This is a genomic window from Streptomyces sp. NPDC054794, from assembly GCF_053611585.1.
Map to the genome: position 1 here is coordinate 1 of NZ_JBSHAQ010000019.1, position 55,927 is coordinate 55,927.

The 55,927-nt window shown below is 71.5% G+C and carries 50 protein-coding genes and 2 pseudogenes; 23 read left to right on the plus strand and 29 right to left on the minus strand.

Annotated features, from left to right (window positions below):
* The first annotated feature begins 744 nt into the window (after positions 1–744).
* Positions 745–1,290: a TetR/AcrR family transcriptional regulator gene (locus ACWGKT_RS21080; protein WP_356143458.1), complete on the plus strand. Its 546-nt coding sequence runs from the start codon at positions 745–747 to the stop codon at positions 1,288–1,290.
* 14 nt (positions 1,291–1,304) lie between these two features.
* Here ACWGKT_RS21080 and ACWGKT_RS21085 read toward each other — a convergent pair whose 3' ends face one another.
* Both ACWGKT_RS21085 and ACWGKT_RS21090 read right to left on the minus strand, forming a co-directional pair.
* Entirely contained in the window at positions 1,305–2,258 is a 954-nt protein-coding gene (locus ACWGKT_RS21085; RefSeq protein ID WP_453274895.1) for a DeoR/GlpR family DNA-binding transcription regulator, read from the minus strand.
* A 242-nt stretch (positions 2,259–2,500) separates the two neighbouring features.
* Positions 2,501–3,949 carry an NAD(P)H-quinone dehydrogenase gene (locus ACWGKT_RS21090; RefSeq protein WP_453274896.1) on the minus strand — a complete coding sequence of 483 codons (1,449 nt, stop codon included), beginning with the start codon at positions 3,947–3,949 and terminating at the stop codon, positions 2,501–2,503.
* Positions 3,950–4,045: 96 nt separating this feature from the next.
* Here ACWGKT_RS21090 and ACWGKT_RS21095 point away from each other — a divergent pair, with 96 nt between their 5' ends.
* The 3 genes from ACWGKT_RS21095 (at position 4,046) to ACWGKT_RS21105 (ending at position 7,134) form a co-directional block, all read left to right on the plus strand.
* Positions 4,046–4,483: a gamma-glutamylcyclotransferase gene (locus ACWGKT_RS21095; RefSeq protein ID WP_356143399.1), complete on the plus strand. Its 438-nt coding sequence runs from the start codon at positions 4,046–4,048 to the stop codon at positions 4,481–4,483.
* A 122-nt stretch (positions 4,484–4,605) separates the two neighbouring features.
* The gene (locus tag ACWGKT_RS21100) at positions 4,606–5,430 is read left to right on the plus strand and encodes a purine-nucleoside phosphorylase (RefSeq protein ID WP_235459807.1); all 825 of its coding nucleotides are present in this window, start codon (positions 4,606–4,608) and stop codon (positions 5,428–5,430) included.
* Between the two features lie 72 nt (positions 5,431–5,502).
* Entirely contained in the window at positions 5,503–7,134 is a 1,632-nt protein-coding gene (locus ACWGKT_RS21105; RefSeq protein WP_453274897.1) for a phospho-sugar mutase, read from the plus strand.
* Positions 7,135–7,924: 790 nt separating this feature from the next.
* Here the strand turns inward: ACWGKT_RS21105 and ACWGKT_RS21110 are convergent.
* Entirely contained in the window at positions 7,925–8,626 is a 702-nt protein-coding gene (locus ACWGKT_RS21110; protein ID WP_453274898.1) for a PH domain-containing protein, read from the minus strand.
* A gap of 113 nt (positions 8,627–8,739) precedes the next feature.
* Between ACWGKT_RS21110 and deoC the strand changes: the two genes are divergently transcribed.
* The 3 genes from deoC to ACWGKT_RS21125 are packed head-to-tail and all read left to right on the plus strand — an operon-like array spanning position 8,740 to position 12,072.
* Positions 8,740–9,732 (plus strand): deoxyribose-phosphate aldolase, encoded by a 993-nt coding sequence (deoC, locus tag ACWGKT_RS21115; RefSeq protein WP_453274994.1) that lies wholly within the window; start codon positions 8,740–8,742, stop codon positions 9,730–9,732.
* A 5-nt stretch (positions 9,733–9,737) separates the two neighbouring features.
* Positions 9,738–11,174 (plus strand): aldehyde dehydrogenase family protein, encoded by a 1,437-nt coding sequence (locus ACWGKT_RS21120; RefSeq protein ID WP_453274899.1) that lies wholly within the window; start codon positions 9,738–9,740, stop codon positions 11,172–11,174.
* Positions 11,167–12,072 carry an aldehyde dehydrogenase family protein gene (locus ACWGKT_RS21125; RefSeq protein ID WP_453274900.1) on the plus strand — a complete coding sequence of 302 codons (906 nt, stop codon included), beginning with the start codon at positions 11,167–11,169 and terminating at the stop codon, positions 12,070–12,072. Before ACWGKT_RS21120 ends, ACWGKT_RS21125 begins: the two co-directional genes overlap by 8 nt.
* A gap of 168 nt (positions 12,073–12,240) precedes the next feature.
* Here the strand turns inward: ACWGKT_RS21125 and ACWGKT_RS21130 are convergent, their stop codons facing one another.
* Positions 12,241–12,651, minus strand: coding sequence for a hypothetical protein (locus tag ACWGKT_RS21130; RefSeq protein WP_453274901.1), 411 nt, complete (start codon positions 12,649–12,651; stop codon positions 12,241–12,243).
* Positions 12,652–12,778: 127 nt separating this feature from the next.
* Between ACWGKT_RS21130 and ACWGKT_RS21135 the strand changes: the two genes are divergently transcribed.
* Complete coding sequence (locus ACWGKT_RS21135; RefSeq protein ID WP_453274902.1) at positions 12,779–13,414, plus strand: uridine kinase family protein; 636 nt, start codon at positions 12,779–12,781, stop codon at positions 13,412–13,414.
* Positions 13,415–13,639: 225 nt separating this feature from the next.
* Here ACWGKT_RS21135 and ACWGKT_RS21140 read toward each other — a convergent pair whose 3' ends face one another.
* Entirely contained in the window at positions 13,640–14,398 is a 759-nt protein-coding gene (locus tag ACWGKT_RS21140) for a SigE family RNA polymerase sigma factor (RefSeq protein ID WP_235460664.1), read from the minus strand.
* A gap of 230 nt (positions 14,399–14,628) precedes the next feature.
* Between ACWGKT_RS21140 and afsQ1 the strand changes: the two genes are divergently transcribed.
* The 5 genes from afsQ1 (at position 14,629) to ACWGKT_RS21165 (ending at position 18,469) form a co-directional block, all read left to right on the plus strand.
* Positions 14,629–15,306, plus strand: a complete 678-nt coding sequence (gene afsQ1, locus ACWGKT_RS21145) for a two-component system response regulator AfsQ1 (protein ID WP_235460665.1) — start codon at positions 14,629–14,631, stop codon at positions 15,304–15,306.
* A complete protein-coding gene (locus tag ACWGKT_RS21150; RefSeq protein ID WP_453274903.1) occupies positions 15,303–16,868 on the plus strand; it encodes an ATP-binding protein in 1,566 nt (521 codons plus the stop codon). Before afsQ1 ends, ACWGKT_RS21150 begins: the two co-directional genes overlap by 4 nt.
* Entirely contained in the window at positions 16,868–17,509 is a 642-nt protein-coding gene (locus ACWGKT_RS21155) for a hypothetical protein (RefSeq protein ID WP_453274904.1), read from the plus strand. Before ACWGKT_RS21150 ends, ACWGKT_RS21155 begins: the two co-directional genes overlap by 1 nt.
* A gap of 101 nt (positions 17,510–17,610) precedes the next feature.
* Positions 17,611–18,171 carry a VanZ family protein gene (locus ACWGKT_RS21160; RefSeq protein WP_453274905.1) on the plus strand — a complete coding sequence of 187 codons (561 nt, stop codon included), beginning with the start codon at positions 17,611–17,613 and terminating at the stop codon, positions 18,169–18,171.
* Between the two features lie 94 nt (positions 18,172–18,265).
* Complete coding sequence (locus tag ACWGKT_RS21165) at positions 18,266–18,469, plus strand: PspC domain-containing protein (protein ID WP_235460669.1); 204 nt, start codon at positions 18,266–18,268, stop codon at positions 18,467–18,469.
* 85 nt (positions 18,470–18,554) lie between these two features.
* Here the strand turns inward: ACWGKT_RS21165 and ACWGKT_RS21170 are convergent, their stop codons facing one another.
* Both ACWGKT_RS21170 and ACWGKT_RS21175 read right to left on the minus strand, forming a co-directional pair.
* Positions 18,555–18,917 (minus strand): ATP-binding protein, encoded by a 363-nt coding sequence (locus ACWGKT_RS21170; protein WP_356143417.1) that lies wholly within the window; start codon positions 18,915–18,917, stop codon positions 18,555–18,557.
* A 151-nt stretch (positions 18,918–19,068) separates the two neighbouring features.
* On the minus strand, positions 19,069–20,241 hold the full coding sequence (locus tag ACWGKT_RS21175) for an adenosine deaminase (RefSeq protein ID WP_453274906.1): 1,173 nt from the start codon (positions 20,239–20,241) through the stop codon (positions 19,069–19,071).
* 113 nt (positions 20,242–20,354) lie between these two features.
* On the opposite strand from ACWGKT_RS21175, the gene ACWGKT_RS21180 reads away from it, so the two are divergent.
* On the plus strand, positions 20,355–21,116 hold the full coding sequence (locus ACWGKT_RS21180) for an alpha/beta hydrolase (RefSeq protein ID WP_453274907.1): 762 nt from the start codon (positions 20,355–20,357) through the stop codon (positions 21,114–21,116).
* Between the two features lie 26 nt (positions 21,117–21,142).
* Here the strand turns inward: ACWGKT_RS21180 and ACWGKT_RS21185 are convergent, their stop codons facing one another.
* Entirely contained in the window at positions 21,143–22,132 is a 990-nt protein-coding gene (locus ACWGKT_RS21185; RefSeq protein ID WP_453274908.1) for a LysR family transcriptional regulator, read from the minus strand.
* 63 nt (positions 22,133–22,195) lie between these two features.
* On the opposite strand from ACWGKT_RS21185, the gene ACWGKT_RS21190 reads away from it, so the two are divergent.
* The 3 genes from ACWGKT_RS21190 to ACWGKT_RS21200 all read left to right on the plus strand — a co-directional run bounded on the left by ACWGKT_RS21190 (position 22,196) and on the right by ACWGKT_RS21200 (position 25,889).
* Positions 22,196–23,473, plus strand: a complete 1,278-nt coding sequence (locus tag ACWGKT_RS21190; RefSeq protein ID WP_453274909.1) for an MFS transporter — start codon at positions 22,196–22,198, stop codon at positions 23,471–23,473.
* A gap of 109 nt (positions 23,474–23,582) precedes the next feature.
* Positions 23,583–24,755, plus strand: a complete 1,173-nt coding sequence (gene dnaN / locus ACWGKT_RS21195; RefSeq protein ID WP_453274910.1) for a DNA polymerase III subunit beta — start codon at positions 23,583–23,585, stop codon at positions 24,753–24,755.
* Positions 24,756–24,875: 120 nt separating this feature from the next.
* Entirely contained in the window at positions 24,876–25,889 is a 1,014-nt protein-coding gene (locus ACWGKT_RS21200) for a sigma-70 family RNA polymerase sigma factor (RefSeq protein ID WP_453274911.1), read from the plus strand.
* On the opposite strand, the gene ACWGKT_RS21205 is transcribed toward ACWGKT_RS21200, so the two are convergent.
* The 10 genes from ACWGKT_RS21205 to ACWGKT_RS21250 form a co-directional block, all read right to left on the minus strand.
* The gene (locus tag ACWGKT_RS21205; protein WP_453274912.1) at positions 25,773–26,126 is read right to left on the minus strand and encodes an STAS domain-containing protein; all 354 of its coding nucleotides are present in this window, start codon (positions 26,124–26,126) and stop codon (positions 25,773–25,775) included. The genes ACWGKT_RS21200 and ACWGKT_RS21205 overlap by 117 nt on opposite strands.
* Before the next feature lie 49 nt (positions 26,127–26,175).
* Positions 26,176–26,760 carry a Uma2 family endonuclease gene (locus ACWGKT_RS21210; RefSeq protein ID WP_453274913.1) on the minus strand — a complete coding sequence of 195 codons (585 nt, stop codon included), beginning with the start codon at positions 26,758–26,760 and terminating at the stop codon, positions 26,176–26,178.
* A gap of 95 nt (positions 26,761–26,855) precedes the next feature.
* On the minus strand, positions 26,856–28,139 hold the full coding sequence (locus ACWGKT_RS21215; RefSeq protein WP_453274914.1) for a thymidine phosphorylase: 1,284 nt from the start codon (positions 28,137–28,139) through the stop codon (positions 26,856–26,858).
* A gap of 75 nt (positions 28,140–28,214) precedes the next feature.
* On the minus strand, positions 28,215–28,616 hold the full coding sequence (locus tag ACWGKT_RS21220) for a cytidine deaminase (protein ID WP_356143436.1): 402 nt from the start codon (positions 28,614–28,616) through the stop codon (positions 28,215–28,217).
* Positions 28,613–29,875 (minus strand): ABC transporter permease, encoded by a 1,263-nt coding sequence (locus ACWGKT_RS21225; RefSeq protein ID WP_453274915.1) that lies wholly within the window; start codon positions 29,873–29,875, stop codon positions 28,613–28,615. The genes ACWGKT_RS21220 and ACWGKT_RS21225 overlap by 4 nt, the downstream gene beginning before the upstream one ends.
* Positions 29,875–30,993 (minus strand): ABC transporter permease, encoded by a 1,119-nt coding sequence (locus tag ACWGKT_RS21230; protein ID WP_453274916.1) that lies wholly within the window; start codon positions 30,991–30,993, stop codon positions 29,875–29,877. The genes ACWGKT_RS21225 and ACWGKT_RS21230 overlap by 1 nt, the downstream gene beginning before the upstream one ends.
* Positions 30,990–32,654 carry an ABC transporter ATP-binding protein gene (locus ACWGKT_RS21235; protein WP_453274995.1) on the minus strand — a complete coding sequence of 555 codons (1,665 nt, stop codon included), beginning with the start codon at positions 32,652–32,654 and terminating at the stop codon, positions 30,990–30,992. Before ACWGKT_RS21235 ends, ACWGKT_RS21230 begins: the two co-directional genes overlap by 4 nt.
* Before the next feature lie 266 nt (positions 32,655–32,920).
* Positions 32,921–33,970 (minus strand): BMP family lipoprotein, encoded by a 1,050-nt coding sequence (locus ACWGKT_RS21240; RefSeq protein WP_453274917.1) that lies wholly within the window; start codon positions 33,968–33,970, stop codon positions 32,921–32,923.
* A 225-nt stretch (positions 33,971–34,195) separates the two neighbouring features.
* Complete coding sequence (locus ACWGKT_RS21245) at positions 34,196–35,224, minus strand: BMP family lipoprotein (RefSeq protein WP_453274918.1); 1,029 nt, start codon at positions 35,222–35,224, stop codon at positions 34,196–34,198.
* A 289-nt stretch (positions 35,225–35,513) separates the two neighbouring features.
* Complete coding sequence (locus tag ACWGKT_RS21250; RefSeq protein ID WP_453274919.1) at positions 35,514–36,743, minus strand: amidohydrolase; 1,230 nt, start codon at positions 36,741–36,743, stop codon at positions 35,514–35,516.
* Positions 36,744–37,049: 306 nt separating this feature from the next.
* On the opposite strand from ACWGKT_RS21250, the gene ACWGKT_RS21255 reads away from it, so the two are divergent.
* Complete coding sequence (locus tag ACWGKT_RS21255) at positions 37,050–37,724, plus strand: class I SAM-dependent DNA methyltransferase (protein ID WP_356145186.1); 675 nt, start codon at positions 37,050–37,052, stop codon at positions 37,722–37,724.
* Between the two features lie 48 nt (positions 37,725–37,772).
* Here ACWGKT_RS21255 and ACWGKT_RS21260 read toward each other — a convergent pair whose 3' ends face one another.
* The 4 genes from ACWGKT_RS21260 to ACWGKT_RS21275 form a co-directional block, all read right to left on the minus strand.
* A complete protein-coding gene (locus tag ACWGKT_RS21260) occupies positions 37,773–38,930 on the minus strand; it encodes a hypothetical protein (RefSeq protein ID WP_356145188.1) in 1,158 nt (385 codons plus the stop codon).
* Between the two features lie 53 nt (positions 38,931–38,983).
* A complete protein-coding gene (locus ACWGKT_RS21265) occupies positions 38,984–39,922 on the minus strand; it encodes an N-acetylneuraminate synthase family protein (RefSeq protein WP_453274920.1) in 939 nt (312 codons plus the stop codon).
* Positions 39,923–39,936: 14 nt separating this feature from the next.
* Positions 39,937–41,235 (minus strand): cytidylyltransferase domain-containing protein, encoded by a 1,299-nt coding sequence (locus ACWGKT_RS21270; RefSeq protein ID WP_453274921.1) that lies wholly within the window; start codon positions 41,233–41,235, stop codon positions 39,937–39,939.
* Positions 41,236–41,351: 116 nt separating this feature from the next.
* A complete protein-coding gene (locus ACWGKT_RS21275; protein ID WP_453274922.1) occupies positions 41,352–42,668 on the minus strand; it encodes a DUF6716 putative glycosyltransferase in 1,317 nt (438 codons plus the stop codon).
* A gap of 198 nt (positions 42,669–42,866) precedes the next feature.
* On the opposite strand from ACWGKT_RS21275, the gene ACWGKT_RS21280 reads away from it, so the two are divergent.
* From ACWGKT_RS21280 to ACWGKT_RS21290, 3 genes are all read left to right on the plus strand, one after another.
* Complete coding sequence (locus ACWGKT_RS21280) at positions 42,867–43,847, plus strand: glycosyltransferase family 2 protein (RefSeq protein ID WP_356145195.1); 981 nt, start codon at positions 42,867–42,869, stop codon at positions 43,845–43,847.
* Entirely contained in the window at positions 43,847–45,199 is a 1,353-nt protein-coding gene (locus ACWGKT_RS21285; protein WP_356145197.1) for a polysialyltransferase family glycosyltransferase, read from the plus strand. The genes ACWGKT_RS21280 and ACWGKT_RS21285 overlap by 1 nt, the downstream gene beginning before the upstream one ends.
* 165 nt (positions 45,200–45,364) lie before the next feature.
* Positions 45,365–46,516, plus strand: a complete 1,152-nt coding sequence (locus ACWGKT_RS21290) for an acyltransferase family protein (RefSeq protein WP_453274923.1) — start codon at positions 45,365–45,367, stop codon at positions 46,514–46,516.
* Positions 46,517–46,592: 76 nt separating this feature from the next.
* Here the strand turns inward: ACWGKT_RS21290 and ACWGKT_RS21295 are convergent, their stop codons facing one another.
* From ACWGKT_RS21295 to ACWGKT_RS21305, 3 genes and pseudogenes are all read right to left on the minus strand, one after another.
* Positions 46,593–47,972 carry a polysialyltransferase family glycosyltransferase gene (locus ACWGKT_RS21295; protein WP_453274924.1) on the minus strand — a complete coding sequence of 460 codons (1,380 nt, stop codon included), beginning with the start codon at positions 47,970–47,972 and terminating at the stop codon, positions 46,593–46,595.
* Positions 47,969–48,952, minus strand: coding sequence for a glycosyltransferase family 2 protein (locus ACWGKT_RS21300; protein ID WP_356145203.1), 984 nt, complete (start codon positions 48,950–48,952; stop codon positions 47,969–47,971). Before ACWGKT_RS21300 ends, ACWGKT_RS21295 begins: the two co-directional genes overlap by 4 nt.
* A gap of 172 nt (positions 48,953–49,124) precedes the next feature.
* Positions 49,125–49,250: pseudogene (locus tag ACWGKT_RS21305) on the minus strand (TetR family transcriptional regulator); the annotation flags it as partial.
* Here ACWGKT_RS21305 and ACWGKT_RS21310 point away from each other — a divergent pair.
* Positions 49,248–50,225, plus strand: a pseudogene (locus ACWGKT_RS21310) (FAD-dependent monooxygenase); the annotation flags it as partial. The pseudogenes ACWGKT_RS21305 and ACWGKT_RS21310 sit on opposite strands and share 3 nt — an antisense overlap.
* Positions 50,226–50,228: 3 nt before the next feature.
* Here the strand turns inward: ACWGKT_RS21310 and leuE are convergent.
* The gene (gene leuE, locus ACWGKT_RS21315; protein ID WP_453274925.1) at positions 50,229–50,882 is read right to left on the minus strand and encodes a leucine efflux protein LeuE; all 654 of its coding nucleotides are present in this window, start codon (positions 50,880–50,882) and stop codon (positions 50,229–50,231) included.
* A 47-nt stretch (positions 50,883–50,929) separates the two neighbouring features.
* Positions 50,930–52,510: an acyl-CoA mutase large subunit family protein gene (locus ACWGKT_RS21320; RefSeq protein ID WP_453274926.1), complete on the minus strand. Its 1,581-nt coding sequence runs from the start codon at positions 52,508–52,510 to the stop codon at positions 50,930–50,932.
* 101 nt (positions 52,511–52,611) lie between these two features.
* Here ACWGKT_RS21320 and ACWGKT_RS21325 point away from each other — a divergent pair, with 101 nt between their 5' ends.
* Positions 52,612–53,556 (plus strand): L,D-transpeptidase family protein, encoded by a 945-nt coding sequence (locus tag ACWGKT_RS21325; RefSeq protein WP_453274927.1) that lies wholly within the window; start codon positions 52,612–52,614, stop codon positions 53,554–53,556.
* Between the two features lie 236 nt (positions 53,557–53,792).
* Here ACWGKT_RS21325 and ACWGKT_RS21330 read toward each other — a convergent pair whose 3' ends face one another.
* A complete protein-coding gene (locus ACWGKT_RS21330) occupies positions 53,793–54,851 on the minus strand; it encodes a hypothetical protein (protein WP_453274928.1) in 1,059 nt (352 codons plus the stop codon).
* Positions 54,851–55,513: an RNA polymerase sigma factor gene (locus tag ACWGKT_RS21335; protein ID WP_235457180.1), complete on the minus strand. Its 663-nt coding sequence runs from the start codon at positions 55,511–55,513 to the stop codon at positions 54,851–54,853. The genes ACWGKT_RS21330 and ACWGKT_RS21335 overlap by 1 nt, the downstream gene beginning before the upstream one ends.
* Positions 55,514–55,927 lie beyond the last annotated feature (414 nt).

A 55,927-nucleotide genomic window follows, 5' to 3' on the forward strand; every position in this document is an offset into this window, starting at 1 on the left:
TATAATACACCTACACTTGTGGTGTCGCGGCCCCCCGCGCGACCGGAGATCCGGTCCGCGGGGCGCCTCGTTTCCCACGCCGGACGGCCACCGGCGACCGGCGACCGAGGGGCATCCACGCCGACGGTCATCGGCCGCCAAGGGCCAACGGTCACCAGCAGCGCACGGCCATCAGCAGCCGACGGCCATCAGCAGCCGAGGGCGGTTGGCGGCCACCGGTCACGAGCAGCCCACGCCCATCACCAACCCACCGCCATCAGCGGCCAACGGCCATCAACAGCCGAGGGCCACCAGCAGCCGAGGACGGTTGGCGACCACCGGTCACGAGCACCCCGCGCCCATCAGCAACCCACCGCCATCACAGCAGCCGACTGTCATCAGCGGCCAACGGCAATCAACAGCCGACAGCCACTGGCGGCCACCGGGCACCGGCCACCGGCAGCCCACGCCCATCAGCAACCCACGGCAATCAGCAGAAGCCCCCCACGGCAACGACACGCCCGAGCACGCGAGCCGTACGGCGCCCGGTCGGCGGCCGTGGGGGCGCCCGCCTCGCTGATGCTCCCTCAAGTTCCCGGCCCTGGGCGCCGGTGGCTTCGTAGGAGCCTGCTCGGGTTCGTCCGGTGGCATCCTGGAGGCAGTCGGGGGCGTGCGAGAGGGCAGGTGGAAGGCATGGTGGGCGTGTCCGCTGGGGAGGGCGCCGGGGTCCGGGACACGGCGGTGCCGTCCGTGGCCCCGCGTGCCATGCGCGCCGATGCCCGCCGCAACTACGAGCGGTTGCTCACCGAGGCCCGTGCCGCCTTCGCCGAGCACGGCACGGACGCGTCCCTGGAGGACGTGGCCCGTCGGGCGGGCGTCGGTATCGGCACGCTGTACCGGCACTTCCCGAACCGGCACGCCTTGATGAGCGCGGTCTTCGAGGACGCGGTGAGCGAACTCCTCGCCCGCTCACGCGAACTGCTGGACGCGCCCGAACCCTGCGCGGCCCTGGTGACCTGGCTGCGCGAGATGGTCACGCACGCCGGTGAGTACCGTGGCCTGGCGCGGGCGCTGATGTCGGTGTCCACCGACTCCGGTTCCGCGCTGGCCCGTTGCAGCACCCCGATCCACGAGGCGGGCGGCGCGCTGCTGGCCCGCGCTCAGGCGGCGGGCACCGTACGCCCCGACGTCTCGATCGGCGACCTCCTCCAACTGACCCACGCCATTGCGCTGGCGGCGGAGGAGTCACCGGGAGACTCTGACCTGGCGGACCGCTTGCTGAAACTGACGCTACGCGGCCTGAAGGGATAGACCGCCCGCGCCCCTCAACGCCGCCGCAGATCCGCGACACGAGCACGCTCGGCCCCGGCCGCCTGCTCCCCCAGCACCGTGGCCGACCGCAGCGCGGCGCTCGGCACCTGCCCCCGCCGCGGCCCCGGGAGGGCTACGTCCCGACGCGGCTGGCGCGCCGGGACCTGATCACCCCCCGGGCTCCCGGACGCCCCGGCCACGGCGATCTGCACCCCCTGGTCGGCCAGGGCCTGCAGCTCGGTGGCGGCACGGTCGTCGTGGCCCGGCGGCTCGTCGGTGACCAGGCGGGTGATGAGGTCGGTCGGCACCGTCTGGAACATCGTGTCCGTGCCCAGCTTGGTGTGGTCGGCGAGGACCACGACCTCCGCGGCCGCCTGGACCAGCGCGCGGTCGACGGACGCCGAGAGCATGTTGGACGTGGACAGCCCGCGCTCGGCGGTCAGACCGCTCCCGGACAGGAAGGCCTTGGACACCCTGAGCCCCTGCAGGGACTGCTCGGCGCCGGAGCCGACCAGGGCGTAGTTGGAGCCGCGCAGGGTGCCGCCGGTCATCACGACCTCGACACGGTTGGCGTGCGCCAGCGCCTGGGCGACCAGCAGGGAGTTGGTGACGACGGTCAGGCCCGGCACCCGGGCGAGCCGGCGCGCCAGTTCCTGTGTGGTGGTACCCGCCCCGACCACGATGGCCTCGCCCTCTTCGACGAGGTTCGCGGCGAGATCGGCGATGGCCGTCTTCTCGGCGGTCGCGAGATGTGATTTCTGCGGAAAGCCGGACTCTCGCGTGAACCCGCCCGGCAATACCGCACCGCCGTGTCGGCGGTCGAGCAGTCCTTCTGCCTCCAGTGCGCGCACGTCCCGCCGTACGGTCACTTCGGAGGTCTGGACGACGCGGGCGAGCTCACGGAGCGACACGGCCCCGTTCGCTCGCACCATTTCGAGGATCAATTGACGACGTTCTGCAGCGAACACGAAACTGACAGTAACGCGGGCGACCGTCTGCTTTCAGCAGTTTGCGCCGAATAACAGAAGTTGTTCGCACAGCAGGACAGGAAGTGGTATACGGCCTAGCCATCCCGCCTATGCCGCGCGCATGCCACGGCAACTCCCCGTGACCAGCGGGGAGTCGGTATCGGACGGCCTCGGGCGGCCTCGGACGCGCTCGGACGTCGCGATGCCGCCACGGGGGCGCCGCGCGGCCGCCGTGGTGCCGCCTACGCCTCGCCGGTCGCCTTGCGGGTGTGGAGCTGGCGGGCCACCTCGGCGATCGAGCCCGACAGGGACGGGTACACGGTGAAGGCGTTCGCGATCTGTTCGACCGTCAGATTGTTGTCGACGGCGATCGAGATGGGGTGGATCAGTTCCGAGGCGCGGGGCGCCACGACCACACCGCCGACGACGATCCCCGTACCCGGACGGCAGAAGATCTTCACGAAGCCGTCGCGGATGCCCTGCATCTTGGCGCGCGGGTTGCGCAGGAGCGGGAGCTTGACCGCCCTGGCCTCGATCTTGCCCGCGTCGACGTCGGCCTGGGTGTAGCCGACGGTGGCGATCTCCGGGTCGGTGAAGACGTTGGAGGAGACGGTCTTGAGGTTGAGCGGGGTCACCGCGTCGCCGAGGAAGTGGTACATGGCGATACGTCCCTGCATGGCCGCGACGGAGGCGAGGGCGAAGACGCCCGTCACGTCACCGGCCGCGTACACGCCCGGGGCGGTCGTGCGGGAGACCTTGTCGGTCCAGATGTGCCCGGACTCGCGGAGCTTGACGCCGGCCTCCTCCAGGCCGAGTCCGGCGCTGTTGGGGATGGCGCCGACGGCCATGAGGCAGTGCGAGCCGGTGATCACGCGGCCGTCGGAGAGGGTGACCTCCACCTTGTCGCCGACGCGCTTGGCGGACTGGGCGCGGGAGCGGGCCATGACGTTCATGCCGCGGCGGCGGAAGACGTCCTCCAGGACCGCGGCGGCGTCCGGGTCCTCGCCGGGCAGCACGCGGTCGCGCGAGGAGACGAGGGTGACCTTGGAGCCGAGGGCCTGGTAGGCACCGGCGAACTCGGCGCCCGTGACACCGGAGCCGACCACGATGAGCTCGTCGGGGAGCTCGGTGAGGTCGTAGACCTGGGTCCAGTTCAGGATGCGCTCGCCGTCGGGCTGGGCGTCGGGCAGCTCGCGCGGGTGACCGCCGGTGGCGATGAGCACGGCGTCCGCGACGAGGGTCTCCTCGGTGCCGTCGGCGGCGGCGACGACGACCTTGCGGGAGCCGTCGAGTGCCTGCATGCCCTGCAGCCGGCCGCGGCCGCGCATGACCCGGGCGCCGGCGCGGGTGACGGAGGCGGTGATGTCGTGGGACTGGGCGAGCGCGAGGCGCTTCACACGGCGGTTGACCTTGCCGAGGTCGACGCCGACCACCCGGGCGGCCTGCTCCAGCGGCGGGGTGTCGTCGGCGACGATGATGCCGAGTTCCTCGTACGACGAGTCGAAGGTGGTCATCACCTCGGCCGTAGCGATAAGGGTCTTCGACGGCACGCAGTCGGTCAGTACCGACGCTCCGCCCAGACCGTCGCAGTCGACGACGGTCACCTCCGCGCCGAGCTGCGCTGCCACCAGCGCCGCTTCGTATCCGCCGGGTCCGCCACCGATGATCACGATCCGAGTCACGTACTCCATTGTCCCGCACGCTTCAAGGTGCTTCTGCCCGGGGTGAGCGTGCCGTTGCCCACGGGGCGGCCGAGGCACGTGTTTTCGCTGCCGTACTCTCGACCCATGGCGCTCTATGCCGCGTACGCCGGCAATCTCGACGCGCGGCTGATGTCCCGCCGCGCCCCGCACTCGCCGCTGCGCGCCACCGGCTGGCTGAACGGCTGGCGGCTGACCTTCGGCGGGGAGCAGCTGGGCTGGGAGGGCGCGCTCGCGACGATCGTCGAGGAGCCGGGGTCCCAGGTCTTCGTCGGGCTGTACGACATCGCCCCCATGGACGAGGAGTCCCTGGACCGCTGGGTGGGCGTGGGTCTCGGCATCTACCGGCGCGCCCGGGTCCGGGTGCACACACTGGACGGCGAGGAGCCGGCGTGGGTGTACGCGCTCAACGGGTACGAGGGCGGTCTGCCGTCGGCCCGGTACCTGGGTGAGCTCGCCGACGCGGCGGAGTCGGCCGGCGCCCCGCACGACTATGTGATGGAGCTGCGCAAGCGGCCCTGCTAGGGCACCGGCGCCCCTTGGGCCACTTTTGTCCCAACCTTTGTTGGAAACGACAAGACAACGATCGCCATCCCGTGAGCTCTGTCATCTACGCGCGTAGGCCCGAACCGGCTACCCTCATCCGCGTGAACGCATCTCTTCTTCCGGACGACATCCAGGGCGACCCCTATGCCGCCGCCGACGCGGCCGCCGCGCGCCTGCGCGAGCTCACGGGCGCCGAGACCCACGACGTCGCCCTCGTGATGGGCTCCGGCTGGGCTCCGGCCGTCGACGCCCTTGGCGCTGCCGACGCCGAGTTCCAGGTCACCGAGCTGCCCGGCTTCCCGCCGCCGGCGGTGCAGGGGCACGGAGGCAAGGTCCGCTCGTACAGCATCGGTGACAAGCGCGCGCTGGTCTTCCTGGGCCGCACGCACTACTACGAGGGCCGGGGCGTCGCCGCCGTGGCGCACGGCGTGCGCACCGCGGTGGCCGCCGGCTGCAAGACCGTCGTGCTGACCAACGGCTGCGGCGGCCTGCGCGAGGGCATGCGCCCCGGCCAGCCGGTGCTGATCAGCGACCACATCAACCTCACCGCGACCTCGCCGATCGTGGGCGCGAACTTCGTCGACCTCACCGACCTGTACTCGCCGCGCCTGCGCGCCCTGTGCAAGGAGGTCGACGCGACGCTGGAGGAGGGCGTGTACGCCCAGTTCCCCGGCCCGCACTACGAGACCCCGGCCGAGATCCGCATGGCCCGGGTGATCGGCGCGGACCTGGTGGGCATGTCGACGGTGCTGGAGGCCATCGCCGCGCGCGAGGCCGGTGCCGAGGTGCTGGGGATCTCGCTGGTGACGAACCTCGCCGCCGGCATGACCGGGGAGCCGCTGAACCACGAGGAGGTTCTGCAGGCGGGCCGTGACTCGGCCGCCCGGATGGGTTCGCTGCTGACCCAGGTGCTCGGCCGGCTGTGACCGCCGCCCGCCGCTCCTGAGCGCACGGCAACGCACCACGCACCCGCACTTCGAACGAGAGGTTGACCCGACGTGCACGACGATCTCATCGCCCGGGCCCAGGCGTGGCTGGCCGAGGACCCCGACGCGGACACGCGCGAGGAACTCGCCAAGCTGATCGACTCCGGGGATGTCACGGAGCTCGCCGCGCGCTTCGCCGGCACCCTGCAGTTCGGCACCGCGGGCCTGCGCGGTGAACTCGGGGCCGGTCCGATGCGGATGAACCGCTCGGTCGTCATCCGGGCAGCCGCCGGTCTGGCCGCCTACCTCAAGAAGGAGGGGCAGGCCGAGGGGCTCGTCGTCATCGGGTACGACGCCCGGCACAAGTCCGCCGACTTCGCCCGGGACACCGCCGCCGTGATGGTCGGGGCGGGGCTCCGCGCCGCGGTCCTGCCGCGGCCGCTGCCCACCCCTGTCCTGGCGTTCGCGATCCGGCACCTCGGCGCGGTCGCGGGCGTGGAGGTCACCGCCAGCCACAACCCGCCCCGGGACAACGGCTACAAGGTCTACCTCGGCGACGGCTCGCAGATCGTGCCGCCCGCGGACGCGGGGATCGCGGCCGAGATCGACGCGATCCGCAGCCTGCACGACGTGCCCCGGCCCGACTCCGGCTGGGAGACCCTCGACGACGCCGTCCTGGACGCCTATCTCGCCCGTACCGACGCCGTCCTGGCCGAGGGCTCGCCGCGGGGCGCCCGGACCGTCTACACGGCGATGCACGGCGTCGGCAAGGACGTCCTGCTGGCCGCGTTCGCCCGGGCCGGCTTCCCGGAGCCGGTGCTGGTCGCCGAGCAGGCCGAGCCCGACCCCGACTTCCCGACCGTCGCCTTCCCGAACCCGGAAGAGCCCGGCGCCATGGACCTGGCCTTCGCCGCGGCCCGCGCGACCGGTCCCGACCTGGTCATCGCCAACGACCCGGACGCCGACCGCTGTGCCGTGGCGGTCGGGGACGGGGGCGACTGGCGCATGCTGCGCGGCGACGAGGTCGGTGCCCTGCTCGCCGCGCACCTGGTCGCGCGCGGGGCGACCGGCACCTTCGCCGAGTCGATCGTGTCCTCGTCCCTGCTCGGCCGGATCGCCGAGAAGGCCGGGCTGCCCTACGAGGAGACCCTCACCGGCTTCAAGTGGATCGCCCGGGTGGACGGTCTGCGCTACGGCTACGAGGAGGCGCTCGGCTACTGCGTCGACCCGGCCGGGGTGCGCGACAAGGACGGCATCACCGCCGCCCTCCTGATCACCGAGCTCGCCTCCGGTCTGAAGGCGCGGGGGCGCACGCTGCTCGACCTGCTCGACGACCTGGCCGTCGAGCACGGGCTGCACGCGACCGACCAGCTCTCGGTGCGGGTGCAGGACCTGTCGGTCATCGCCGACGCGATGCGGCGCCTGCGCGAGCGGCCGCCGACCGAGCTCGCGGGTCTGGCCATCACCCGGGCCGAGGACCTCACCCGGGGCACGGAGAAGCTGCCGCCCACCGACGGGCTGCGCTATACCCTCGACGGCGCCCGCGTCATCGTCCGGCCCAGCGGCACGGAGCCCAAGCTGAAGTGCTACCTGGAGGTCGTCGTACCGGTCGGCACCCACGCCGCCCTCCCGGCCGCCCGCGCCCGTGCGACCGACCTGCTCGCCGCCATCAAGCACGACCTCGCGACGGCCGCGGGCATCTGAGCCCCAACCCTCGCTCTCGATGGGGTGCCTTCACCATGGCAGGTGGGGGCACCCCTTCGGCGTTTCCGTGGCCACCAAGGGGCCGGCATCGGGGGACCGGAGGCCTTGGTCCGTGATTCCCCCTCCTGGCGCGCCGCTCTGGCCCCTTCCGGCCCGAGCGGCAGTCAGCTCAGCCCACCGCCGGCAGCACCGCTGCAGCCACCGTGGGCGCCGCGCCCGGCACAGCCGGGACCGGAGACCCCTTGGTCGGCGGCTGCCCTCTGTGCGCGCCTCCAACCTCTTCCGGGAAACCGCCGGGGAAGCCGTGCGTCGGCCCACGCGGCAGCCGACTCAGCCCACCGCCACCAGCACCACTCCAGCCCCCGCGAGCGCAACGCCCCGCACAGCCAGGACCGGAAGCACCCTCAGCCGACAGCTCCCCCTCCGCGCGCGCCACTCCGACCCCTACGGGAAACCGTCGCAGCATCGGCCCGCCCGGCCAGGACCGGAAGGACCCCCGGCCGACAGCTCCCCCTCCGCGCGCGCCACTCCGACCCCTACGGGAAACCGTCGCAGCATCCGCGGGATCGGCCCGCCCGGCCAGGACCGGAAGGACCTCCAGCCGGCAGCTCCCCCTCCGCACGGCCCTCCGGCCCCCTCTCAGGAGGCCGTCGGGACATCCGCGCATCGGCCCATGCGGCCGCTCGCCCGGTCGGCTAGGCCCCTCCGCGCGCGCCGCTTGCCGCGACCGGCAAGCCGGTCGGGGCATCCGCGCGTCGGCCCGCCCGCCCGGCCGCCCCGCCCAGCCGACTCAACCCACCGCCAGCAGGATCGCCAGCAGGATCGCGCCGGCCACCGCCGGTGCCGCGATCTCGTACGCCCAGCGGACCGTGACCTCGCCCTGTGCCGACTCGGCGTGCTCCTGGCGTTCCAGCGTGGCGCGCAGGTCGTCCATGATCTTGTCGGTCTCCGCGCGGTGCGGTCCGTCCGTGGCGGCGGAGCCGCGCGGGCCGCCGCCGAGGCCACCGCCGCCGAAGGCGCCGCCACCGAACATCCCGGATCTGCCGCCCCCGCGGGCCTCCGCCTCGGCGCGCGCCTGGCGGCGCGTCGCCTTCTTGCGGGCCCGCAGCGAGACCGGGATGGCCCACAGCTGGTACTTGTCGCCGGACTTGACGACGACCTCGTTGGAGTAGCCGGAGCGCAGGGAGACGATCTCGCCCCACGGCACGGTGACCACCCGGAAGGGGTTGCGCACGCGCAGCCGGTCGTCGTTCGCGAAGACGGCCGGGCGCAGGGTGAAGGCGATCACCAACGGCACGAGCAGGATCAGCCCGGCGAGCGCCAGCCACGGCGTGTGGCCGCTGCCACGGAACAGCGCGTCGATGCCGAGCCACCCGACGAGGGCGAGCAGCAGCACACCACCCATCAGCCCCAGGGGTGAGCGGTAGATCCGGTCCTTGGCGGCGGGCGCCGAGGGCTGTGGCGCGGGTGACTGGTGGTCCGGGGTCGTCATGCTCCCGATTCTGCCCGACGACCCCGGACTGCTCATATGCGGTCGCCGACGATGTGATGAGCGCCCGGGGGCTGTACAGCCGCTACGCGCGTAGATATGGTGGCGTGGTGACCATGCCCACTTCTGCTCCCTCCCCCACTGCTAAACGCGTGGGCGGTACCCCCATCGCTGACGTCACCGCGTCCGACAGCACGCTGCGCCGCTTCCTGCACGGGTTGCCCGGCGTCGACGCGGTCGGCCTGGAGGCGCGCGCCGCCTCTCTCGGCACCCGATCCATCAAGACCACCGCGAAGGCGTACGCCATCGACCTCGCCATCTCGATGGTCGACCTGACGACGCTGGAAGGCGCGGACACCCCGGGCAAGGTCCGGGCGCTCGGCGCCAAGGCGGCCCACCCGGACCCGACGGACCGGACGACCCCCACGACCGCGGCCGTCTGTGTCTATCCCGACATGGTGGCCGTCGCCAAGGAGGCGATCATTGCCGCCGGCAAGGCTCCGGACGTCAAGGTCGCCTCCGTCGCCACCGCCTTCCCGGCCGGCCGTGCCGCCCTCGACGTGAAGCTGGCCGACGTCCGTGACGCCGTGGCCGCGGGCGCCGACGAGATCGACATGGTCATCGACCGCGGGGCGTTCCTCGCGGGCAAGTACCTGAAGGTGTACGACGAGATCGTCGCCGTGAAGGAGGCCTGCGGGGCGTCCGCCCGGCTCAAGGTCATCTTCGAGACCGGCGAGCTGTCCACGTACGACAACATCCGTCGGGCCAGCTGGCTCGGCATGCTGGCCGGGGCCGACTTCATCAAGACCTCGACCGGCAAGGTCGCCGTCAACGCGACCCCGGCGAACACCCTCCTCATGCTGGAGGCCGTGCGCGACTTCCGCGCCCAGACCGGGGTACAGGTCGGCGTGAAGCCGGCCGGCGGCATCCGCACCACCAAGGACGCCATCAAGTTCCTGGTCCTGGTCAACGAGACCGCCGGCGAGGACTGGCTGGACAACCACTGGTTCCGCTTCGGCGCCTCCTCGCTCCTGAACGACCTGCTGATGCAGCGTCAGAAGCTGGCCACCGGCCGTTACTCCGGCCCCGACTACGTGACGGTGGACTGATCCCCATGGCATCCGCATTCGAGTACGCACCCGCCCCCGAGTCCCGCTCGGTCGTCGACATCGCGCCGTCCTACGGTCTGTTCATCGACGGCGAGTTCACCGAGGCCGCCGACGGCAAGGTCTTCAAGACCGTCTCGCCGTCCACCGAGGAGGTCCTCTCCGAGATCGCCCAGGCGGGCGAGGCGGACGTCGACCGCGCGGTCAAGGCCGCCCGCAAGGCCTTCGAGAAGTGGTCGGCGCTGCCCGGCTCCGAGCGCGCCAAGTACCTCTTCCGCATCGCCCGGATCATCCAGGAGCGCAGCCGTGAACTGGCGGTCCTGGAGACCCTGGACAACGGCAAGCCGATCAAGGAGACCCGCGACACGGACCTCCCGCTGGTCGCCGCGCACTTCTTCTACTACGCGGGCTGGGCGGACAAGCTGGAGCACGCCGGGTTCGGCACGGCCCCGAGGCCGCTCGGCGTCGCCGGCCAGGTCATCCCCTGGAACTTCCCGCTCCTCATGCTGGCCTGGAAGATCGCCCCGGCGCTCGCGACCGGCAACACGGTCGTCCTGAAGCCGGCCGAGACCACGCCGCTGTCGGCCCTCTTCTTCGCGGACATCTGCCGCCAGGCGGGCCTGCCCAAGGGCGTCGTCAACATCCTTCCGGGATACGGCGACGCGGGCGCCGCCCTGGTCGCGCACCCGGACGTGAACAAGGTCGCCTTCACCGGCTCCACGGCCGTCGGCAAGGAGATCGCGCGCACGGTCGCCGGCACCCGCAAGAAGCTCACCCTCGAACTGGGCGGCAAGGGCGCCAACATCGTCTTCGACGACGCCCCGATCGACCAGGCCGTCGAGGGCATCGTGGGCGGCATCTTCTTCAACCAGGGCCAGGTCTGCTGCGCGGGCTCCCGGCTGCTGGTCCAGGAGTCGATCCAGGACGAGCTCCTCGACTCCCTCAAGCGCAGGCTCTCCACGCTGCGCCTGGGCGACCCGCTCGACAAGAACACGGACATCGGCGCGATCAACTCCGCGGAGCAGCTGGCCCGGATCACCGCGCTCGCCGAGCAGGGCGAGGCGGAGGGCGCCGAGCGCTGGTCCCCGGCCTGCGAACTACCCGAGAGCGGCTACTGGTTCGCCCCGACGCTGTTCACGAACGTCACGCAGGCGCACACCGTCGCCCGCGACGAGATCTTCGGCCCGGTGCTGTCGGTCCTCACGTTCCGTACGCCCGACGAGGCCGTCGCCAAGGCCAACAACACGCAGTACGGACTGTCGGCGGGCATCTGGACGGAGAAGGGCTCCCGGATCCTGGCCGTCGCGAACAAGCTGCGCGCCGGTGTCGTCTGGTCCAACACGTTCAACAAGTTCGACCCGACCTCGCCCTTCGGCGGCTACAAGGAGTCGGGCTTCGGCCGCGAGGGCGGTCGCCACGGTCTGGAGGCATACCTCGATGTCTGATAAGTCCGAAACGATCGAGCGGCTTTCCGTCTTCAAGACCTACAAGCTGTACGTGGGCGGCAAGTTCCCGCGTTCCGAGAGCGGCCGGGTGTACGAGGTGACGGACTCGAAGGGCAAGTGGCTGGCGAACGCGCCGCTGTCGTCCCGCAAGGACGCCCGTGACGCGGTCGTGGCCGCGCGCAAGGCGTTCGGCGGCTGGTCCGGCGCGACCGCCTACAACCGGGGCCAGATCCTCTACCGCATCGCCGAGATGCTTCAGGGGCGCCGCGACCAGTTCGTGCGCGAGGTGGCCGAGGCGGAGGGCCTGGCCAAGTCGAAGGCCGCCGCCCAGGTGGACGCGGCGATCGACCGCTGGGTCTGGTACGCGGGCTGGACGGACAAGATCGCCCAGGTCGTGGGCGGCGGGAACCCGGTCGCGGGCCCGTTCTTCAACCTGTCCTCCCCCGAGCCGACCGGCGTGGTCACCGTGCTGGCGCCGCAGGAGTCGTCCTTCCTCGGCCTGGTCTCGGTGATCGCCCCGGTCATCGCGACCGGCAACACGGCCGTCGTGATCGCGAGCGAGAAGTCCCCGCTCCCGGCGCTGTCCCTGGGCGAGGTGCTGGCCACCTCCGACCTGCCCGGCGGTGTCGTCAACGTCCTGTCCGGCCGTACGGCGGAGATCGCGGCGCCGCTGGCCGCGCACCAGGACGTCAACGCGATCGACCTCGCGGGCGCCGACGATGCGCTGGCGAAGGAGCTGGAGATCGCGGCGGCGGACAACCTCAAGCGCGTCCTTCGTCCACAGGCTGTGGACAACTGGTCGGCGACTCCGGGCACCGAGCGCATGACGGCGTTCCTGGAGACGAAGACGGTCTGGCACCCGACGGGCTCGCTGGGCGCGTCCGGCTCGTCGTACTGAGCCGGCGCCCGGGCCCAGTACCGGGCCGGCACACAGGCCGAGAGCCGCGCCACCCCTCCGTCCGGGGGCGGCGCGGCTCTCTTCGTGCGCTTCGCGTACTTCGCGTACTTCGCGTACTTCGCGTACTTCGCGTACTTCGCGTACTTCGCGTACGGGCGACGGGTGCCGTCAGCCCCGGCCGCCGCCCAGTACCCCGGTCACCTGCCCCAGCACCGGCACCGACCCGAGCGACCGCGACTCGGCCACCGGACCGGTCAGCGCCTGCGAGGAAAGCGGCTGGAAGTCGGCGACCTGGGTGCCGACGCCGTTGTCGAGCGGGTCGACGCCGGTGCCGGCGAGGGGGTTGGGCTTGAGGCCGGTGACCGGGCCCGTGACATAGCCCAGCGTGCCGGTCAGCGCCTGCGCCCCCGCCTGCGGGTCGATCCTGCCGAGCGAGGTCGGCCGCCAGGGCACGTCCACCGGCAGGGTGGAGTCCGCGGAGGCCGTCGCCGCGCCCGCGCCCAGGGCCGCTCCGGCGGTCGCGAGGGCGATCAGGGCGCGCTGCGCGGTGGGGTGCTGGCGGGTCGCGTGTCGTGCCATTGCTGATGCCACCTTCTGGTGCACAGGGTAATGAGGTCGACACAAAGGGTAGTTGAGGTGTGACGCACGCACCAAAGCCGACCCGCGGGGTCGGCAGCGGGCGCCCCATACGTCAAACTGGTGTTCCGTGAGCCTTCATCCCCCGTCACCCGCCCGTGTCGTGCTGCTGTGCGGCCCCTCGGGCTCGGGCAAGTCCCTCGTCGCCGCCCGCTCCGGGCTGCCCGTCCTGCGCCTCGACGACTTCTACAAGGAGGGCGAGGACCCGACGCTGCCACTGGTGGAGGGGAGTTCGGACATCGACTGGGACCATCCGCTGTCCTGGGACGCGGACGTCGCCGTCGAGGCCATCACCAGGCTGTGCGCCACGGGGTCGACGACCGTGCCGGTGTACGACATCTCGCGAAGCGCGCGCACCGGCGAGGAGACGCTGTGCATCGACCGCACCCCGGTGTTCATCGCGGAGGGCATCTTCGCCGCCGAGATCGTCGAGCGCTGCCGTGAACTCGGAGTGCTGGCGGACGCGCTGTGTCTGAGCCGCGGGCCGGTCACCACCTTCCGGCGGCGCTTCCTGCGGGACCTGAAGGAGGGCCGCAAGTCGGTGCCGTTCCTGCTGCGCCGCGGCTGGCGGCTGATGCGCGCGGAGCGGTCGATCGTCACCCGCCAGGTGTCGCTGGGCGCCCACCCCTGCGATCTGGACGAGGCGCTCGGCAGGCTCGCCTCCGCGGCGGTGGGACGGCAGGCCCGGGCGCAGACGCCGGCCTAGCCGGGCACGGCGGCCCACGGCGGCCGTACAGGGCTGTCGGACACACGGAACCGGCCGTAGACACGGAAACGGGACTGGATGGACCCCCCGGCCCTCCAGTCCCGCCTTCCTGCGCTCCCCCGCGTCCCCCGTGGTGGAGCTCCCCCGTGCTTCCCCCGTGGGTCCCCCCGGACCCCCGTTTCCCCCGTCGGGCCCGTCGCGGCCTGCGGCCGCGGGACCCTGCCTTCAGGCGACGAGCTCGCCGAAGGCGTTCTCCTCGTCACGGCCGAAGCTGAGGACCTCGTCCTCGCGCAGCCGGCGGAGCGACCGCCAGATGCTGGACTTCACCGTGCCGACACTGATGTCGAGGATCTCCGCGATCTCCGGGTCCGTGCGGCCCTCGTAGTAGCGCAGGACCAGCATGGTGCGCTGGAGCTCGGGCAGCCGGGCCAGCGCCTGCCACAGGACCGCGCGCAGCTCGGTGCCGCGCATCGCGTCCGTGTCGCCGGGCGTCTCCGGCAGTTCCTCGGTCGGGTACTCGTTGAGCTTGCGGCGCCGCCAGGCGCTGATGTGCAGGTTCGTCATGGTGCGGCGGAGGTATCCGCCGACCGCCGCCTTGTCGCTGATCCGGTCCCACGCCCGGTACGTCGAGAACAGCGCGCTCTGCAGCAGGTCCTCGGCCTCGAAGCGGTCGCCGGTCAGGTGGTAGGCGGTGGCGTACAGGGAGGCGCGGCGCTCCTGGACGTAGGCGGTGAACTCCGCCTCCGTCAGCGAGCGACGCTCCCCCGAGTCCTCCCCGTACGCGCTTCCCCCGTGGGCCCCCGTGACCCCCGTCGTGCTTCCCCCCGTGTGCGCGTCAACCACCGACATGTACGTGGTGTGCTGACGCCCGGTGCCGCGAGCGCACCCCCGCCCGCTCACGGCACCGGACTTCTCGGAACCCCGGTTCACGTCGTGCAGACGCGTGACCACTGCGCTGGTGCTCATGCTGTGCAGCGTGTTCATCTCGCGCTCCCCGTCGTGGACTTCCGGTGTTCGATCCGCTTCCTTGCCTGTGCCGAAAAGCTTGCCGAGCGACCTTCATCGCCGTGTCCGCCGACTGTCACAGACCTGTCACAGGGGTCGGCCACCGGGGAATCACCGAGTGTGCACGGGTGGTGGCGGTACCGGGGATTCGAGCGCCTGAGGGCCCCACAGGTCGTACGAGAGCCCCTCCATGGGCCAGAATGAGCCCCGTGCCTTCCCTGTTGCTGATCGAGGACGACGACGCCATCCGTACGGCCCTGGAGCTCTCACTGACGCGCCAGGGACACCGCGTGGCCACCGCTGCCACCGGTGAGGACGGTCTGAAGCTGCTGCGCGAGCAGCGACCGGATCTGATCGTGCTGGATGTGATGCTGCCCGGTATCGACGGGTTCGAGGTGTGCCGGCGCATCCGGCGCACGGACCAGTTGCCGATCATTCTGCTGACCGCGCGCAACGACGACATCGACGTGGTGGTCGGGCTGGAGTCCGGCGCCGACGACTACGTGGTCAAGCCGGTCCAGGGCCGGGTGCTCGACGCCCGGATCCGGGCCGTGCTGCGCCGCGGCGAGCGCGAGTCCAGCGACTCGGCGACGTTCGGCAACGTCGTCATCGACCGCTCGGCGATGACCGTGACCAAGAACGGCGAGGACCTCCAGCTCACGCCGACCGAGCTGCGCCTGCTGCTGGAACTGAGCCGCCGGCCCGGCCAGGCCCTGTCCCGGCAGCAGTTGCTCAGGCTCGTGTGGGAGCACGACTACCTGGGCGACTCCCGACTGGTGGACGCCTGCGTGCAGCGGCTGCGCGCCAAGGTCGAGGACGTCCCGTCGTCCCCGACGCTGATCCGTACCGTGCGTGGTGTCGGCTACCGCCTGGACACGCCTCAGTGACCCAGACGCGAGGGGGTATCCGCGGCTGGGCCGCGGGTCGCAAGGGAACCGTGTCGCGGCTGCGTTTCACCAGTCTTCGGCTGCGTCTGGTCGTGGTCTTCGGGCTGGTGGCGCTCACGGCCGCCGTGTCGGCCTCGGGCATCGCCTACTGGCTGAACCGGGAGGCCGTGCTCACCCGCGCCCAGGACGCGGTGCTGCGCGACTTCGAGCAGGAGATGCAGAACCGGGCCGGCGCGCTGCCCGTGCACCCCACCCAGGACGAACTGCAGCGCGCCGCGGGCCAGATGGCGAACAGCAGCCAGCGCTTCAGCGTGCTGCTGGTCGCCCAGGACCCGAACGGCCAGACGGTGTACGGCAATTCCGGCGGCCTGAACGGGTTCGCGCTGGAGGACGTGCCCACGTCGCTGCGCGCCGCGGTGAACAAGCAGCAGAAGGTGGCCGACGGCAACGAGTCGCCGTACCACGTGTACTGGCAGCGGGTCGTCGACCACGGCACGCCGTACCTGGTCGGCGGGACGAAGGTGATCGGCGGCGGCCCCACCGGCTACATGCTCAAGTCCCTCGAACCGGAGGCCAAGGACCTCAACTCCCTGGCCTGGTCGCTCGGGATCGCCACCGGGCTGGCGCTGATCGGCTCGGCGCTGCTCGCGCAGGCCGCGGCGACGACCGTGCTCAAGCCGGTGCACCGGCTCGGGGTCGCCGCCCGCCGACTCGGCGAGGGCAAGCTGGACACCCGGCTCAGGGTGTCGGGCACCGACGAACTCGCGGATCTGTCACGGACGTTCAACAACGCCGCCGAGGCGCTGGAGAAGCGGGTCGACGACATGGCCGCGCGGGACGAGGCGTCCCGGCGCTTCGTCGCCGACATGAGTCACGAGCTCCGTACGCCGCTCACCGCCATCACCGCCGTCACGGACGTGCTGGAGGAGGAGCTGGAGTCGGAGGCCGGCGGCATCGACCCGATGGTCGAACCGGCCGTACGACTGGTGGTGAGCGAGACCCGGCGGCTGAACGACCTGGTCGAGAACCTGATGGAGGTCACCCGCTTCGACGCGGGCACCGCCCGGCTGGTCCTGGACGACGTCGACATCGCCGACCAGATCACCGCCTGCATCGACGCCCGCGCCTGGCTGGACGCTGTGGAGCTGGACGTCGAACGCGGCGTCCACGCCCGCCTCGACCCGCGCCGCCTGGACGTCATCCTCGCCAACCTGATCGGCAACGCGCTCAAGCACGGCGGGTCGCCGGTGCGGGTGTCGGTGCGCATCGTCGACGACCAGCTCGTCGTCCAGGTGCGCGACCACGGCCCCGGGATCCCCGAGGACGTGCTGCCGCACGTCTTCGACCGCTTCTACAAGGCGAGCGCCTCCCGACCGCGTTCCGAGGGCAGCGGCCTCGGCCTGTCCATCGCCATGGAGAACGCCCACATCCACGGCGGCGAGATCACCGCCGCCAACTCGCCCGAGGGCGGCGCGGTGTTCACGCTGCGGCTGCCCAGGGACGCCTCGGCACTGACGGAGGAGCCCGAGAAGGGCGGCGACGGCGAGAAGGGGGGCGCGTGATGACCGCGCGACCGACGAAGGCCCGCCGGATCCGTGGGCGGGGCGCCCGGCGTCTGCTGGCGCTCCCGCTGCTCGCCGCGGTGCTCACCGGCTGCGGCATCCGGGCCACCGAGGTGCCGACGGACTTCGGCGCGGCGCCCTCGCGGGTGCCGTGTTCGCTGTCCGAACCCGATCTGTCGGCACAGACCTCGCGGGGCGTGCCGGTGCAGGTGTTCCTGCTGTGCGGTTCGTCGCTGGTGACCGTGGACCGCGCGGTGCGCGTCCCGGACGGCACGGCGGACGCCAAGCGGCGGGTGATCGTGGCGCAGGGGCTGCTGGACCAGCTCGCCCAGTCGCCGTCGCCCAGCGAGAAGGACGCGGGCTACACGACGTACGTGCACGGCGGGATGAGCGTGGGCGGGCCGCGGCCCGGGGACCCCGAGGACACGCTGCGCCTGAGCACCACGCCGGACCGCCTGACCGCGTACGCCCTCGCCCAGATCGTGTGCACCTTGTCCGACTCGGCGGCGGCCGAGGGCGACGGCTCGGTCATCCTGGGCGGACCGGGGAGGGAACCGCTGCGGCGCTACGAGTGCACCGACGACGTCCGGGCCCGGCCGGGCACCGCCGAGCCGCCGTCGAGCGAAGTGACAGCGGGCTGAGGGCGGGCCGGGCCACCGGACCGCGGGTGTGTGCGACGCCTCATGCACGCGTGCGTGTCCGATCCGGAACCGATCGTGCACGGGGGCGCGTCTTGGGGGGCGTGCAGCGTGAAGGCTCCATCGGCGGCAGCGCCGCGATCCGCATCCGTGTGACAGGGGGCGTCCTCCTCGTCGCGCATCTCGCGTTCGTCGCCTGGCTCATGCTGCGGCCACTGGACGTCCCCTGGGTGATGCCCGCCAATCTGCGCCCGCTCGCCGGCATCCGGGCCGACCTGGCGCTGGGCTGGGCCGAGGCCGCCCACCGGATCGGGGAGGGCCTCGCCCTGCTCGCCCCGCTGGGCGTGCTGCTGCCGATGGCCCACGGCAGGCTCACCGCCTCCCCGTTCGCCTCCCTGGCCCGTACGGCGGCCACGGGCGCCCTGATCTCCCTGGGCATAGCCCTGCTGCAGACCGGGGTGCCGGGCCGGGTGGTGGACGTCGACTCGCTGCTCCTCAACACGGTGGGCGTGGTCCTGGCGCACCTCGCCGTCGTCCCGGCCGGCCGCGCCTGGCTGCGCCGCCGGGGCGGGCGCGTGGGCCGCGGGGACGCGGCCGCGGCCCCCCAGGGCGAGACCGCTCAGGGTCGGACCCCGACGATTCCCAGGGTCGGCATCGCACCGTAGAGCGACGCTTCGTCCCCTTCGTCTGCGTAGCGTGGATGTCAGATGAGGCAGCCAGTCGGGAGGCCTCGGACCGACGCTCGCGAAGGAGCCGACCATGACCGCCCTTGCCCGCCCCACCCATGGCCGCATGATCGGCGGAGTGTGCGCTGCGCTGGCACGGCGCTTCGGCACCTCCGCGACCACGATGCGGGTGATCTTCCTGCTGTCCTGCCTGCTGCCGGGCCCGCAGTTCCTGCTCTACATAGCCCTGTGGATCCTGCTTCCCGCTCAGGACAAGGCCGGCACGGCGGCCTGGTGAGGTCCCGCACGTCCCGCACGCACGAACGCCGTTGGGGCGCACCCGGTGCTTCCGGGGCGCCCCAACGGCGTGTGGGGGGGCTTGTTCAGCCCAGCGGGATGCCGTTCACCGGCAGGCCGTGCGTGGGCAGGCCCTGCAGCGGCAGTCCGCCGAGCAGGCCCTTGGCCGGGCCGGTCGGACCCTCGGCGAGGACCTTCTCGGCGACCGGCTGCGCGGCGGCAAGGCCCGTACCGACCGCGGCCTGACCGTGGGTGAGGGCCTCACCGGCCCCGGGCAGCGCCTTGCTCACGTTCCCGGTCGGCAGCGTCGAGGTGACGGTGTCCAGGGCCTGCGCGGCCTGGGGAGCGTCGGGGGCGGCCGGGGCCGCGTTGGCCGCACCGGCACCGACGGCGGCGAAGGCGGCACCGAGGGCGGCGACACCGAGGGTCTTGGCAGCAGACTGCTTCATGGTGAATGCGTCCTTGAATGCGATGACGGGGATCAACAAAAGTTCTGAGCGGTCCCCGACCGTAAACACGCCGGGCCGGACGCCGCAAACATCGAAATGCGGACGGATGGTGAAAGCCCGTCCGCATTCCGTGCACCCGTACCCCTCCCGGTCAGCCCTCCGAGTCGACAGATCCGCTGGTGGAAGCGGTCTGCCGGAACAGCCATTCGGATTTGAGCTCCGCGTATCCGGGCTTGACGACGTCATTGATCATGGCCAGTCGTTCATCGAAAGGAATGAACGCTGATTTCATCGCATTGACGGAGAACCACTGCATGTCGTCGAGCGTGTAACCGAATGCTTCGACGAGATGCTCGAATTCCCGGCTCATGCTGGTGTGGGACATCAGACGGTTGTCCGTGTTCACCGTGGTCCGGAAGTGCAGCCGGCGCAGCAGCCCGATCGGGTGTTCGGCGTACGAGGAGGCGGCCCCGGTCTGGAGGTTGGAGCTGGGGCACATCTCCAGCGGGATGCGCTTGTCCCGGACGTAGGAGGCCAGCCGCCCGAGCTTCACCGAGCCGTCCTCCTGGACCTGGATGTCGTCGATGATCCGCACCCCGTGCCCGAGCCGGTCGGCGCCGCACCACTGGAGGGCCTGCCAGATCGACGGCAGCCCGAAGGCCTCGCCGGCGTGGATCGTGAAGTGGTTGTTCTCGCGCTTGAGGTACTCGAACGCGTCCAGGTGCCGGGTGGGCGGGTACCCGGCCTCGGCGCCCGCGATGTCGAACCCGACAACTCCACCGCCGCCCAGGTCGCGGTAGCGGTTGGCGAGTTCGGCGATCTCCAGGGCGCGGGCCGCGTGCCGCATCGCGGTGAGCAGGGCGCCCACCCGGATGCGGTGGCCGTTCGCCCGCGCCTGCTGCTCCCCCTGCCGGAAGCCCTCGTTGACGGCCTCGACGACCTGCTCCAGGGTGAGGCCGGCCTCCAGGTGCTGCTCGGGGGCGTAGCGCACCTCGGCGTAGACGACCCCGTCCTCGGCGAGGTCCTCGGCGCACTCGCGGGCGACCCGGACGAGCGCCTCGCGGGTCTGCATCACGCCGACGGTGTGCGAGAAGGTCTCCAGGTACCGCTCCAGCGAGCCGGAGTCGGCGGCCTCCCGGAACCAGACGCCGAGCTTGTCCGGATCGGTCTCGGGGAGCTGGGAGTAGCCCGTTTCCCGGGCGAGGTCGACGACGGTCCCGGGACGAAGGCCACCGTCGAGATGATCGTGCAGCAGTACCTTGGGCGCCCGGCGGATCTGGTCCGGCGTCGGAAGTGTCCCGGTCGGTGCAGTCTGGCTCGTCATTTCCGCACCGTACTCCCTACGCGCGTAGATCGCCGGGTGTACGAATCCGTCGATACGTAACGGTGACCCCACGGAAGGGTGGCGTACACCCGCGCTTCTGACACTGTTCTGTCATGGCACACCAATCGGCGCCGGAACGAACGGCCAGGCTGGGAAGGGCAGTCGGCCAGGAGCCGACCGCGGTGAGCGGGGCGGTGCTGCTGCTCCCCGGCGGCGAGGAGGTGTCCGCCCGACGGCCGTCGTCCGTCTGGGCGACGTCCTCCGTCCGCGCCCTCGGACGCGTGCTCGCCCGCGCCGGCCGGGGCGAGGGGCTGGCCGCGCACGCCGTCCACTACCGCTACCGCGGCTGGAACGGCAGCGAGGCGCATCTGGCCGGGGACGCGTCCTGGGCGGTCGACGAGGTCGTACGGCGATACGGGGACGTCCCCGTCTGCCTGGTCGGGGTCGGGATGGGCGGCCGGGCGGCACTGCGGGCGGGCGGGCACGAGGCCGTCAACTCCGTGGTGGCGATCGCCCCCTGGCTGCCGGAGGAGGACATGGCCGCTTCCCCCGAGCCGGTGAAACAGCTCGTGGGGCGGCGGGTGCTGATCGTGCACGGGACGAACGACGAACGCACGGACCCGGAGCTGTCCTTCCGGTTCGCCGCCCGGGCGAAGAAGGTGAACCGGGAGGTGTGCCGGTTCGAGGTGCACGCGGATGGGCACGGGCTGCATCAGTACCGGGACGAAGTCCTCGCGCTCGCCTCGGACTTCGTGATGGGCGCGCTGTTCGGGCACCCGGTGGCGCGGCCGGTCGAGGACGCGCTGGCGGCGCCGCCGCCGATCGGGCTGCGGATGCCGCTGGCGGCGGGGTTCGGCAAGTCGCTGAGACGGTAGGGCCGCCTGTCGTCCACGGGCCTTCGTCAGGCGGGCAGGAGGCTGCCCCTGCGTGACAGCAGGAACTTCTTGAAGGCGGCCACGGGTGGGGTGTCCGGGCGGTCGGCCAACCAGGCGACGCCGATCTCCCGTGCCGCCCGCGGGGCCGTGACCGTCAGTTCCACGACGCCCGGCCTGGGCACGGTGGGCGGTGGCAGGAGGGCGACCCCGAGGCCCGCCGCCACCAGACCCCGCAGGGTCTCGGCTTCCTCGCCCTCGAAGGCCACCCTGGGGCGGAAGCCGGCCTGCCGGCACAGGTCGTCCGTGATCCGCCGCAGGCCGTAGCCGGGTTCGAGGGTGACGAAGGTGTCGTCGGCGGCCTCGGCCAGGCGGATGCGACGCCGGCCGGCCAGGCGGTGGTCGGCGGGGACGACCAGGCGGAGCTTCTGTTCGTCGAGACGCCGGGCCACCAGGTCGGGGGCGTCGGGGACGGGAGACGTCAGGCAGAGGTCGAGTTCGCCCGCGCGCAGGCGCTCCAGCATCGCCTCGCCGTAGTTCTGGACGAGGCTGAAGCGGATCCGCGGATGGTCCGCGCGGAAGTCGTGCAGCAGGCCGGGGACCGTCTCGGCGCCCATGGTGTGCAGGAAGCCGAAGGCGACCTTGCCGGTGGCCGGGTCGGCGTCGGCGCGCACCTCGTCGGCCGCGCGCTCGATCTCGGCGAGGGCGCGCTCGACGGAGGCCAGGAAGGTGCGGCCGGCGGGGGTCAGCGAGACGGTGCGGCCGTGCCGGGCGAACAGATCGACGCCCAGGTCCTGCTCCAGGCGGACCATCGCCCGGGACAGGGTCGACTGCGGGACGCGTGCTTCCTGGGCGGCGCGCGTGACGTGCTCGGTGCGGGCGACGGCGGCGAAGTAGGCGAGGCGAGGGGCGAGCACCTTCGCCATCTCCGCCGTCTCCGCCGCTGCCGTCGGCTCCACCATGTCTGCTGTGTCACTGGACGGTGACAGGCGACCCTCTGACCTCTGCTGATGCACCACGGGAACGATTATGGCAAGTCCATGCATTGGACGGATGAGGCGCGACGTCCTTAGGTTCGAGGCATGACTCCCGCCAGTACCGGGGCGCCCACTGCCGTGGGCGCCGTCCCGACCGTCCCCGCCTCCGATTCCCGTATGGCCCCCGGCGGTCCCGGTTACCGCAGGATGAGCTTCGCGCTCTTCCTCGCCGGTGTCGCGACCTTCGCGCTGCTGTACTCCACTCAGGCCCTGCTGCCGCTGATCTCCGGCGAGTTCGGGGTGGCGGCGAGCGAGGCGAGCTGGACGGTGTCGGCCGCGACCGGTGGCCTGGCGCTGTTCGTCCTGCCGATGAGCGCCCTGTCGGAGCGCTTCGGCCGCCGTACGGTGATGACGGCCTCGCTGGCGGTCGCGGTGTCGGTCGGCATGCTGGTCCCCTTCGCGCCCTCGCTGAGCACGCTGGTGGTGCTGCGGGCGGTCCAGGGCGCGGCACTGGCCGGGCTGCCGGCGTCGGCGACCGCGTATCTGGCCGAGGAGGTGCGCCCCCGGGCGCTGGTCACGGCGATCGGTCTGTTCGTGGCGGGCAACAGCGTGGGCGGGATGAGCGGCCGGATCGTCACCGGCTGGATCGCGCAGGAGTGGGGCTGGCGGGCGGCCGTCGGGGTCGTCGGCGCGCTGGCGGTCGCGTGCGCGGTGGCGTTCCGGCTGCTGCTGCCCGCGCCCCGGCACTTCACGGCGGGCTCGCTGCGCCCGCGGGTCCTCGCCCACACGGTCCGCGACCACCTCTCCAACCCGCTGATGTGCCGCCTGTACGCGATCGGCGCGCTGTTCATGACGGTGTTCGGCGGTGTGTACACGGTCATCGGCTACCGCCTGACGGAGGCGCCGTTCTCGCTGCCGCAGGGCATCATCGGCTCGATCTTCCTGGTGTACCTGGTCGGAACGGTGTCGGCGTCGACGGCGGGCCGGCTGGTCGGCCGCCTGGGCCGGCGCGGCGCGCTGTACCTGGCCGGCACCACCACCGCCGCCGGTCTGCTGGTCTCCCTGGCCGACTCGCTCCCGCTGGTCCTGCTGGGCCTGGTCCTGATCACGGCGGGCTTCTTCGCGGGCCACGCGGTGGCCTCCTCGGCGGTCGGCAAGACGGCGACGACCGGCCGCGCCCAGGCCTCCGCGCTCTACCAGACCGCGTACTACATCGGCTCCAGCGCGGGCAGCACGATCGGCGCGATGGCCTTCCACACGGGCGGCTGGACCGGCACGGTCGGCATCGGCATCCTCGCGGTCCTCGGCGTCGTCACGATCACGATCCTCGGCTCACGAGCGGCCCGTTCGTCGGCACGCGCGGAGTTCGCCGCCGCGCACTGAGCCTTCCTCGCCGCCTCGCCCCTCCTCTACGTTTCCCCTGCTCAGGGTCCGCTGTCAGTGGTCGCCGGTAGCGTCCGCGCGGCAACCGGACCGAGCAGGGGGTTTTCACATGGAGTTCCGCATCGAACGCGGGGTGTTCGCCGAGGCCGTGGGGTGGGCGGGGCGGGCGCTGCCGTCGAAGTCGCCGGTGCCGGTGCTGGGCGGGCTGCTGCTTCAGGCGGGTGCGGGGCGGCTGACGGTGTCCGGTTTCGACTTCGAGACGGCGGCGCGCATCGAGGCGGACGCGGAGACGGTCGCGCCCGGCCGGGTGCTGGTCCTCGGGCGCAGGTTGCTGGACATCTGCCGGGTGCTGCCGGAGGGGCCGGTGAGCTGCGTTCTGGAGGGGACCCGGTTCACGGTGGAGGCGGGCGGGACGGAGTTCGGGCTGTCGACGCTGCCGCTGGGAGAGTACCCCGCGCTTCCGGCGGAGCCCGCCGCGTACGGCGCCGTGGACGCGGCCGGATTCGCCACCGCCGTCGGACAGGTCGCCGTCGCCGCCGGCCGGGACGACACGCTGCCGGTGCTGACGGGCGTCCAACTGCGCCTGGAGGGCGAGGAGATGACGGTATCGGCGTCGGACCGCTACCGGTATGCCGTACGCCGGCTGCCGTGGAAGCCGGAAGCGGGGGCGGGCGAGAGCACGGGTGCGGGCGAGGTGGCGGTGGAGATGTTGCTGCCCGCGCGACGGCTGCTCGACGTGGCGCGGTCGCTGGCCCGGTGCGGGAGCGTACGGATCGGCCTGGACCCGTCGGCCGCGGCCGGTGGCGGGCCGGTCGGCTTCGAGGGCGGGCGGATGCGGTCGCTCGTACGGCGGCTGGACGGGCGGCTGCCGGGCTACGGCTCGCTGTTCGAGTTGCCGGGGGCCGCGGTCGCCGAGGTGGAGTGCGGGGCGCTGGCGGAGGCGGTGCGCCGGGTGTCGGTGGTGGCCGAGGCGAACAGTCCGGTACGGCTGGACTTCTCGGCCGGGGACGGGTCGGTTCGGGTGCGGGCCGGGTACGGGGACGACGTGGCGGCGCAGCGGCTGCCGGCGGGGCTGACGGGGGCCGAGGAGGTGACCGTGGCGTTCAATCCGGCGTATCTGCTGGACGCGCTGAACTCGTTCGAGGGGCCGGGGCTGCGGATGGAACTGCTGGGGGCGGGGCAGCGGGCGCTGCTGAGCTCGGTCGCAGAGGCGTCCGGAGGGGACGCGGGGTCCGGCACCGCTCACCGGCATCTGCTCATGTCCGTGGAGCAACTGGTCTGAGACCCACGCCGACCTGGCCCTTTGTGGACTCCGGGGGCCATTGTCAGTGGGCTGCGGTAGCTTCCGAAGTGCTGGAGCGCGAAGGCGCGTCACAGGAACGGCCACAGGGGTGGGTGGACGATGGGCAACACCACGGCGACGACGGACCTGGACCTCGCACTGGAGAAGCACCGGACCGAGCTGACCGGGTACTGCTACCGCATGCTGGGTTCCTCCTTCGAGGCCGAGGACGCGGTGCAGGACACCCTGGTCCGGGCCTGGCGGAGCTACGACAAGTTCGAGGGCCGCTCCAGCCTCCGCTCCTGGCTGTACCGGATCGCGACGAACGTCTGCCTGGACATGCTGACCGCGGGCAACAAGCGGGCCCGGCCGATGGACCTGTCGGACTCGACCCCGCTCGCCCAGGCCGCCCTCTCGCCCCGCCCGGACAACACCTGGCTGGAGCCGGTGCCGGACGCCCGGGTGCTGCCCACGGTCGACGACCCGGCGGAGGCGGCCGTCGCCAAGGAGTCGATCCGCCTCGCCTTCATGGCCGCCCTGCAGCAGCTGCCGCCCAAGCAGCGGGCGGTGCTGATCCTGCGCGAGGTGCTGGCCTGGAGGGCGAGCGAGGTCGCCGAGCTGCTGGGCACGTCGGTCGCCTCGGTCAACAGCGCCTTGCAGCGGGCGCGGGCGACGCTGGCCGAGCGCGAGGACAAGGGGGCTCGGGCGACGGTCTCCGACCCACTGGACGAGGAGCAGCAGAAGCTGCTCGACCGCTATGTGGCGGCCTTCGAGGGGTACGACATGACGGCGCTGACGGCGCTGCTGCACGAGGACGCCGTCATGACGATGCCGCCGTTCGACCTGTGGCTGACCGGCCACGACGACATCACGGGCTTCATGACGACCCTGGGCGCCGCCTGCGCCGGCTCCCGTCTGCTGCCGGTCCAGGTCAACGGCCTGCCGGGCTTCGCCCAGTACAAGCCGGATCCGGAGGCCGGCGGGTACACCCCCTGGTCCGTGCAGGTCCTGGAGATCTCAGACGGCCGGCTGACCGGGTTCCACTTCTTCCTCGACACGCAGCGGTGGTTCCCGCTGTTCGGGCTCCCCCTCCATCTCGAAGCGAAGCCCGACGAGATCGAGGAGGGCAGGTAGCGCCGGGTCGGGATCCCGCAGCCGTATCCGGCCCCCGGCCCGCCGGGCGGCCAGCTCCAGCCGGGCGAGCAGATCGACGACCCCCAGCCCGGGCGGCCCGAGCCCACCCACGTCACACACGACGACCCCACCTCCGGCCGCCTCCAACAGCGCCCGCACATCGTCACAGAGCCCGCTCACCTCGTCCTTGGTGACGGGTCCGGGCAGCACGAGCACGGTGGGTGTGTTGGCGTCCACGTGCTGTAGACCGGGCGGGCGGGGCTAACTCATCGGGGTGCGATGAGTCCTACTCGGCCGGGAACTCGCTGGTGTCGATGACGAGGTCGAAGGGAGCGGGGATCTTGATTGCCTCGCCGAACTTGGCTGTGCTCAGCGGGCGGTAGACGTCGCCCTTGGGCTCTCCGTAGAGCGTCACGGTGGGGCCGTCGGGGGCCCAGCGGTCGACGAGGAGGTAGAGCGGGATGCCCGCGGCGGCGTAGGCAGCGGGCTTGCTGACTCGGTCGTGTCGAGCGTTGGACCTGGAGGTCACCTCGACGACGAGTTCGGCAAGAGCGGCCGGAATATGGGAGTCCGCCTCCGGGTGTTCCAGTACCGGAGTCACCAGCAGGTCCGGTATGAGCATGCCCAGACGCGAAGGCACGGCAATCGCAAGGGTCTGGAGGATTTCCCCATCCTCGGGGATGACCGAGTACAGGCGACGCTGGATGCGAGCCGCGATCACGTTGTGGCGAAACGCGGGAGCGGGTGACACGGTGATGATCCCCTCGATGATCTCCACCTTGCTGCCCTCGGGCCAGTCCATCTCCTCCCAGAACCGGACGAGGTCGTCCCAGCTCTGCTCGGGGTCCTGGCTCACGGTGAGTGCGCTCATGGCGGTCTCCCATCGGTGCGTCACCGATGCAAGCATGCCGAACGGGACCGGCGGTGGTCCACCGATCCCGTTCACCCGAAAGGGAAAATGCCTGGTCAGGCGATACGTTCCAGCACCACCGGGGTCGTGGAGAACTCCGTGCCGGGGGCCGCGATGTCGTACGAACCCTCGACCGCCTGGAGCGCGTAGGCGAAGCGCTCGGGGGTGTCGGTGTGGAGGGTCAGGAGGGGCTGGCCCTCGGTGACCGTGTCGCCGGGCTTGGCGTGGAGTTCGACGCCGGCGCCCGCCTGCACCGGGTCCTCCTTGCGGGCGCGACCCGCGCCCAGGCGCCAGGCGGCGATGCCGATGTCGTAGGCGTCGAGGCGGGTCAGCACGCCGGAAGCGCCCGCCTTCACCACGTGCTGCTCCTTCGAGGTGGGCAGCGGGGCGTCCGGGTCGCCGCCCTGGGCCGCGATCATCCGGCGCCAGACATCCATCGCCGAGCCGTCGGCCAGGGCCTTCGCCGGGTCCGCGTCCTTCACGCCGGCGGCGTCGAGCATCTCGCGGGCGAGCGCGATCGTCAGCTCGACCACGTCCGCCGGGCCGCCGCCCGCCAGGACCTCGACCGACTCGCGGACCTCCAGGGCGTTGCCCGCCGTGAGGCCGAGCGGGGTGGACATGTCGGTGAGGAGCGCGACCGTCTTCACGCCGTGGTCGGTGCCCAGGCCCACCATGGTGGAGGCCAGCTCACGCGCGTCCTCGATCGTCTTCATGAAGGCGCCGGTGCCCACCTTCACGTCCAGGACCAGGGAGCCGGTGCCCTCGGCGATCTTCTTCGACATGATCGAGGAGGCGATCAGCGGGATCGCCTCGACCGTGCCGGTGACGTCCCGCAGGGCGTACAGCTTCTTGTCGGCGGGCGCGAGGCCGTCGCCGGCCGCGCAGATGACCGCGCCCGTGGTGTCGAGGACGTGCAACATCTCCTCGTTGGAGAGCAGCGCGCGCCAGCCGGGGATCGACTCCAGCTTGTCCAGCGTGCCGCCGGTGTGGCCAAGGCCGCGGCCGGACAGCTGGGGCACGGCGGCGCCGCACGCGGCGACCAGCGGGGCGAGCGGCAGCGTGATCTTGTCGCCGACGCCGCCCGTGGAGTGCTTGTCGGCGGTCGGGCGGGACAGGGACGAGAAGTCCATGCGCTCGCCGGACGCGATCATCGCGGCGGTCCAGCGGGCGATCTCACGGCGGTTCATGCCGTTGAGCAGGATGGCCATCGCGAGCGACGACATCTGCTCGTCGGCGACCACGCCGCGCGTGTACGCGTCGATGACCCAGTCGATCTGCTCGTCGCTGAGCTCACCCCGGTCCCGCTTGGTGCGGATGACGGAGATGGCGTCCATGGCCATGGTGTGCGTTCCTTCCGGGAGGTGCGAAGCGCGCGGCCCCTCCGATCGGATCTGCTCGGAGGGGCCGCGGTGGAGTTACTTGCTGAGATGGTCCGGGCCGAAGGCCTGCGGGAGCATCTCGGAGAGCGGCAGGACGCCCGCCGGGGTGTCCACGAGGAGGTCGGGGCCGCCGAACTCGTACAGCAGCTGCCGGCAGCGCCCGCACGGGACGAGCAGACCGCCCGTGCCGTCCACACAGGTGAAGTGGGTCAGGCGGCCGCCGCCCGTGCGCACGAGCTCGGACACCAGCCCGCACTCGGCGCACAGGCTGATGCCGTACGAGGCGTTCTCGACGTTGCAGCCGGTGACGGTGCGCCCGTCGTCGACCAGGGCCGCGACGCCGACCGAGAAGCCGGAGTACGGGGCGTAGGCGTGGGACATGGCCTCCCGCGCCTCGGCACGCAGCACCTCCCAGTCGAAGTCCGCGGCCGAGGTCACTTGCCCTGTCCCTTCCGGTACGGCATGCCGTCCGCCTTCGGCATCCGCAGGCTCTGCGCGGACAGCGAGAGGACGAGCAGGGTGACGATGTACGGGGTCGCCGTGACGAGCTGGCGCGGGACCTCGTTCGTGGTGGCGTACCAGACGAACATCAGGGCCGAGATCACAACGGTGACAACGGCCGGGACGACCTTCTTCTTCCAGGCCAGGTACGCCGCCCCGAACACCAGCAGGATCGCGAGGAGCAGGATCAGCGCGTGGACGTTCACCGTGCCGCCGCGCAGGTTGAGGCTGTCGGTGTAGCCGAACAGGCCCGCGCCCAGGGCGAGGCCGCCCGGCATCCAGTTGCCGAAGATCATCGCGGCGAGACCGATGTAGCCGCGGCCGGCCGTCTGGCCGTCCAGGTACACGTTCGAGGCCACGATGGACAGGAACGCGCCGCCCAGGCCCGCGAAGGCACCCGAGACGATCACCGCGATGTACTTGTACTTGTAGACGTTGACGCCGAGGGACTCGGCCGCCACCGGGTTCTCACCGCAGGAGCGCAGCCGCAGACCGAAGGACGTGCGCCACAGCACCCACCAGGTGACCGGGACGAGCGCGACCGCGATGACGGTGAGCGGCGACAGGTCGGTGACCAGACCGCCGAGCAGTCCGCCGATGTCCGAGACCAGGAACCAGTGCTTCCCGTTGAGCGTGTTCAGCCAGTCCGAGAGGCCGGGGACGTCGAAGGTGCCGAGCGAGTCGATCGGCGGGGACTGCTTGGAGGAGCCGCCCTCGGCGGTTTCGAAGGTGAACTTCGAGAGGTAGCGGGTGACGCCCAGCGCCAGGATGTTGATCGCCACACCGGAGACGATGTGGTTGACGTTGAAGGTCACGGTCGCGATGGCGTGCAGCACGGCGCCGAGGGCGCCGCCGATGATGCCGAAGACGACACCGGTCCACGGACCCCACTGGTAGCCGGCCCAGGCGCCGAACCAGGTGCCGAGGATCATCATGCCCTCAAGGCCGATGTTGACGACGCCGGAGCGCTCGGACCACAGGCCGCCGAGGCCCGCGAGGCCGATCGGCACCGCGAGGCGCAGGGCCGTGGACATCTGGCCGGTCGAGGTGATGCCGTCCGCGCCGGTGATCAGGCGGACGATCGAGGTGAGCACCAGCACGCCCGCGATGATCAGCAGGAGTACCGGGAGGGACATACGGCGGCCGCCCTTGCCGGGCTGCTTCGCCTTGGGCTTGGCGACGGTCGCGGTCGACATCAGGCCGCCACCTCCTTCTTGGTGTTCTTGGCGGCGGCGGCCAGCTCGGCGCCGACCCGGCTCTGCTGGCGGCGCAGGCCCCACTGGCGCACGAACTCGTACGAGATGACGACCGCGAAGACGATCAGGCCCTGCATGATCGTGGCGATCTCCTTCGGGTACGCCTCCGGGGTCGCGTAGTCGAGGGCGGGCGAGGCCTTGTCGAGGAAGGCCCAAAGAAGTGCGGCGAAGGCGATGCCGCCGGGGTTGTTGCGGCCGAGCAGGGCGATGCCGATGGCGGTGAAGCCGAGGCCGGCCGGGAAGCTCAGGCTGTAGGTGTGGGCCTCGCCGAGCAGCAGGGGCAGGCCGGACAGACCGGCGATCGCGCCCGAGATCAGCATGGCGATCAGCACCATGCGCTTGGCGCTGACGCCGGAGGCCGCGGCGGCGGTCTCGGAGGCGCCGGTGGCGCGCAGGTCGAAGCCGAAGCGGGTGCGGTTGAGAACCACCCAGTAGCCGATGCCCAGCAGGACGGCGAGGAAGACGAGACCGTAGATCTCGCCGGCGTCGCCGCCCATGTCGATGCCGGGGATCCAGCCGGATTCCTTCATGATGCCGGTCGTCGAGTTGTTGCCGACGTTCACGCCCCACACGTCGGTGAGGGTGACGTAGCCGATGACGCTGGTGGCGATCGCGTTCAGCATGATCGTCGCAACGACCTCGCTGACACCCCGGGTGACCTTCAGGACACCCGCGATGCCGGCCCAGAAGGCGCCGGTGCACATGGCGACCAGCAGCAGCAGCGGGACCTGGAGGAAGCCCGGCAGCGCCACGTGGGCACCGACCACGGCGGTCATCACCGCGGCGAGGCGGTACTGGCCGTCGACGCCGATGTTGAACAGGTTCATCCGGAAGCCGAGGGCGACACCGATGGCGGCGATGTAGTACAGGGACGCCTGGTTGATGATCAGGACCTGGATGTCCGAGTACGGCAGCTGCTGCAGCATCAGCGTGTACGGCTCGATCGGGTTCTTGCCCGAGGCGAGCAGGACGATCGAGGTCAGCGCGACCGCGAGGACGAGCGCGGTGACCGGTCCGGCCACCGCGAGGAGCACGCGCTCCTTGTCGAACTTCTTCATCGGGCCTCGTCCTCCGGACCGGCGTCGTCGTCGGTGGTCTCTACGTGTTCCAGGTGGCCGGACGCGGCGCCCGTCATGGCCGAGCCCAGCTCCTCCGGGGTGATCGTGGCGGGGTCGGCGTCGGCGACCAGCCTGCCGTTGTAGATCACGCGCAGGGTGTCCGACAGGCCGATCAGCTCGTCCAGGTCGGCGGAGATCAGCAGCACGGCCAGACCCTCGCGGCGGGCCTCCCGGATGCGGTCCCAGATCTGCGCCTGGGCGCCCACGTCCACGCCACGGGTGGGGTGGGCGGCGATCAGGAACTTGGGGTCGTGGCTCATCTCGCGGCCGACGATCAGCTTCTGCTGGTTGCCGCCGGACAGGGAGGCCGCGGTGACGTCGATGCCGGGGGTACGGACGTCGTACTCCTCGACGATCCGGCGCGTGTCGGCCTGGGCGCCCTTGGGGTCGAGCCAGAAGCCCTTGGCGTTGGGCTTCTCGGTGACGTGGCCCAGGATGCGGTTCTCCCAGAGCGGGGACTCCAGGAGCAGGCCCTGGCGATGGCGGTCCTCGGGGATGTAGCCGACGCCGGACTCGCGGCGCTTGCGGGTGGCCCAGGGGGTGATGTCCTCGCCGAGGAAGTGCACGGTGCCGGAGTCGGCGTTCTTGGTGCCGATGAGGGCGTCGATCAGCTCGGTCTGGCCGTTGCCCTCGACACCGGCGATGCCCATGACCTCGCCGGCGTGGATGGTGAAGGAGACGTCGTCGAGGACGCGCTTGGCCGCGCCGGGGGTGGTGGCCTCGGTGAGGACGTCGGCGCCCGGCGCGGCACCGGCCGAGCCGGCCGTCGCGGTCTCGGGCTGTGCGCCGAGCTCCCCGAGGGATGCGCCGCCGCGGGCGTACACGGTGAGGTTCCTGACCTCCAGCACGGCCCGGTCGGTCACCGTCGACTCGGCGGTCTCGGGGCTGGGCAGCTCGCTGCCGACCATCAGCTCGGCGAGCTGGCGCGGGGTGGTCTCGGCGGGGACCGCCGTGCCCACGGTGGTGCCGCGGCGGATGACGGTGATGTCGTCGGCCACGGAGAGCACCTCGCCCAGCTTGTGCGAGATGAAGATGACGGAGAGACCCTCGGACTTGAGCTCGCGCAGGTTGTCGAAGAGCGCGTCGACCTCCTGCGGGACCAGGACGGCGGTCGGCTCGTCGAGGATCAGGGTCTTGGCGCCACGGAAGAGGACCTTGAGGATCTCGACGCGCTGGCGGTCGGCGACGCCGAGGTCCTCGACGAGCACGTCCGGGCGGACGCCCAGGCCGTAGCGGTCGGAGATTTCCTTGATCTTCTTGCGGGCGCCGCCGCCGATGCCGTACAGCTTCTCGCTGCCCAGCACCACGTTCTCCAGCACGGTCAGGTTGTCGGCCAGCATGAAGTGCTGGTGGACCATGCCGATGCCGCGGGCGATGGCGTCGGCCGGGGAGGAGAAGCTGACCTGCTGTCCGTCGATCACGATGGTGCCCTCGTCCGGCTTCTGCATGCCGTAGAGGATCTTCATCAGGGTCGACTTGCCGGCGCCGTTCTCGCCGACCAGGGCGTGCACGGTGCCCTTGCGGACGGACAGGTGGATGTCGTGGTTGGCGACGACTCCGGGGAATCGCTTGGTGATGCCCGCGAGCTCTACCGCGACGATCGACGGAGCGGTGAGCGGAGGGCTGCTGGACGCGTCGATGGCGCACTCTCCTAGGGGAAAGGGGCCGCTCTACGCGCGTAGCGCCCCTGCTTTAAATAGTGCCCGGACCTGACCGATCTCGTTTCGCACTCGACTCGATCCGTTCCGAGCATTCTGCCGTGCGAACGGGGCGCGGGAAGAATCCTCCCGAGCCCCGTTCCGTGGCCGTAACGCTGCCATTGCAGCGCCCTTTTGACCATGCCTACGACGGGCCTATGGCGCTCCGGTCAGGAGGTCTTCACCACGATGCTGCCGTTCTTGATGCCCTCTTCGGCCTTCTTGACGGCGGCCTGGAGGTCGGCGTTGCTCTTGAAGGCCGGGTTGGAGTCGGAGATGCCGACGCCACCGGACTTGAGGTCGCCGCGGATCTCGCCGGACAGCGGCTTCTTGTCCTTGAGGACCGACTTCGACAGGTCGTACACCGCGCCCTCGACGTTCTTGAGGGCCGAGGTCAGGATGTACTTCTTGTACTTCGCCAGCGGGGCCTGGTTGTACTGGTCGGAGTCCACGCCGATCGCCCAGATCTTGTGCTCGGCGGCGGCCTTGATGACACCCTGGCCGGACAGACCGGCGGCGGCGTAGACGACGTCGGCGCCGGCGTCGATCTGGCCCTTGGCGGCGTTCTCACCCTTGTCCGGGCTGGAGAAGCCACCCTCCTGCGCCGTCTGCGTCAGGTACTGCGACTCGACCTTGATCTTCGGGTTGACCGACTGCGCGCCCTGCTTGAAGCCGTCCTCGAACTTGTGGATCAGCGGGATGTCCACGCCGCCGATGAAGCCGATGTGGTTCTTCTTGGTGGCCTTGGCAGCCGCGACACCGGCGAGGTACGAGGACTGCTCCTCGTGGAACACCATGTCGGCGACGTTCTTCGCCTGCGTCTGGTTGTCGTCGATGATGCCGAAGGAGACCTTCGGGAACTTGGCGGCGACTTCCTTGACAGCGGGGGCGTAGGAGTAGCCGACGCCGATGATCGGGTTGTAGCCCTGCTTGGCCAGCGTCTCCAGGCGCTGCACCTTGTCCGCGTCGGACTCGCCGTCCTGCGGCTCGATGTCCCGGGCGCTGACGCCGAAGTCCTTCTCGGCCTTCTGGAGGCCGGCGAAGGCGGCGTCGTTGAAGGACTGGTCGCCCTTGCCGCCGACGTCGTACGCCAGGCCGATGCCCTTGGACTTGTTGTCGCCACCCGAGGACGAGGTGGACGAGCTGCCACAGGCGGAAACAGAGACGGCGAGCGCTGCGGTTGCAACGCCAGCAAAAGCGATTCGGGACACCCGGCGCATGGAACTTGACTCCTTTGTGCAAGCGCCCAAACCAGGCGCTGGTTCCGCCGCAGCGTAACGCGCGTAGACCAGACGGAAAACCCCCAATGTCCGGTCCGTTATCTAGCTGTGGCCACTGTCACGGCGAACGTCACGCACAGCAGTGCGCCCCTTGCGGGAGGCAAGGGGCGCACGGCCAGGGCGAAGCCCGGGCGGGCGGCGCGGAACGCTGTCAGGCCAGGGGAATCACTGGGTGTTGACGGTGATCTTGCCGTCGATGATGCCCTGCTTGGCCTTGTCGACGGCGGAGACGACGTCGGTCAGCGCCTTGTACTTCGGGTTGGTGTCGGCGAAGCCCACACCGCCCGACTTGAGGTCGCCGCGCACCTCACCGCTGAGCGGCTTGCCCTCGTGGACCGACTTGGCGAGGTCGTAGACCGCGCCGCCCACGTTCTTCAGGGCCGAGCCGAGGATGTAGTCCTTGTACTGCGCCAGGGCACTCTGCCCGTACTGGTCGGAGTCCACGCCGATCGCCCACACCTTGTGCTCGGCGGCGGCCTTGATCACGCCCTGGCCCGACAGACCCGCCGCCTGGTAGACGACGTCGGCGCCGGCCTCGATCTGGCCCTTGGCCGCGTTCTCGCCCTTGTCGGGGCTGGAGAAGCCGCCCTCCTGGGCCGTCTGCGTCAGGTACTGCGACTCGATCTTGATCTTCGGGTTGACCGACTTGGCGCCCTGGTCGAAGCCTGCCTCGAACTTGTGGATCAGTGGGATGTCCACGCCACCGATGAAGCCGATGTGGTTCTTCTTGGTGGCCTTGGCAGCCGCGACACCGGCGAGGTACGAGGACTGCTCCTCGTGGAAGACCATGTCGGCGACGTTCTTCGCCTGGATGGTGTTGTCGTCGATGATGCCGAAGGTGATCTTCGGGTGCTTGGCGGCGACTTCCTTGACGGCCGGGGCGTAGGAGTAGCCGACGCCGATGATCGGGTTGTAGCCCTGCTTGGCCAGCGTCTCCAGGCGCTGCACCTTGTCCGCGTCGGACTCGCCGTCCTGCGGCTCGATGTCCCGGCCGCCCATCTTGAACTCGGTCTGGGCCTTCTTGAATCCCGCGTACGCGGCGTCGTTGAAGGACTGGTCGCCCTTGCCGCCGATGTCGTACGCCAGGCCGATGCCCTTGCCCGAGTACTTCCCGTCCTTGGACTCGGTGGACGAAGAGTCCGTGCTGGACTTGCCGCATCCGGCGGCCGCGAGGGCGACGACCGCGACGGTCACCGCAGCTTGGGAGAACCTGGTCCTTCGAGAGATCAAACGCACAGCAAGCACCCTTCATCCCCACGGCACCGTCGCCGGCCCGCTTCCGCAATGTGCCGCCAGTGGTGGCGATTTCGGCGCACAGTAACGCGCGTAGAAGCCCGGGGGAACGGGGTTTCTCCTGGCCGTTATCGTTTCGTGCCGCCCACGGGACACGCGGGCGCGCCAACGGTTACACCAGGGTGACACAGGGGGGCGAAAAGGCACCAAACGGGCACCCTTCCTCCCCCTCGGTCCTTCCCGCTCCGGACTACCCCGCCGCGTCGAGCAGGGCGGCGGCCGTGAACAGCTCCACCCCGACCCGGATGGCGCGCTCGTCGGCGTCGAAATCGCCCTGGTGCAGATCGCGCGCCGTGCGCTCGCCGGGCACCCGCACACCGAGCCGGGCGAGGGCCCCGGGCACGTGCTCCAGGTACCAGGAGAAGTCCTCACCGCCCAGGCTCTGCTCGGTGGTCTCGATGGACTCCGCCCCGCGCCGCGCGATCATGGCGTCCCGCAGCAGTTCGGTCACGACGGGGTCGTTGACCACGGGCGGGACACCGCGCACATAGGTGATCTCGGACTTGGCGCGGTGCATGGTGGCGACCTCGTCGATGGCGGCGTGCACGATGTCGGGCGCCTGCCGCCAGGCCTCGATGTCCAGGCAGCGCACGGTCCCGGAGAGCTCGGCGTGCTGCGGGATCACGTTCGGCGCGTGCCCCGACTCGATCCGTCCCCAGGTCACGGCGAGCCCGCTGCGGCTGTCGACGCGGCGGGCGACGAGCGCGGGCACGTCGGTGACGACGCGGGCCGCGGCGGTGACCAGGTCCGTGGTCAGATGCGGGCGGGCGGTGTGCCCGCCGGGCCCGTCGAGCGCGATCTCCAGCCGGTCGCAGGCGCTGGTGATGGCTCCCTGGCGCAGCCCGATCCGCCCGGCGTCCACCCGGGGGTCGCAGTGCACGGCGATGATGCGCCGGACCCCGTCCAGCGCCCCGCACTCGATGACCTCGGCGGCGCCGCCGGGCAGCACCTCCTCGGCGGGCTGGAAGATCAGCCGCACGGGTCGCGGCAGCAGCCCCTGGCCGTGCAGCTCGGCCAGGACGAGCCCGGCCCCCAGCACCACGGCCGTGTGCACGTCGTGCCCGCAGGCGTGGGCCCGGTCGGGGACCGTCGACCGGTAGGCGCACTCGCTCTTGGTGTCCGGGATGGGCAGGGCGTCGATGTCGGCCCGCAGGGCGAGCACGCCGTCCGCGCCATCGCCCTCCTCCCCCATGCCGATGTCGCAGACGAGCCCGGTTCCGACGGTGAGGACGCGGGGCTTGAGCCCGGCCTTCTCCAGCCGCGCCTTGATCGCGGCGGTGGTGCGGAACTCCTGGTTGCCGAGCTCGGGGTGCATGTGCAAGTCACGCCGGAACGTGACGAGTTCGCCGAACAGCGACTCGCTCAGCGCACCGGGGAGCACGGCGTCCCCTGGAACATCGGCCTCGGTCTCTCGGGACATCAATTGGTTCACCCTCTGAAGGGTAGGACGCCCGGACGGTCAACTGACCCTCGATCAACAAAAGTTCAACCCGTTAGGGGAAGAAAATCTGACCGCCCGGCGCATGGCTGTCGTCTCAGATGGGTAAACTCGCCCGACTTCAGGCCAAGCGGATCATGGAATCCCCGGACCACGGTCGCTCACCGCGCCCCGGCACCCTTCCGTTCCTCTCCTCAACGGATACCACGCCCCACCGGAACACCGCTCGACCAGTCCATCCACCGATACCGCCGCGCGGCCGTCGCGGCCCCGGTAGCGTCCGGCAGCGTGAGTGACCCCAGCCGTGTTCCCGCCGCGGACTTCATACAGGCCACCCGTTCCTCCTACGACGCCATCGCCAGGGAGTACACCGACCGCCACCCCGACAGCGTCGCCGACAGCCCCCTGGACCTGGCGCTGATCAGCGCATTCGCCGAGCTGGTGAAGGGGGCCTCCGGCGCCCCGGTCGCCGATGTCGGCAGCGGTCCGGGCCATGTCACCGCCCGCCTGAGCGACCTCGGCGTCCCCGCCTTCGGCGTCGACGTCTCCCCGCGCATGACCGCCCTGGCCCGCGCGGCGCACCCCGGGCTCCGCTTCCATGTGGGCTCGATGACCTCGCTGGACCTTCCGGACGAGACGCTGGGCGGCGTCCTCGCCCTCTACTCGATCATCCACGTCCCGGACGAGCACCTGCCGGCCGCGTTCGCGGAGTTCCACCGCACGCTGGTCCCGGGCGGGTACGTCCTGCTGGGCTTCCAGTCGGGTGACACCGACGACCATCTGCGCCTCACCGAGCGCTTCGGCAGGGCGATCGGGCTCGACTACTACTGGCGCAGCCCGGACACCGTCGCCGGGCTGCTCACCAAGGCGGGCCTGCCGCCGTACGCACGCACCGTGCGCGAGCCGCTCGCCGAGGAGTCGCGCCCACGGGCCTTCGTGCTGGCCCGCAAGGCCGCCGACTGACGGCGGCCTTGCTCCGGCACCCTTCCGGTCCTGCTGGATCGCGCTGGCCTAGATCGCGCTGACCGCCGCCAGGCGGTGCACGTCCCGCGCCGTTCCCGTCACTCCCGACAGGAAGCCCTGGGCGCGGGGCGACGCGTTCGCCGTGAGCCAGGCGGGGTCGATGTCACACACCGCGACGCGCACGCCGGTGCCGACGAGCGCCAGGGGCAGCGTGTGCACGACCGTCGAGGGGAAGCTGAGGATCGTCCGCCCGATCGGCCCCCGCCGTGCGATCAGCTCCAGCGGCAGGTCCGGGCGTACGATCTCCAGCCCCGTCACCGCCGCGAGCCGGTGCAGCTTCTCGGCGCTCTCCCGGCGGTGGGCGAAGTACCTCGTGGCCCCGTGGGCCTTGGCCAGGGTCTGGACGGCCTCCAGATAGCGGTCGCCGTCCACGACTCCGGTCTCGACCAGGGACGTGCCGACCATGTCCGAGCCCTTGGTGATGCGCGGCGGGCCGAAGCGGGCCCGGGTCCAGGAGAAGTCGTTGGCCGTGACCGTCACGCCCTGCGGGGTGTCCTCCATGGGCATGGAGGAGAAGACCTCCACCCGGCGGCCGTCCCGGGGCGTCAGCCGCCGGCGGGCCGAGGACGAGACCGGGGCGAACAGCAGGTCGCGCGCGCCGGGGCGGCCGCCCTTGCGGTGCCAGCGCACCAGACGCTCACCGCGGGCGAGCTGGGCGACGAACTCCATCGTCGCCGTGCCGTCGTCGACGACCACCAGGTCCCTGGCGCGGGTGATCGTCAGCAGCAGCTGTACGTAGCGGGAGAACGGGTCTCCCATGACGATGCGGTCGGCGCGCCGCAGCGTGCCGGCGAGTCCGCCGATGGTGTGGAAGGGCGCGGTCGTTCCGCCCCGCGCCTCCTCCCAGCGGACCCGGTACCCCTCGTCCCGGGCCAGGTCCGCCATACGGCGCAGCTGGCCCCGGGTCATGGGGTCGGTCGGGGACAGCACCACGACGGTGAGCTCCCCGACCGCCGACGGCGCAGCGCCGGTGGCGCTGCGCCGTGCCTGGGACGGCACGGACGCCAATGGCCCCCCGCCGGACTCCCCGGCCGCCCCTTGCAGGGCATGGACATGCGCCCACTCCAGCACGTTGAGCAGCTGTACCGGGCTCTCCACGAAGGCGAGCGTGCGGGGGGTGCCGGTGTTCCCGGCGCGGGGGCTCATCGACGTACGACCGTCCCGTCGTAAGGCAATCGAATCCGAACTGGAATTCGGTCTCACACCGTGACCGGCTCGCCGGCCGCGTCCGCGATCTCGGCCTCGGCGACGACACCGGCAACGCGGCGCAGCTTCTTCATCGGGCCCATCTCGGAGTCGTAGACCTTCTTGACGCCGTCACCGAGGGAGGCCTCGATGGTGCGGATGTCGCGGACGAGGCGCACGAGGCCCTGCGGCTCCACGGAGGCGGCCTGGTCGGAGCCCCACATAGCGCGGTCGAGGGTGATGTGACGCTCGACGAAGGTGGCGCCGAGGGCGACCGCCGCGAGGGTGGTCTGCAGGCCCGTCTCGTGGCCGGAGTAGCCGATCGGAACGTTCGGGAACTCCTTCTCCAGCGTGTTGATCACGCGGAGGTTCAGCTCCTCGGCCTTCGCCGGGTAGGTGGAGGTGGCGTGGCACATGAGGATGTTGTCGCTGCCCAGGACCTCGACCGCGTGACGGATCTGCTTCGGGGTCGACATGCCCGTGGAGAGGATGATCGCGCGGCCGGTGGCGCGCAGCGCCTTCAGCAGCTCGTCGTCCGTGAGGGAGGCGGAGGCGACCTTGTGGGCCGGGACGTCGAACTTCTCCAGGAAGGCGACGGCCTCGGTGTCCCACGGGGACGCGAACCAGTCGATGCCCTTCTCCTTGCAGTACTCGTCGATCTGACGGTACTCGTCCTCACCGAACTCCACGCGGTGGCGGTAGTCGATGTAGGTCATCCGGCCCCAGGGGGTGTCGCGCTCGATGTCCCACTGGTCGCGCGGGGTGCAGATCTCGGGGGTGCGCTTCTGGAACTTGACGGCGTCGCAACCGGCCTCGGCGGCCACGTCGATCAGCTTGAAGGCGTTCTCCAGCTCACCGTTGTGGTTGATGCCGATCTCGCCGCAGACGTAGACGGGCTTGCCCGGGCCGACCTCACGGGTGCCGAACGTGCGCAGACGGGAGTTGGTGGTCATGGCAGAGGATGTCCTTACTTGGTGAGGGAATCGAGAGAGGGGCCGAGGATCCAGCTGGCGATCTCTCGGATGGCGCCGTCACCGCCGGGTACGGTGGTGACCGCGCGTGCGGCGCCGCGTACGACGTCGTGGGCGCTCGCGACCGCCACGGGCCAGCCCACGAGGGCGAAGCACGGGAGGTCGTTGACGTCGTTGCCGACGTAGAGCACGCGCTCGGGCGCGATGCCCTGCTCCTCGCACCACTGCTTCAGTGCGAGGTCCTTGCGGTCGATGCCGTGCAGGACCGGAAGCTTCAGCTTCCGGGCCCGGGCGGCGACGACCGGGTTCTGCTCCGAGGACAGGATCAGCATCTGCAGGCCGCTCTTGCGCAGCGCCGCGATGCCCAGTCCGTCCCCGCGGTGCACGGAGACGAACTCCTTTCCATCGGCGTCGATCAGCACCCGGTCGTCGGTCTGGGTGCCGTCGAAGTCCAGTACAACCGCGTCGATGTCGTCGGCGGTCGGAAGCGCGCCGGGCCGATCCGCGTCGAAGAGCGGGGCCAGGGCCCGGGCGCGGGCCAGGTCGTGCGGGTCGTCGATCTCCAGCACGCGTGCCGGGTCGGTGCGGACCAGCTCGGTGTGGCCGAAGAAGCGGTGCCGGTGCTCGCGGAAGCCACGGGCGTCCATCGCGTACGCGGCGCCGGTCTCCAGCAGGTCCTGGGGACGGTCCTGGCGGCGCGGGCGGAAGGACTTGTCGTGGTTGACGCCGTAACCGCCCTCGGTGACGGTGGAGTTGGCGACCTTGACCCGGCCACCGACCTCGTCGGCGCGGGACGGCTCGACGGCCACCGGGTCGTCGCCCGCGTCCCGCCAGATGAAGCCGTGGAAGGGAGCGACGGTCACCGCGGTGTCGGCGCCGTTCTCGACGACCGCGCCGGCCACCCCGTCGATGTCCTCGCGGATGATGAAGGGGCTGGTGCACTGCACGAGCAGGACCACGTCGACCGGGGCACCGTGCAGCGCCTCGTGGGCGTCCATGGCGTGCAGGACGGCGGCCTCGGAGGTGGCGGTGTCGCCGGCGATGGCGGCGGGGCGCAGCACGACCTCGGCGCCGGCCTGGCGGGCCGCGGTGGCGATGGCCTGGTCGTCGGTGGAGACCACGACGTCGGTGACGAGCCGCGAGGCCCGGCACTCGCGCACGGCGCGGGCGACCAGCGGCACACCACCCACCGGCGCGAGGTTCTTCGCGGGCACGCCCTTGGAACCGCCGCGCGCGGGGATCACCGCGAGGACGCGGCGCTCCGCGGTGCCGTGGCCCCCTTCGGGGTTGGACATGGGCTCTACTCCTTGGGCCCCCTGGGCGGGGACATGGGCTCCTCTGGAAGGCACTCGCTCTCCTCGGGCAGGGTTCGGGTCGCTCACGGCTGACTGGGCGGCCGCGTCGGGGACGCTCACAGCTCTCCCATCCGCCGGATGACCGGGGCCACGCGCTGGACGCCGTGGCGGTAGGCGCCGCGCGCCGCCCTGCGCACGATCTGGCGGACCGGACCGGGCGCCTTGTCGGCGGCGGGTGCGCCGGGCAGCGGGGTGCCGTCGGGACCGAGGTGGTGGCGGGCGAGGATCCCGGGCAGATAGCCGGGCGCGGTCTCGGTCGTGTAGTAGGGGGTGAGGGGCACCAGCCCCTCGGGCCGGGCCAGCAGCTCGGCGATGCGCTCGCGGCCGGCGTCGAAGGCCGTGGCGTACGACTCTCCGCCGGCGGCGACGCCCTGCCGGGACACCCACTCCTCGTCCGGCACCGGGCGGTGCCCGGCGTCGAGCTGGTCCCAGGAGGCGAGGCAGCCGGAGCCCACGAAGTGGTGGTTGCCGAGCGTCTCGCGGATGCCCAGGTCGGTGAGGACCACCGTCGGGATCCGGCGGTGCAGCGCCTCCAGCGCGGCCGTGGAGCTGACCGTGACGAGCAGGTCGGTGCGGTCCAGGACCTCACCCATGTGCCCGTACACCAGCTTGAAGTTGGCGGGCAGGTCGGTGCCCTGCGCCAGCTTCTGGTACGGCAGTTCCTCGATGTGCGTGGTGTGCTCGCCGGGCTTGGAGCGCAGCTTGAGCAGCACCTCGCGCTCGGGGTGCTTGCGGGCGTGCTGGATCAGCCGGTTCAGCAGGTACGTACGGTCCTTGCGGCTCTCCGGCACGGACGGCTGGGCCGCGAACACGACGGTGTAGGGCTCGTGTTCACCCTCGTAGGGCGCACCGTCGAGGAACGGCAGGGCGACCTCGGTCACCGCCGAGGCGTCGGCGCCCACTCCCTCGTACACGGCGCGGAAACGCTCCGCGTCCTGGCGGGAGTTGGCGAGGACGAGGTCCGCGCCGTGCCGCAGCAGCAGTCCGTCGGCGAGCTTCTCGTAGACGACGCCGACGTAGCCGGTGACGACGACGGGACGCTCGGCCGAGCCGTCCCAGACGCGCCGCAGGCCGTGCAGCATCGCCTGGACGCCACCGCCGACGAGGGAGAGGACGAGAATGTCGTACGACTCCTCGCCCATGGCACGCAGGAACTCGACGGCGGTCACCTCGCGGAGGGAGTCCGCGGGGACGCCGACTTCCTTCAGCTGGCGGGCGGTCGGGGTGGCACGGCCCCGCAGGAGATAGCCGTCGAGGCGGATGTCCGAATTAGCCGGAATGAGGCGCTTCGCGGTGAGCGCTCCCCATTTCCACCGAGTGTCGGAATCCGCGAGTACGGCGATCCGCGGGGACTTCGTTGCACTTACTGGCACGTCGAAGACGCTAGGAAGGCATTCCTAGGATCCGCCCAACCCAAACACAACAAACGGTTAACAGCACATCGACGAATGGCGAATCAGGCCGGGAAGGCACGCCGAAATAGCCCGGTTCACAGCTTCGCCACGTGCAGTTCACCTGACATCAAGCCACCGGTCAGAACGAATGACGGGCCGCCCTCTAACGTCACCGGGGTGGTGAAGCTCTCCGTCATCGTGCCCTTCTACAACGTCCAGCAATACGCGCCCGACACGCTGAAGAGCCTGCGTGCGAACGTGCGTGAGGACTTCGAATTCATTCTCGTCGACGACTGCTCGCGGGACGGTACTCCGGACATTCTCGAACGCGCGGAGCGGGAGTTGCCCGGCGCCGTACTGGTCAGACACGAGGAGAACGGAGGGCTGGCCACCGCGCGCAACACCGGCATCGACCGGGCACGTGGCGCATACCTGACGTTCCTGGACGGGGACGACTGGCTCGCCCCGGACTATCTCCCCAAGCTGGTCACGGCCATCGAGGAACTGGGCTGCGACTTCGTCCGCACCGATCATGTGCAGTGCACGGCCCGGGCGCGCGCCATCCACCGGGTGCCGCACGGCCGCCGGGACGTCGTGATGAATCCGCGGGAGGCCATCCTGCCCGCGGACCGGACCACCTCCGTGGACTACGCGTACGCCTGGGCCGGGGTCTACCACCGCCGGCTGATCGACCGGGGGCTGCTGCACTTCACCCACGGGCTGCGCACCGCCGAGGACCGGCCGTGGATCTGGAAGCTGCACCGGGAGGCGGATTCCTTCGCCGCGGTGAGTCTGCTCGGCGTGTACTACCGCCGCGGTGTCGCCACGTCCCTCACCCAGATCGGTGACGTACGACAGCTCGATTTCATTCGCGCGTTCGACCAGGTAATCGAGGAAACGGCACAGGATCCCGAGGCCGATAAACTGCTGCCGAAAGCAGTGCGCACATATTGCGCGATCATGGCCCATCACCTCGGATCGATCGAGAGGTTCGAACCCGCCGTGGCTCGAAAATTGCGTTCCATGACCTCAGCCGCCCTGAAACGACTGCCGCAGGACGTACTGGCCGAGGTGATGGACTCGATGGACCCGCAGCGGGCGAGCCTGCTGCGGCGGCTCAAGCGCAGGCCGGCGACCGCCCGGACGGTGGCCGCCTGATGCCACGCACGACCCACGTCTTCTGCGCGTCGACCCTGTACGGAGCCGCGACCCTGGCCGCGGCCCTCGACGCCGGAATGTTCGAGCCGGCCGACCGACGGCTGCTGCTCATCACGAACAACGCGGCCAACCCCGAGACCACCGTGTCCGTGGACCGGATGCCGGGCTTCGAACGGTTGCGCGAGCGGTTCGACGGGGTGCTGTCCTGGAACGAGACCATCGCCCCGTTCCACCCCGGCGGCTGGAGCCCGCGCGCCGACGACATCCCGATGTGGGAGCGGTACGTACGGCTGCTGTGGGGACTGGGCGACGACCACATCCGGCTGGCCGTGGAATCCGTGCAGGTCAACCCGTCGCTCGCGCTGTGCCAGCTGTTCACCGGCGCTCCCGTCGACGTCTACGCCGACGGCCTCATAAGCTATGGCCCCACCCGCGACAAGATCGACCCGCTGGTCGGCACCCGCATCGGGCGCCTGCTGCACCTCGATCTGGTCCCCGGGCTGACCCCGCTGCTGCTCACCGAGTTCGGCGTGCGGCCGGAGCTGGTGCCGACGGAGGTGTTCCTCAAGGTGCTGGAGGAGCTCGCCGACGGGGAGGCTGCGCTGCCCGGCACCGGCGACACCCGGCCGGCCCTGCTGCTCGGCCAGTACCTCTCGGCGCTCGGCATCCTCAGCGACGCCGAGGAGGAGGAACTGCACCTGGGCATGGTGCGCGGCGCCGTCGCGCTCGGCCACCGCAGGCTGGTCTTCAAGCCGCACCCGGTCGCCCCGGCCCGCTGGTCGCGGCTGCTGGAGGACGAGGCGAGCCGGCTCGGCGCCGAGCTCACCCTGCTGGACCACCCGGTGCTCGCCGAGGTGGCGTTCCAGCGGATGCGGCCCGCCCTGGTCGTCGGCTGCTTCTCCACCGCCCTGCTCACCGCGGCCGGGCTGTACGACCTGCCCGTCGCCCGCATCGGCACCGACACCGTGCTGGCCCGCCTCACGCCGTACCAGAACAGCAACCGCGTGCCGGTCACCATCGCCGACGCGCTGCTGCCCGAACTGGGCGACCGCAAGGCGGTCACGGACTGGGCGATGCCGACGCCGGAGCGGGTGGACGAGCTGTCCGCGCTGCTCAAGGCGGTCGGCTTCGCGATGCAGCCGAAGATCTACCCGGGCCTGCGCCCGGACGCCGAGCGCTACCTCTCCCGGCAGCTGAACCCGCACACCTGGCGGTACTTCAAGCGCCGCCGCCTCACCTCGCTGGCCCTGCCCGGTGCGGTGCCCGCGCAGCTGTCGTTCATCCCGCGCAACGCCACGGTGCGCCGCCTCGCCCGGCGGGCCCGGGCGCTGCGGCAGAGCGCCAAGCGCTGATCCCGACGTCCGCCACGACGCCCCCGAGCCCCAACGGGCCGGGGGCGTCGCGCTGTCCGGCATCGCGTACATCACACGGATGGAGGAGGCTTCCGGGGGTAGGCGTTCGACACCTCGCGCCCCCACGTCAGCGAGGCCCCCCATCACCCCGCAGAAAGCCCCGGGATGAACGCGTCCGACCTGACATTGGCCCCGACACGTCCGGCCCCCGTCCCCGATCCGCCCCCCGCCCCGCGCAGACCCGACAGCCGACTGCGCGCCCTCGACGGCCTGCGTCTGCTGGCCGCCCTGATGGTCTGCCTCTACCACTTCGCCGGGAAGGGCGGCGCCGTCGCCGGCTCCTGGCACCAGTCCCCCGCCCGGGTGTTCCCGACACTCTCCCAGGCCGCCGTGTACGGCTGTCTGGGCGTGCAGTTCTTCTTCGTCATCAGCGGCTTCGTGATCTGCATGAGCAGTTGGGGCCGCACCCTCGGCCAGTTCTTCCGCTCCCGGGTCGCCCGCCTGTACCCGGCGTACTGGGCCGCCCTGTTCCTGATCACCGCCGCGTCCCTGCTGCTGCCGGTGGTCGTCCGTCCGGTACGGCTCGACGAGTTCCTGGTCAACCTGACGATGCTGCAGCAGCCGATGGGCGTGCCGCGCGTCCTCGGCGTGTGCTGGACACTCTGGGTCGAGGTGCGTTTCTACGCCCTGTTCGCCCTGTTCGTCGTCTGGCGGGGCGTCACCTACCGCCGGGTGGTGCTCTTCTGCTGCCTGTGGACCCTGGCCGGTGTGTTCGCCCGGGTCGCCGACAACCCGCTCACCGACGAACTGGTGATGCGCGACCACGCGCCGTTCTTCATCGGCGGCCTCGCCCTCTACCTCATCCACCGCTACGGCAGCGACCTGCTCCTGTGGGGCATCGTCACCGTCTCCTGGCTGCTCGGCCAGCGCTACTCGACCACCGGGCTGTGGCACCCCGGCATGGAGGGCGGCGCCTTCCACCGCGATCCGTACGTCATCCAGCTGATCGTGACCCTCGCCTTCGCCGCGGTGGCCGCGGTGGCGCTGGGCTGGACGCGCTGGGCGAACTGGCGCTGGCTGACGGTGGCCGGGGCGCTGACGTACCCCTTCTACCTGATCCACGAGCACCTGGGCTGGTTCGTCGTCCGGCTGCTGCACCGGGATCTGGGCCTGGGCCCGTGGCCCACGCTCGCGGTCACGATCGCCGTTCTGCTGGGCCTGGCCTGGCTGATCCACCGCGGTGTGGAGCGGCCGTTCGGACCCCGGCTGAAGCGGGCGCTGGCGACCCGCGCGCCGAGACGACCCGTGCTGCGCTGAACTCCCGCGCTGTATGCGTTGAACGGACCGAAGGCCGGTGGGGGTGCCCCACCGGCCTTCGGTCGTCGTCCACGGATCAGCCCTGGCGGGCCCGGATCTGGCGCACGGCCCGGCGCACCGCCGGGTGGCGGCGCAGGGACTCGGCGCGGATGGGGCTGCCGCCGGGCAGGCGCAGGCTGGTGAGGCGGCGCTTCTTGAAGTACTGCGGGTGCTCGGCGAGGTGCGCGGTGAGCCAGGCGGCCGCCTCTTCGTGCAGGCCCGGGTGCTTGCGGGACTGCATGCAGTAGCCCACGGTGCGCACCAGCGGGCCCAGCTCCGCGCTCAGGGCATCGAGGGCGAGCGGGGTGCCCAGGGTGGCGCGCTCGGCGTCCGGGAGGGCCGCGTCGATGATGGTGAGGGGGACGCGGTTGCTGTTCTCGTACGGGGTGATGCGTTCGAGGAGCAGCTCGGTGCCGACGCGGGCCACGGGGATGCCGTAGAAGGCGGCCGCGGTCATCAGGGCGGTGGAGAAGCAGCCGATGACCAGTTCCGGCTTCAGGTGGGCGAAGACGGTCTCGGCGAGCACGGGGTCGCGCAGGACGGTCAGCCGTACGCCGAGCTCCGCGGCCGCCGTCTCCAGCGAGCTGTTGTACACGGAGGGCGCGCTGGGGTGGGGCTTGAACAGCACGCTCTGGTGGCCGGCCCGGGCGGCCGCCCGCAACATGCGGACGTGCAGCTCCTCCTCCTCGTCCTGGGTGATCAGGTCGATGGCGGAGAGGTACTGGCCGAGGAGCACGGCGGTGGGACGGCTCTCGGCGGGGATCCGTTCGGCGAGGATGCCGGCACCGTCCTCGCCGATCTGGGCGAGCACCTCGACGATGGCCTCGCCCGGTACCGGCTCGGGCTCGACGCCGTACTCGGACAGGAGCATCGGGCGCAGCCCGGGTATCAGGTCGAGGTGGAGGACGCGCGCGATGCGGCTGTTCATGCCCTGCGGGATCCGGTTGCGGGTGGGGCCGTAGCTCATCAGGCCGTCCGCGTACACGTGGATCGGGCTGTCGGCGAAGATGTCGCAGACCGCGCGGGAGGGGTTGGCCTGGATGGACTCGCAGGCGATCTCGACGGGCGCGTCACCCAGGTCCCAGGCGAGGCGTACGGCCTTCTCCCACAGCAGGGCGTCCTGGGCGCGCGGGGACCAGCCGGCCGGGTGGTGCGGGGAGATGAAGTCGTTCCAGGAGCGCACCTCGTCGAACTCGGGGCGCAGCTTCTCGAACCCGGCCATCCGGTCCAGCGGGGTGCCGACCTCGGGGATCGCGGCGGTGTTGCTGACGACGAGGATGCGGCGGTGCTCCTCGCGCGGGCCGAAGAGCCCGGCGCGGATCGCCGCGGTGACGGTGGCCGCCGCGTACTGGGTGGCCGAGAAGAAGATCTGGGTCGTACCGCTCTTGCCGGTACCGGTCCGGGCCGTGCCGCTCATGCCGCGACTCCCTTCATGCCGCCGCGGATGCGCCGCAGTGTGTTGACTCGTTCCTCGCCCATGCCGACGAGGGCCTCGTTGAGCTCTTCCTCCGTCATTCTGCCCAGCGCCTCGGAGGCCATCTGCCGCAGTTTGGCGGCGACGCTGCGCTCGAAGCGGGCACGGTCGGCGAGCTGGTGGGCGATGACGACGCAGTAGTTGCGCAGCGCCTTCTTGCGCAGCTTGCTGACCTCGGGGTCGTCGGCGAGCTCGGCGAGGACGAGGTCGAAGGAGCGGAAGAAGTCCAGCTGGCGGACGTCGCCGATCTGGGTCAGCGAGCTGGCCACGCCCCGGCGGTAGAAGACGCCGCGCAGGCTGGCGGCGACGTAGGAGTCGGCCCTGCGGTGCAGCTCCCAGATCCAGGGACGGTCCTCGGCGGTGCGCAGCCCGTCGTGGAAGCGCAGCAGGCCGCGGTCGAGCAGCCGGCGGTGGTAGACGCCCGCCCAGGCGTACGGGTAGTCGACCATGGTCGTCGCGTCGACCGGGAGGATCGAGGAGCGCGGGTCGAGCGGTATGTGCCGGCGTCCCTCGGGGGCCCGGTGGACGGCGCGCTCGACGCCGGTGACCTGGACGTGGTCGGTGCGCACGAAGTCGACGTCGAAGCGCTGGACACAGTCGGTCAGGTCGCTCAGGTAGCCCGGGGCGAGCCAGTCGTCACCGTCGAGGAAGGTGAGGTAGGTGCCCTCGGCCGCGTCGATGCCGGTGTTGCGCGCGGTGGCCAGACCGCCGTTCTGCTCGTGCCGTATCACCCTGCTGTTCTTGAGCCGCTTGGTGAGTTCGAGCAACGCCTCGTAGGTCTTGTCCTTGGTGGACCGGTCCTCGACGAAGATGAACTCGAAGTCGTCCCGTGCGTTGTTCGCGAGGCTGGTCACCGTGTCGGCGACGTAGGTCTCGATGTTGTAGCAGGGGACGATGACGGACAGGGTCGGTTCGTTGGCCACGTGTGTACACCCGTGCTCGCTTCGGAAATATCTCCGCGATCCTTCGACGGCTCCGCCGCTCGGACGCGACAGCACAGCGACTCTCAGGTGAACACGGAATGACATTGCGATACGACCGGAAGTGAATTGGCCGTTCCGCCGCGGGGGTGGCTCTCCGGGCGGGTGACCCGGTTCAGCGGATGCCGTACCGGGCCTCGATCCCCGCGACGACCAGGGCCGGTCCCTCGTCGAAGCCGCGATCGTAGTCCTCGAAGATCTCCGCGCCGGCTGCGGCCGACAGGGGGAAATCCGCGCGGCGGGCGGTCCCATCGCGGCCGACGGCGGGCGCTCGGCCGTGCGGCGCACGCTGGGCATCGGCATGACCGGTGAGACGGTCGATCCCGCGCCCGTGCTGGTCGCCGACGTCCGCGTCGACGGCCTCGACCGCGACAACTGGCACATCTTCCCGCCGCGCGAGGACGGCGCCGGCTACCTGGCGCTCTGTCCGCTCGCGGGCACGCGGGACTTCCAGCTCGTCGCCCAGTTCCCCGAGGGCACGGCCCCCGGCCTCGGTCTCGACGCCATCCGCGAGGTCGTGGCCGCCCGGTCCCACCTCGCCCCCGAGGACGTGACCGAGGTGCGCTGGGCCTCCGACTTCCGGCCCCGCGCGGCCCTCGCGGACCGCTTCCGGGCCGGGCGCGTCTTCCTCGCCGGCGACGCGGCGCACATCCACTCGCCCGCCGGGGGCCAGGGCCTGACCACCAGCGTCCAGGACGCCTACAACCTCGGCTGGAAGCTGGGCGCGGTGCTGCGCGTGGGCGCGCCCGAGGACCTCCTGGACACCTACGCGGAGGAACGGCGGCCCGTCGCGGTCGGGATGCTGGGCCTGTCGACCGGCGTCCACCGCGGCGAGGTGCGCCGCGGCGAGGCGACCATCCAGCTCGGCCTCGGCTACCGGGACTCGTCACTGACGGCAGAGACCCGCACGGCCGAGACCGGCGCGAACGGGTCCGGCGCGAACGGGTCCGGCGGCGTGCGGGCCGGGGACCGCGCCCCCGACGGGACGGTCGACGGCGTACGGCTCTTCGACGCCTTCCGCGGACCGCACCGGACCCTGCTGGGCGCGCAGGCACCGGAGCTGGGCGACGGGGTGCGGACCGTCCGCGGCCCGGCCCCCGAGCCGTACTACGGAACGGGCCTGTTCCTCGTCCGCCCGGACGGTTACGTCGGCTGGGCGGGCGACTCGCCGGAGACCCTCACCGGCTGCCTGGCGCGCCTCGGCCTGGGCCGGTAGGCGTCAGGAGCTCGCCAGCGACAGCTTCACCGCGAACCCGAGGAACAGCGCACCCGCCGCCGAGGTCGCCGTCGCCGACAGACGCTTGCGGCGGCGGAAGGCGGCGGCCAGCCGCGTGCCGCCGAATATCAGCGCGCTGAGGTAGAGGAAGCTGGCCACCTGGGCGAAGGCGCCGAGGACCACGAAGGACAGGGCCGGATAGGCGTACCCCGGGTCGACGAACTGCACGAAGAAGGCGACGAAGAACAGGATCGCCTTCGGATTGAAGAGGCTGACGACGAGGGCACGCCTAAACGGCCGCTCCTGGCCGGCGGCATCCTCGGGGGCGGCCTCCTCGACCAGTCGCTCCCGCCGCGACCGCCACATCCCCCGGGCGGCCCGCAGCATCCCGATCGCCAGCCAGGTCAGATAGCCGGCGCCCGCGTACTTCACGATCCCGAACAGCACGGCGTTCGCCTGGAGCAGCGAGGCGACCCCGGCCGCCGACAGCGTCATCAGCACGGTGTCCCCGCACCACACGCCCGCGGCGGCGGTGTAGCCGGCCCGGACACCGCGGCGGGCGGCCACGGACAGCACGTAGAGCGAGTTGGGGCCGGGCAGCAGGACGATCAGGACCAGGCCTGCCAGATAGGTGGGGAGATCGATGACGCCGAACATGCCAGGAGTGTCGCACGCCGGTCCGACACTGCCGTCGTCGGTGCTGGTCAGAAGGCGTCGGAGGGGACGTAGGTGCCCCACACCTCGCGCAGCGCGCCGCACACCTCGCCCACCGTCGCGCGGGCCCGCAGCGCCTCCTTCATCGGGTACAGGACGTTGTCCTCCCCCGCGGCGGCCTTCTTCAGCGCGGCCAGCGCCGAGTCCACCGCCGCCCGGTCCCGTTCGGCGCGCAGCCGGGTCAGGCGGTCCGCCTGCTGGGCCTCGATCGCCGGGTCGACCCGCAGCGGCTCGTACGGCTCCTCCTCGTCCAGCTGGAAGCGGTTGACGCCGACCACGACCCGCTCGCCCGAGTCGGTCTCCTGGGCGATGCGGTACGCGTTGCGCTCGATCTCCTCCTTCTGGAAGCCGCGCTCGATCGCCGCGACCGCGCCGCCGAGGTCCTCGACCCGGCGCATCAGGTCCAGCGCCGCCGTCTCCACGTCGTCCGTCATCCGCTCCACGGCGTACGAGCCGGCGAACGGGTCCACCGTCGCGGTCACGTCGGTCTCGTGGGCCAGGACCTGCTGGGTGCGCAGGGCGAGGCGGGCGCTCTTGTCCGTGGGCAGCGCGATCGCCTCGTCGAAGGAGTTGGTGTGCAGGGACTGCGTGCCGCCGAGCACCGCGGCCAGGCCCTGCACCGCCACCCGGACCAGGTTCACCTCCGGCTGCTGGGCCGTGAGCTGGACGCCCGCGGTCTGGGTGTGGAAACGCAGCATCCAGGACTTCGGGTCCTTCGCGCCGAACTCCTCCTTCATCACCCGCGCCCAGATCCGGCGGGCCGCGCGGAACTTGGCGACCTCCTCCAGGACCGTCGTACGGGCGACGAAGAAGAAGGACAGGCGGGGCGCGAAGTCGTCGACGTCCATGCCGGCCGACACCGCCGTACGGACGTACTCGATGCCGTCCGCGAGGGTGAAGGCGATCTCCTGCGCGGGCGAGGCGCCCGCCTCGGCCATGTGGTAGCCGGAGATCGAGATCGTGTTCCACTTCGGGATCTCGGTCCGGCAGTACTGGAAGATGTCCGCGATCAGCCGCAGGGACGGCTTGGGCGGGAAGATGTAGGTCCCGCGCGCGATGTACTCCTTGAGCACGTCGTTCTGGATGGTGCCCGTGAGCCGGTCCGCCGCCACCCCCTGCTCCTCGGCCACCAGCTGGTACAGGAGCAGCAGCAGGGCCGCCGGGGCGTTGATGGTCATCGACGTCGACACCTTGTCGAGCGGGATCCCGCCGAACAGCACCCGCATGTCGTCCAGGGAGTCGATGGCCACGCCGACCTTGCCGACCTCGCCGTGCGCGAGGGGCGCGTCGGAGTCGTGGCCCATCTGGGTGGGCAGGTCGAAGGCGACGGACAGGCCCGTCGTGCCGTGCGCGATCAGCTGCTTGTAGCGGGCGTTCGACTCCGTCGCCGTGCCGAAGCCGGCGTACTGGCGCATGGTCCAGGGGCGGCCCGTGTACATCGTGGGGTAGACGCCGCGGGTGAACGGGTAGGCGCCCGGTTCGCCCAACTGGCGCGCCGGGTCCCAGCCCGCGAGGTCCCGCGGTCCGTAGACCGGCTCGATCGGCAGTCCGGACTCCGACTCACGCGCCATCGTGGTGCCTCCGCAGTACGTGTCCCGTTCCCCGCAGTGCGTTTGTTACTCCCCACCATGCCCCGTAGTTCGGCGGCGGTCACGCGGGGAAGCATCCCAGGATGAGGACCAAGGGGATCTTGTCGCGGCGCGCCGCCGCGCTCGGGCGGTCCACCGCCATACGCGGGCGGTCCACCACCGCACCCGGACGGCCCATCGCCGTACCCGCACGGCCCACCGCCGCCGCGCTCGCCTCGGCCGCCGCGCTCGCCGTGCTGTGCGGCTGCAACGTGCAGGCGCCGGACGGGGACGCCAAGCACCGCCTGCCGGTCCACATCGAGTTCCCCGGCAGCTCCGGCCCGCCGTCCAGCCCCTCCCGGGCCTCGCCGGCCGCACCGGGCTCGCCCGGCACCCCGCGGGCATCCCGCGCCCCGGCGCCCGTGCTGTGGTCCCGCGGCGACTCCGGCACCGGCGTACGCGAGCTGCAGGCCCGTCTGCGCCAGGTCGACTGGCTCTTCGACGGGCCGACGGGGACGTACGACGACCTGACGGAGAAGGCGGTCGCGGGCTTCCAGGGCAAGCGCGGGCTGCCGGCGACCGGCAGGGCCGACACCGTCACCTGGCGGCGGCTGCGGGACATGACGCATGAACCCGGCCGGTGGGAGCTGTACCTGATGGGCGGTCAGCCCGCCGCCGCGCCCGACATGCGCTGCCTGACCGGACGCGTGCTGTGCATCAGCAAGACCAGCCGGACGCTGCGTTGGATGGTCGACGGACGGACGGTGTCGACGATGTCCGTGCGCTTCGGCGCGCAGTACACCCCCACCCGCGAAGGTGTGTTCCACGTCTACTGGAAGTCACGGCATCATGTGTCGACGCTCTACGACTCGCCGATGCCGTACGCGATGTTCTTCAGCGGCGGCCAAGCGGTGCACTACTCCTACGACTTCGCGGCGCGGGGCTACGCGGGCGGTTCCCACGGATGTGTCAACGTGCGGGACGAGACGGCGATCGCGCGGCTGTTCGCTCAGGTGAGGAAGGGCGACAAGGTCGTCGTCTACTGGTGACGCGCGAAGCGCGGGGAGTACCAAGAGGGTTTGTGGGGCGCGGGCGGGACCGGGGGAACGTGTCCCGCCCGCGCCATGTGCACGAGCCGTGGGTACGGGGGGAACCCCGGCTCAGTGCGACGGCCGATGACCAGTCGGCTCACTGAGTACTGCGTCCCGGGGGCCGAAAACGTCACACCCCGCGCGAAAAAATTTCAGCGCGGGACGAACGCACAGGTCAGCGAGGCGAGAACGGGTCAGAGCGCGCTGTACGTCGGGCTCGGCGCCGGGGCCTGAGTCCGCGTCGGGCGGTGGACCGGCAGCGGGCCGAAGACCGTGGGGGCGGGCGTGACGGCACCGCCGTCCTGGTGGTGGTCGTTGCCGTGCTCCCGGTCCCGGTGATGACGGCCCCGGTGGCGGTCGTCGTCGCCGCCCTGGCCGTTCTTGTCGTCCCCGTCGCCCTTGCCGCCGCGCTCGTCCGCGTCGTCGCCGCCGATCCTGCCGGGGATGTGGCCGTCCAGGACGCCACGGCAGTACCGCCACACGCGCGCGGCTCCGCCCGCGGCCCCCTCCAGGGCGCGCTTGCGGTCGGCGTCGAGGTTCCTGCCGTCCCGTATGTCGCGGCAGGCCGAGAGCGCGCCGCTCCACCACTCGTCGGCCCCGCGGGATGCGCCCGCGGAGCCGGTCGGTTCGCCGGTGGCCGGGTCCTGCCCGGCCGTGTCGCGCCGGGAGCCGGTGCCCGGGGTGGCGCTCGCCGTGCCGCCGGGCGTCGGGGTGCCGGACTCACCGCCCTGCACGCTGCCTTGGGAGGGCGAGACGAGCGGCTGCTCGGGGGCCGAGACGGAGGCCGCGGGCCCGGGACGGTCGTTCTGGAACGGCGTCGGCAGAACTCCGGTTCCGGCCGCCACGGCGACGCCGCCGAGCATGCCGGCGGCCAGTGCGGCGGCCAGCGCCAGCCGCACCGGGCGGGCCCGGTTCCGGCGGCGGTCGGGGCGGGACCGGCCGCCGATGCGGACCAGGCCGACGTCGGACGAGGGTTCCGTCCGGCCGGCGCGCCGCGCGGCGAGTTCGTCGCGGTGGCCTGCGGCGACCCGCTCCGCCTCGCTCGCTTCGCGCGCCTTGCGGAAGGCGGCCAACGCGCCTTCCTCGCCGGGGAGTTCACCGGCCGCGGGGGCGTCGACGGAGAGCGCGCCGAGGGCCTTGGCGAGTCGCTCCGCCTGCTCACGGGCGGACGCGTCGACGGCTTCCAGCGACTCCCCGCGCAGCAGACGTTCCGCCGTTTCACGGTCCAGCCACTTGTACTGCTCGTCGGCCATCACATGTCCTTCTGCGTCCCCGAACGCGTATGCGTCACAGTGGCGGACGTCACCGCGCGACGGCGTGGTTCTCGCTGGGCCGGCAGTGCGTCGAGCACGCCGGCGGATTCCGGATCCTCGCCGAGCAGTTCCGCGAGCCGCTTCAGACCGCGGTGCGCGGCCGTGCGTACGGCGCCGGCGCGCTTGCCGAGGGTCTCCGCGGCGGTCTTGGCGTCGAGGCCGACGACCACGCGCAGGACGACGGCCTCGGCCTGGTCCTGCGGGAGCCGCGCGATGAGGGAGAGGGTGCTGTCGGTGGCGAGGGCTTCGATGGCCTCGCCCGCCGTGTCGGACTCTGCTGCCCGGCCGGTCAGTTCGGTCTCGTCGCCGCCGATCGCGGGCCGGCGGCCGCGCATCCGTATGTGGTCCAGGGCGCGGTTGCGGGCGATGCGGGCGGCCCAGCCGCGGAAGCGGTCGGCGTCCCCGCTGAACCGGGCCAGGTCGCGGGCTATCTGCAGCCAGGCCTCGGACGCGACGTCCTCGGCGTCCGGATCGCCCACCAGCGTCCGTACGTAACCGAGCAGTCGCGGATGAACCGTGCGGTACACAGTCCGGAAAGCGGTCTCGTCCCCGTCCTGTGCCGCACGTACCGCGGCGGTCAGCTCCGCGTCGTCCCCCAGCACCCGTGGTTCCTCTATAGATGGTCGCGGCGGTCGGGCCGCCGATCGTTGCAGTGATCATGCATCTGCGTTCGACGCGAAAGGCACGTTACGACCTGAAACCGCTCCTCGTCCACGTCCGTACAAGGTGCAACTAACTCGTGACGCACTGAGGTGTGACAGAAAACGCACTCTCGGCGCTGTAGGGAGTACGGGCCGCCGCGCGGCCCGTGCCGCGCGACGGCCGGGGCCTCTCCTGTGGGGGGTGGCGGCTCCGGCCGTTGCCTCGGCAGATCACGGCGGCGCCCGGCGGACCGGGACGGACCCCGTGGCCGACCACGGGGAATCGGGCGTAGAGCCTTCGAAAGCCACGCGTCCGGCGCATGACGGACAGCGCGTCGGCCCCGGGCGGATCGCCCGCCCCGGCCCCGCGTGAGC

What these genes read in the sequence shown, in the direction of transcription:
- ACWGKT_RS21080 (WP_356143458.1), top strand. Translation starts at nt 745, where the DNA reads ATGCGCGCCGATGCCCGCCGCAACTACGAGCGGTTGCTCACCGAGGCC.
- ACWGKT_RS21090 (WP_453274896.1), bottom strand. Translation starts at nt 3,949, where the DNA reads ATGGAGTACGTGACTCGGATCGTGATCATCGGTGGCGGACCCGGCGGA.
- ACWGKT_RS21095 (WP_356143399.1), top strand. Translation starts at nt 4,046, where the DNA reads ATGGCGCTCTATGCCGCGTACGCCGGCAATCTCGACGCGCGGCTGATG.
- ACWGKT_RS21110 (WP_453274898.1), bottom strand. Translation starts at nt 8,626, where the DNA reads ATGACGACCCCGGACCACCAGTCACCCGCGCCACAGCCCTCGGCGCCC.
- deoC (WP_453274994.1), top strand. Translation starts at nt 8,740, where the DNA reads ATGCCCACTTCTGCTCCCTCCCCCACTGCTAAACGCGTGGGCGGTACC.
- ACWGKT_RS21120 (WP_453274899.1), top strand. Translation starts at nt 9,738, where the DNA reads ATGGCATCCGCATTCGAGTACGCACCCGCCCCCGAGTCCCGCTCGGTC.
- ACWGKT_RS21125 (WP_453274900.1), top strand. Translation starts at nt 11,167, where the DNA reads ATGTCTGATAAGTCCGAAACGATCGAGCGGCTTTCCGTCTTCAAGACC.
- ACWGKT_RS21130 (WP_453274901.1), bottom strand. Translation starts at nt 12,651, where the DNA reads ATGGCACGACACGCGACCCGCCAGCACCCCACCGCGCAGCGCGCCCTG.
- ACWGKT_RS21140 (WP_235460664.1), bottom strand. Translation starts at nt 14,398, where the DNA reads ATGAACACGCTGCACAGCATGAGCACCAGCGCAGTGGTCACGCGTCTG.
- ACWGKT_RS21155 (WP_453274904.1), top strand. Translation starts at nt 16,868, where the DNA reads ATGACCGCGCGACCGACGAAGGCCCGCCGGATCCGTGGGCGGGGCGCC.
- ACWGKT_RS21165 (WP_235460669.1), top strand. Translation starts at nt 18,266, where the DNA reads ATGACCGCCCTTGCCCGCCCCACCCATGGCCGCATGATCGGCGGAGTG.
- ACWGKT_RS21170 (WP_356143417.1), bottom strand. Translation starts at nt 18,917, where the DNA reads ATGAAGCAGTCTGCTGCCAAGACCCTCGGTGTCGCCGCCCTCGGTGCC.
- ACWGKT_RS21175 (WP_453274906.1), bottom strand. Translation starts at nt 20,241, where the DNA reads ATGACGAGCCAGACTGCACCGACCGGGACACTTCCGACGCCGGACCAG.
- ACWGKT_RS21180 (WP_453274907.1), top strand. Translation starts at nt 20,355, where the DNA reads ATGGCACACCAATCGGCGCCGGAACGAACGGCCAGGCTGGGAAGGGCA.
- ACWGKT_RS21190 (WP_453274909.1), top strand. Translation starts at nt 22,196, where the DNA reads ATGACTCCCGCCAGTACCGGGGCGCCCACTGCCGTGGGCGCCGTCCCG.
- dnaN (WP_453274910.1), top strand. Translation starts at nt 23,583, where the DNA reads ATGGAGTTCCGCATCGAACGCGGGGTGTTCGCCGAGGCCGTGGGGTGG.
- ACWGKT_RS21200 (WP_453274911.1), top strand. Translation starts at nt 24,876, where the DNA reads ATGGGCAACACCACGGCGACGACGGACCTGGACCTCGCACTGGAGAAG.
- ACWGKT_RS21210 (WP_453274913.1), bottom strand. Translation starts at nt 26,760, where the DNA reads ATGAGCGCACTCACCGTGAGCCAGGACCCCGAGCAGAGCTGGGACGAC.
- ACWGKT_RS21215 (WP_453274914.1), bottom strand. Translation starts at nt 28,139, where the DNA reads ATGGCCATGGACGCCATCTCCGTCATCCGCACCAAGCGGGACCGGGGT.
- ACWGKT_RS21225 (WP_453274915.1), bottom strand. Translation starts at nt 29,875, where the DNA reads ATGTCGACCGCGACCGTCGCCAAGCCCAAGGCGAAGCAGCCCGGCAAG.
- ACWGKT_RS21230 (WP_453274916.1), bottom strand. Translation starts at nt 30,993, where the DNA reads ATGAAGAAGTTCGACAAGGAGCGCGTGCTCCTCGCGGTGGCCGGACCG.
- ACWGKT_RS21240 (WP_453274917.1), bottom strand. Translation starts at nt 33,970, where the DNA reads ATGCGCCGGGTGTCCCGAATCGCTTTTGCTGGCGTTGCAACCGCAGCG.
- ACWGKT_RS21250 (WP_453274919.1), bottom strand. Translation starts at nt 36,743, where the DNA reads ATGTCCCGAGAGACCGAGGCCGATGTTCCAGGGGACGCCGTGCTCCCC.
- ACWGKT_RS21260 (WP_356145188.1), bottom strand. Translation starts at nt 38,930, where the DNA reads ATGAGCCCCCGCGCCGGGAACACCGGCACCCCCCGCACGCTCGCCTTC.
- ACWGKT_RS21265 (WP_453274920.1), bottom strand. Translation starts at nt 39,922, where the DNA reads ATGACCACCAACTCCCGTCTGCGCACGTTCGGCACCCGTGAGGTCGGC.
- ACWGKT_RS21270 (WP_453274921.1), bottom strand. Translation starts at nt 41,235, where the DNA reads ATGTCCAACCCCGAAGGGGGCCACGGCACCGCGGAGCGCCGCGTCCTC.
- ACWGKT_RS21285 (WP_356145197.1), top strand. Translation starts at nt 43,847, where the DNA reads ATGCCACGCACGACCCACGTCTTCTGCGCGTCGACCCTGTACGGAGCC.
- ACWGKT_RS21290 (WP_453274923.1), top strand. Translation starts at nt 45,365, where the DNA reads ATGAACGCGTCCGACCTGACATTGGCCCCGACACGTCCGGCCCCCGTC.
- ACWGKT_RS21295 (WP_453274924.1), bottom strand. Translation starts at nt 47,972, where the DNA reads ATGAGCGGCACGGCCCGGACCGGTACCGGCAAGAGCGGTACGACCCAG.
- leuE (WP_453274925.1), bottom strand. Translation starts at nt 50,882, where the DNA reads ATGTTCGGCGTCATCGATCTCCCCACCTATCTGGCAGGCCTGGTCCTG.
- ACWGKT_RS21320 (WP_453274926.1), bottom strand. Translation starts at nt 52,510, where the DNA reads ATGGCGCGTGAGTCGGAGTCCGGACTGCCGATCGAGCCGGTCTACGGA.
- ACWGKT_RS21325 (WP_453274927.1), top strand. Translation starts at nt 52,612, where the DNA reads ATGAGGACCAAGGGGATCTTGTCGCGGCGCGCCGCCGCGCTCGGGCGG.
- ACWGKT_RS21330 (WP_453274928.1), bottom strand. Translation starts at nt 54,851, where the DNA reads ATGGCCGACGAGCAGTACAAGTGGCTGGACCGTGAAACGGCGGAACGT.